28 protein-coding genes are annotated in these 48,755 nt (G+C 37.8%); 13 read left to right on the top strand and 15 right to left on the bottom strand.

All coding sequences use genetic code 11. From position 1 onward, the window contains the following. Positions 1–38: 38 nt before the first annotated feature. Positions 39–4,292 (bottom strand): sacsin N-terminal ATP-binding-like domain-containing protein, encoded by a 4,254-nt coding sequence (locus VB713_RS09425; RefSeq protein ID WP_323311302.1) that lies wholly within the window; start codon positions 4,290–4,292, stop codon positions 39–41. A 265-nt stretch (positions 4,293–4,557) separates the two neighbouring features. Between VB713_RS09425 and VB713_RS09420 the strand changes: the two genes are divergently transcribed. The 8 genes from VB713_RS09420 to VB713_RS09385 all read left to right on the top strand — a co-directional run bounded on the left by VB713_RS09420 (position 4,558) and on the right by VB713_RS09385 (position 16,650). Then, positions 4,558–6,666: a hypothetical protein gene (locus tag VB713_RS09420; protein ID WP_323311301.1), complete on the top strand. Its 2,109-nt coding sequence runs from the start codon at positions 4,558–4,560 to the stop codon at positions 6,664–6,666. Between the two features lie 261 nt (positions 6,667–6,927). Then, positions 6,928–7,551 carry a hypothetical protein gene (locus tag VB713_RS09415; RefSeq protein WP_323311300.1) on the top strand — a complete coding sequence of 208 codons (624 nt, stop codon included), beginning with the start codon at positions 6,928–6,930 and terminating at the stop codon, positions 7,549–7,551. A 216-nt stretch (positions 7,552–7,767) separates the two neighbouring features. Beyond that, positions 7,768–11,013, top strand: a complete 3,246-nt coding sequence (locus VB713_RS09410) for a hypothetical protein (RefSeq protein WP_323311299.1) — start codon at positions 7,768–7,770, stop codon at positions 11,011–11,013. 90 nt (positions 11,014–11,103) lie between these two features. Beyond that, entirely contained in the window at positions 11,104–11,904 is an 801-nt protein-coding gene (locus tag VB713_RS09405) for a hypothetical protein (RefSeq protein ID WP_323311298.1), read from the top strand. 75 nt (positions 11,905–11,979) lie between these two features. Continuing rightward, on the top strand, positions 11,980–13,098 hold the full coding sequence (locus tag VB713_RS09400) for a hypothetical protein (protein WP_323311297.1): 1,119 nt from the start codon (positions 11,980–11,982) through the stop codon (positions 13,096–13,098). Between the two features lie 387 nt (positions 13,099–13,485). Next, entirely contained in the window at positions 13,486–14,211 is a 726-nt protein-coding gene (locus VB713_RS09395; protein WP_323311296.1) for a hypothetical protein, read from the top strand. 34 nt (positions 14,212–14,245) lie between these two features. Next, positions 14,246–15,892 (top strand): hypothetical protein, encoded by a 1,647-nt coding sequence (locus tag VB713_RS09390; RefSeq protein ID WP_323311295.1) that lies wholly within the window; start codon positions 14,246–14,248, stop codon positions 15,890–15,892. Between the two features lie 41 nt (positions 15,893–15,933). Further along, the gene (locus tag VB713_RS09385; RefSeq protein WP_323311294.1) at positions 15,934–16,650 is read left to right on the top strand and encodes a hypothetical protein; all 717 of its coding nucleotides are present in this window, start codon (positions 15,934–15,936) and stop codon (positions 16,648–16,650) included. Between the two features lie 59 nt (positions 16,651–16,709). On the opposite strand, the gene drmC is transcribed toward VB713_RS09385, so the two are convergent. The 4 genes from drmC to VB713_RS09365 all read right to left on the bottom strand — a co-directional run bounded on the left by drmC (position 16,710) and on the right by VB713_RS09365 (position 26,264). After that, the gene (gene drmC, locus VB713_RS09380) at positions 16,710–17,513 is read right to left on the bottom strand and encodes a DISARM system phospholipase D-like protein DrmC (RefSeq protein ID WP_323311293.1); all 804 of its coding nucleotides are present in this window, start codon (positions 17,511–17,513) and stop codon (positions 16,710–16,712) included. Next, the gene (locus VB713_RS09375) at positions 17,510–19,390 is read right to left on the bottom strand and encodes a DUF1998 domain-containing protein (protein WP_323311292.1); all 1,881 of its coding nucleotides are present in this window, start codon (positions 19,388–19,390) and stop codon (positions 17,510–17,512) included. The genes drmC and VB713_RS09375 overlap by 4 nt, the downstream gene beginning before the upstream one ends. Before the next feature lie 383 nt (positions 19,391–19,773). Then, entirely contained in the window at positions 19,774–23,817 is a 4,044-nt protein-coding gene (gene drmA / locus VB713_RS09370; protein WP_323311291.1) for a DISARM system helicase DrmA, read from the bottom strand. A gap of 305 nt (positions 23,818–24,122) precedes the next feature. After that, positions 24,123–26,264, bottom strand: coding sequence for a UvrD-helicase domain-containing protein (locus tag VB713_RS09365; RefSeq protein WP_323311290.1), 2,142 nt, complete (start codon positions 26,262–26,264; stop codon positions 24,123–24,125). Positions 26,265–26,856: 592 nt separating this feature from the next. On the opposite strand from VB713_RS09365, the gene VB713_RS09360 reads away from it, so the two are divergent. After that, positions 26,857–27,711 carry an Rpn family recombination-promoting nuclease/putative transposase gene (locus VB713_RS09360; protein WP_323311289.1) on the top strand — a complete coding sequence of 285 codons (855 nt, stop codon included), beginning with the start codon at positions 26,857–26,859 and terminating at the stop codon, positions 27,709–27,711. Between the two features lie 545 nt (positions 27,712–28,256). On the opposite strand, the gene VB713_RS09355 is transcribed toward VB713_RS09360, so the two are convergent. The 5 genes from VB713_RS09355 to VB713_RS09335 form a co-directional block, all read right to left on the bottom strand. After that, positions 28,257–32,657 carry an Eco57I restriction-modification methylase domain-containing protein gene (locus tag VB713_RS09355; protein WP_323311288.1) on the bottom strand — a complete coding sequence of 1,467 codons (4,401 nt, stop codon included), beginning with the start codon at positions 32,655–32,657 and terminating at the stop codon, positions 28,257–28,259. 675 nt (positions 32,658–33,332) lie between these two features. Beyond that, on the bottom strand, positions 33,333–36,482 hold the full coding sequence (drmD, locus tag VB713_RS09350; protein ID WP_323311287.1) for a DISARM system SNF2-like helicase DrmD: 3,150 nt from the start codon (positions 36,480–36,482) through the stop codon (positions 33,333–33,335). Between the two features lie 366 nt (positions 36,483–36,848). After that, entirely contained in the window at positions 36,849–37,610 is a 762-nt protein-coding gene (locus VB713_RS09345; RefSeq protein WP_323311286.1) for a hypothetical protein, read from the bottom strand. A gap of 461 nt (positions 37,611–38,071) precedes the next feature. Next, complete coding sequence (locus tag VB713_RS09340) at positions 38,072–38,938, bottom strand: tyrosine-type recombinase/integrase (RefSeq protein ID WP_323311285.1); 867 nt, start codon at positions 38,936–38,938, stop codon at positions 38,072–38,074. Positions 38,939–39,556: 618 nt separating this feature from the next. Then, the gene (locus VB713_RS09335) at positions 39,557–40,057 is read right to left on the bottom strand and encodes a hypothetical protein (RefSeq protein WP_323311284.1); all 501 of its coding nucleotides are present in this window, start codon (positions 40,055–40,057) and stop codon (positions 39,557–39,559) included. Positions 40,058–40,155: 98 nt separating this feature from the next. Between VB713_RS09335 and VB713_RS09330 the strand changes: the two genes are divergently transcribed. Continuing rightward, positions 40,156–41,610 (top strand): ATP-dependent DNA helicase, encoded by a 1,455-nt coding sequence (locus VB713_RS09330; protein ID WP_323311283.1) that lies wholly within the window; start codon positions 40,156–40,158, stop codon positions 41,608–41,610. A 246-nt stretch (positions 41,611–41,856) separates the two neighbouring features. Here VB713_RS09330 and VB713_RS09325 read toward each other — a convergent pair whose 3' ends face one another. Beyond that, positions 41,857–42,030 (bottom strand): hypothetical protein, encoded by a 174-nt coding sequence (locus VB713_RS09325; protein WP_323311282.1) that lies wholly within the window; start codon positions 42,028–42,030, stop codon positions 41,857–41,859. 372 nt (positions 42,031–42,402) lie between these two features. Here VB713_RS09325 and VB713_RS09320 point away from each other — a divergent pair, with 372 nt between their 5' ends. Next, complete coding sequence (locus VB713_RS09320; RefSeq protein ID WP_323311281.1) at positions 42,403–42,654, top strand: hypothetical protein; 252 nt, start codon at positions 42,403–42,405, stop codon at positions 42,652–42,654. 39 nt (positions 42,655–42,693) lie between these two features. Here VB713_RS09320 and VB713_RS09315 read toward each other — a convergent pair whose 3' ends face one another. From VB713_RS09315 to VB713_RS09295, 4 genes are all read right to left on the bottom strand, one after another. Continuing rightward, the gene (locus VB713_RS09315) at positions 42,694–44,388 is read right to left on the bottom strand and encodes a hypothetical protein (RefSeq protein ID WP_323311280.1); all 1,695 of its coding nucleotides are present in this window, start codon (positions 44,386–44,388) and stop codon (positions 42,694–42,696) included. 270 nt (positions 44,389–44,658) lie between these two features. Next, positions 44,659–45,087, bottom strand: coding sequence for a DUF6527 family protein (locus tag VB713_RS09305; protein WP_323311278.1), 429 nt, complete (start codon positions 45,085–45,087; stop codon positions 44,659–44,661). 4 nt (positions 45,088–45,091) lie between these two features. Next, on the bottom strand, positions 45,092–46,276 hold the full coding sequence (locus tag VB713_RS09300) for a ThiF family adenylyltransferase (protein WP_323311277.1): 1,185 nt from the start codon (positions 46,274–46,276) through the stop codon (positions 45,092–45,094). Further along, positions 46,251–46,724 (bottom strand): multiubiquitin domain-containing protein, encoded by a 474-nt coding sequence (locus VB713_RS09295; protein WP_323311276.1) that lies wholly within the window; start codon positions 46,722–46,724, stop codon positions 46,251–46,253. Before VB713_RS09295 ends, VB713_RS09300 begins: the two co-directional genes overlap by 26 nt. Before the next feature lie 164 nt (positions 46,725–46,888). On the opposite strand from VB713_RS09295, the gene VB713_RS09290 reads away from it, so the two are divergent. Both VB713_RS09290 and VB713_RS09285 read left to right on the top strand, forming a co-directional pair. Next, positions 46,889–47,248, top strand: a complete 360-nt coding sequence (locus tag VB713_RS09290; RefSeq protein WP_323311275.1) for a helix-turn-helix transcriptional regulator — start codon at positions 46,889–46,891, stop codon at positions 47,246–47,248. Continuing rightward, a complete protein-coding gene (locus VB713_RS09285; RefSeq protein ID WP_323311274.1) occupies positions 47,245–47,841 on the top strand; it encodes an ImmA/IrrE family metallo-endopeptidase in 597 nt (198 codons plus the stop codon). The genes VB713_RS09290 and VB713_RS09285 overlap by 4 nt, the downstream gene beginning before the upstream one ends. Positions 47,842–48,755 lie beyond the last annotated feature (914 nt).

Genomic DNA, 48,755 nt, shown 5'->3' with positions numbered 1-48,755 from the left:
TTATCTTTTCTCAGTAGTTGTAACTTATATCTCTGTTTTTAGTCTAAACTCCAGTCATAACCTAAAGCTAAATAATCACTTTGTTTTTCAGCACAATAACCTAATAATTCATACATTCTTTTTGCTTTTTTCTCACCCCATTCTCCCCAATACTCTTTATTCTCACCTGTACCATCAGGAGAATAAACAAATATAGAGTTACTAGATATATTTTCTGGTTTTAACTGAGTATTATCTGTAAATTCTGGTGTTTCTTGGATATTTTCTGGATCAGGCGTAAATTTTTCTTCTTCAGGAATATCCCCAATATCATAACCATTTTCTAGTAAGTATTCTTTTATGTCTTCAATATCATCATCTAGTAATTGCAACATTAAGGAATTTGTAATTTTCATTCTATCTAACTTTAAAGCATGAAGTAAATATGTACTCAAGTTAATATTTTTAATACTATTCCACTTCCTTACATAGTAAATAGAATTATTATCTTTATCGTAGTAATTAGATAAAGACTCTTTATAATCTATTAAACTGCACGTCATGAAAATTTTAGGAGGATTATAAAATCGAATGTTATCTACTTTCTCTTTAATTTGCTTCTCTATTAAAATATTACGTTTTCCAGTAAGTAATATGCCTATGAATATAGACCGTGCTTTAATTAAACGAGGTAGATAATTATCAATTTCACTTTTATCTAAATTAATATCCATATCGTCAATAGTGATTTTTTTTACTCCTAAAATATCAAGTATTGTTTCAAATTGAAAAGGATTTACACCAGAATCAGGAAATTTTACTAAACTAGAGTTGCGCTTAGGAGGTAATTCCAAAGATGTACTAAAATAGAATAAATCATTAATAAAACGAAATTTCCCATTATAAGTTAGTAATTTTCCACTATTTATCCAACTTTTAATTTTTTCTTTATCTTCTTCATTTATTGCTGGTATAATACATCTTAAAAGATGTTCAAAGACTTGATTTAGTCGTCTATCTTGTTTGTTGGTATGCTCAGTATATTTTTCAGCAATATCATCTAAGATAGTTAAACAACTTTCTACATTAAGCTCTCGCTTCACACCAATAAAATCTTCTACTTCTTCTTTCAAGCTACATATACATACATTATAGCAATCTCCTACGAGTTCTCTGATTCGATTAGAATATATACCCTCAGATGAATTATGGCATTTTTCATCAAAGCAAGGAATTGAATAGCGATATATTACTGAAACTTTAAAAGAGGAAATTACTTCTACTGGAATATTATTTTTCCATACTGTTGATTGCTTTCCTAAATTTAATCTATCCCAATTATCATTTATATACTTCCATATTTTCTGAGAAAATCTAAAATTATTAAAGTATACATGATGGGGGTAATGAATAAAATTTTGAAAAAAGTGTTTTTGCTCATTAGAATCAAGTCCAATAACTCCTAAGTATGCTTTTCCAAATTGCGTTGAAAATTGAATTTCTCGCTTATCATTATATATCCAAAATCTGACTTCTTCTTCTACTCCTATATTTATAAAAAATTCCTTCCATTGCTCTTTATCAGATGATTCATGTTGCAAATACTTAGAACTAACAAATTTATCAAAATCAGTATCTTCATAAAAAGTTTGTAAATTTTGCTTAGGATTGTAGTAATTTGATAAGTAACACCTACCAGCAGCTACTAAATTATTGTTTATAACTAAAACTTTTAATCCATGTAATTTCTGAAAGTCTTCCTGAGTTAAATAGGTACGATATTTGAATATTTGTCGGCATATATCAACAGCATTTTCAGAATTTACAATATCAGAGTTATTAACGATTTGATGAATTTTCTCTCTAATTAAATCAACACCCTTTAAGTCAAATACTCCTAACACACCAGTAAAAAACCTTTTCCACTCAATAATAGAATCTCCTTCTTGATAATATTTATTACTGATTAAATTAGGTAATGATACCTCTAATATTGATGTATCTTCAAACTCTTCATTTGTATAAAACTCAGATAAGTTACATTCACTTGCTACTTCTAATCCATTGTTAGTTAATAAAGGTAATTTATGAAGTGATTCAATATCCTCATTACTCAACGATAACGTCTTCCACACATTAAAAATATATCTAGTAATATTAATGGTATTTGTATCATTAATTGCATTATTGGTAATCATAGGAATTATTGTATTAGATATAATATCTAATCCATTAGGATCTTTAACACCTATAAATAATAAAAAATCTTTCCAATTACTAACTGTAGCTGGAGTTTCATAATAATCGGAAATAACAAACTTAAAATTTTCAATACCAATTAAATTAGCTACTTCCTCTGTTGGATATTTAGGTTTGTAAAAATCAGATAAATAGAAATTATAAGCACAATCAAGATAATATTTATTATCCTCTTGATTATGATAAATTAATTTTAAGTTATTTAATTTTTGGCATTGTTCATAATTAAGTTGGGAATAATATTTAAAAATAAATCTCACATAATTGATATAGTTATTGATAGATGATTTTATATCAGGAATGTATTTGGATTGATTTATTCTTTCTTTTAATATTTCACAACCATCAAAAATCTTAATCCTTAAATTATTCTTTGCCCATTTAAAGAGTTCATTGTCTTGTCTAATTTTTTCGTCTATATCAGGATGTATAAAATAAAAAATAGCAAAATTTAATATTTTCTTCTCTGATTCATAAATTTGGAAATATAATATTTGGGGACTGGCAAAATTACTATTTTCATCCAAAATAAATTCTATAGATAGTAATTCTCTATTAGATAAGTTTTTTGTTTTTAAATGAGCTAATACTTGAAAAATAATCTGTGGGTTGCTTTTAACAATATTTTTGTAATGTGTAGATTTTAAAAAACTACAAAGTGATTTTACATCAAAACTTTTAACACCGAAATTCTTGAGTTTTGTTTTATTAAGTAATAAGTTACTTATAAAGTATCGTTTAGGATCAAAAAATGTTCTTACAGATTCAACTTGTATTATTCTAGTAATTTCTGTTTCATCTAAAATAGAATCATTTACAGTTAATAATTTATTATCTTCTTCTGAAGGAATAAAAGCAATTAATTCTAGAGCTTGATCAAGTTCTTGATTAAATGAGATAAAAGTTTCACTTTTAGCTACGTTTAGAGAAAATTTAGATGGCAAAATATTAATAACTTGGTTTCTATATTCTGTCTTTTTCGCAACTTCAGCTATCCATGTTAACGAGTAATAAGCTATGTTAGTAAAAAGAAATATATTCCAAGGATTATCATGATGAATTTCTTGTCGGTTAGCTGTAGTCAGAAAATCAGCATTAACTAAGAAAGGAAATTTATATTCTTTTACATTGGTTGGTAAATATGTAAATAAAACAGAGTCTTCTTCATTGACAGCAACCAGTTTATTATCTATGAGTTGAGCAGCAAAGGTAATTTTCGAGCGTTCAATTAATTTTAGTTTATCAGGTATTTTTTTATCGCTCTTCATTTTGTCTTTAACTTGTTTAGGCACATTAAAATCAAAATCCTGTACTAACCAATAAGTAATTTGGTTATTTCTACATATTTTGTATTTTTCTCCTTGCTTTTCTTTGGTGATGGAGACATCAACTATGTTGATATTATTTAAGCCTATAACATTTATATTTTGAACATGACGTAAAAATAAAATTAATCTAGGATCTTGAAATAGTTTTTCTAACTTTGTTTTATATTCTTTAATTTTAGCTTGTCCCACATAAATAGCAGTTGCAACAGGAAAGGTAAAAAATTGTTGATACTGCTGAATTTCTACAGGATATTCTTTTTTATCTATCCAAATAGGTTTGATTTGCCAAGGGGTTTTTTCAATGTTTTTATGTCTTTTGTCATTTCTATCAAATTTGAATGAAAAATTACCAGAATTAATATATACACATTCTGAATCCGCAAACACAGATTTAAACCCTATACCTTTATAACCTGTTTGCTCAGAATTATTTACTTTTGTACTTTTGGATATACTGGAAATTGCATCTACATTAGTGCTATCAAAAGGCTTACCATTATGCAAAATCAAAAAATGTTCCCGGAGAATAACGAATACTACGTTTACTAGACCAGTTTCATTAGGTATATCATCAGCATTTTGTAATAGTTCAAATATAAATCTTTCTGTTTCTGTATACAAATCACCTGTAAGTCTCGTTAAAGCATTAGCAAGGTTTTCAGCATCTCTTTCAGACTGACCTGTTTCATTGAATATTTTCTCAATTAATTGTTTAAGATTTTGCATAATGATTTATTCTCAGACGAATTTTGTCATCAATATCACCCAGTAAATTCACTTCCAAGCGATTACTGACTGTATCGGTTACTAATTGATAGTTGATATTACTGAGTAATAATGTGATTGTAACATATTTAGCATATCACTTTTTGATCAACCAGCAACTGACATTAATAGCCAGATGGACAATAAATAAATAGCCAATAGGTCTATGTCAATTCATACAAAGCCTTGTTAGCTTAACTCTAAGGCAATCAGAGTTGAGTACATAATGGCTACCAAAACACTGACCAAACCGAAGCACAAACAAAGCTCTCAAACTCGCTCTTGGGAAAACCTGACAGACCGCCGTAAACTCCGCCATATAGAAAACACACTTGACAAAGCCATTTCTGAGTCAATTCAGAACGATTCTATCCATTCCCATCAAGACTTTAAAGACTGTGTAGAAAATTACAGTCAGGAATCAGGGAAAGCCCCCATAACCGTAGAACTTTGCGTAGGAGGTGACGATGATGACGAAATTAGAGGCTATCGCTTCTACCTTACCAGTGACCCTGGACACAGAACCAGTGGTAAATACCTGATTAAAAACCTCGAAGGAATCACTAACAAAGACGAAAACTACTTTACCCCTTCCAATATTGCCGAAATTTGCGGTTTTGCAGAAACAGAACTAGATGATTTAGATGATGAATTAGAAGACGACCTACTCGATTTAGAAGAGGAAAACGAAGAAATAGATGAAATTGACGACGAACTAGACGACCTGTTAAACGACGATTTCAACAATGAACTAGATGACCCAGACGACTTAGATGAAGAAGACGAATTACCTGTTAGTCGTGTTAGTGTAACCCCAAGTAAACCTCAAGCCAAAACTGTAACTAAACCCCAAAGTAAGTCCCAACCCAAAACACCAACTAAAACTCAAGATAAAACCCCAACCAATAAAACTGCCACCAAAAAATCCAAATCCCAAGAACCACTAGACGAAGCTTCCCGTTTAAGTGCCACAGCAGCCACCAACGGACGAGAAGTAAACGGGGTAAATTTGGGAGGATTAGCAGGACAATTGGCAACTTTAGGAATTGCTGTCGGACAAGGAGTTTTAGAACAACTAGCAGCCGAGGCTAATGAAAAGCGACTAGAACGAATTCTTAAACAACTACAAAAACAGAATGACCGAGTTGATAACCTCACCAGTCGCTTACAGAAAATAAAGCCTGACTCATCAGAATTTCAAGATTCTCAAACTTCTTTAAATTCCCCAATTTCTTCAAATTCTCGAACTTCTTCAAACTCCCCAACTTCTCAAGATTATCGAGTTGGATCTGAAGCATCTACAGCAGATAATCCAGTGGTTGTAGCTACTATGAAAATCGGCTCCAAAGTAGACAAATTAGGTTCTCAATTAGACCCTAATAATCAGTCGCAACCTTTTGAGTTAGATAAAGATGCCAGCATCATTGAACAATTTCAACAAATTGAAGAATACTTGCAAAATCTTTCTAAACGACTTGACCGTTTAGAAGAGGTAGTTGGACGATTAGAAAAACAACTTGTATCACAACAAAATAGTTCTGTAATTGCATCAGAAACCGCTGAAAAAGCTGCTAAATTTAACTCTACGAATCAACCAGAAAATGATGTTTTAGGACATCTGACAAAACGCCAAGCCCAACAACAACAAATTGCTTGTGCTGAGTCTTTAGTTGGATTTGCTAATGTTGCCAGTGAGTTATTTGACCAATCACCTGAAGATGGTATTGCCATTTCCAGTAATAAAACTTTAAGAGTGAAACAACAAGGAGTAAAACAACAGGGTAAACAAACAGCACAAACAGAGATATCTGCGGACGTAGCCATTGCTTTAGAAAATACCCAAGGGAAAACACTTTTTGCGGGTACTTGCACTCAGGGACAGTGGGCGATAGCCCAAGATAATCTCACTGATGAGGAAAAAACGGGCATTTGTAAACTACCACAGTCAAAACAAGAATATGCCCTTAAAGCTACTACCCAAGAATTGATTCAAAAGTTTCAAACACAGCTACCTCACAAATTTAATGGTGATGATGAACCCACCTTTACCTGGGCTGAAAAAGGCAAAGCCAAGTACGACTTTGAAATAGTGAAACTGTCTAATGGCACACAGATACTTCAGGGATTTAACCCCAATCGTCACAATGAACAAGTCCTTGATGCTGCTTTAGTACCAGGAGAACCACCGGAGATTAGGCAATGTAGCATCCCCTTGAGAGAAATGGAAGCGTTGTTAGATAATCAGCAATCAACTCGTTCTCAACAGGTTGATAAAAATACCGCTAAACAACAGAAAAAGCAAACTAAAACCAGCAAATCAGAAATGCAAGTTTAAGTTTACCGTAAGCAATCTAATACCAGCAATAGCAAATATTCAGAAGCCAGATTCACCAAGGATGAATTTTACGAAATTTTTACGTTCTTCATTAGTTATAATTCTTTGTATTTCAGCCCTGAAGGTTGTAAACCCTACGGGTATAGATAGCTGCGATTAATTAGGCATCATAAAACGATTGAATGCTTAGATTTTACAGAGAAGAGAAATTAGAAAAGCAAATTTCAGTTTAATCAGTTGAATTTTACAGAGAAAAGAAAGATGAATCACCTGAAATCTCCCAATTCTCAGTTTAAATCACTACCATCTACGAATTTTTCATCCAAATTCAAAAATCTGAAAATCAACCGCACCGACTTAATTTTTGTTTTCATATCTTTGGCAATTGCAATTTATTTACTGGCGACAAAACCCATATTTGTAACTATTTTGGGATGTGCCAGCATTGTTTTCTTGAGTATGGGGTACGTAATTCGGACAGTACCAATTTTAGAAAAGTATTTAGGCAGAAAAATCCGCTTTTGGCATCTTGTTACCGCCATTATCACTATTACTGCTTTACTTGATACCCTGGCAACTCCAGCCCAAGCCATTTTTTTAAGTGGGTTAGAACAGTTTTTCGTCACTTTAGCCCAACAAAGTTCACAAGCAGGAGGTGGTGCTACCACATTGGATGCCAACGTTGTTGGTTTAACATTTAACTTGATTCGAGGAGCATTTTTATTGCTGGTTGCATCTGCTTCTTTATTTGCTTATAACCAAGCACAACAAGGTAATGATTGGCGACCAATTGTGACTCAAGTTGGTTTAGCTTTTGCCATTGTTATTGCCATAGATGTCATCACTTTTATCTTTATTGGTAATGGCACAACAACAGGTGGTTAATGTCAAATAGTCAATTGAAGAAGATACAAGGCAGCATATTTTACTCTATCAAATCCTACATTAGCACTAATTAAATAGGATTTATCTAGCTGCTTTTTTTGATAACTTAAATCAAATTCAATACCTTCGCCAAACCTCTTGAATCCTATTGATATCATCATGATTTATTTGGTTTAGACCTATGTTTCTGTTAAGTTAAAATCAAGATCATGAGTTATGGAAAACAATCCGCAAAACGAATTTATCAAAGTTAACCGGATTTTAGGTAAACAAGCCAGCATTGGACCAATACCAGCCGAGCAACTTGTTCCTTGGATTGCCATCATCATAGTTTCTTACATCATTACCAATGGTTTACTCAGTTTAGGAATGGGTTGGTTTTTCGCCACATCATTCTGGCTAATTGTCAGTTGGTGGATTTTAACCGGCAACCAACCCCATCAATTCCTAGATAGATGGCGTAAACCACCCGGAAACGAATGGTATAACTGCAACAATATTTACATTTCCCCATTACCAGAAAACCGTCCCGCTTGGGTACGTCGTCGCTACGGTGACTCACAAATAAACATTCAGTTTAAACCCCTGATAGTACCAAATCAATATGGAGGTAAAAGTAGATTTATGCCCTTCCAAAATGAAGTCAATATCTGCTGTATTGCAGAAATTAAAAAGGATGACCGACAAGTTGCCGCCCTATTATTAGAACAAGGACAATCGCAATATCAACTAGTATTTGGTTTTCAGATTGCTGGACTGCACAACATCTTACATGAAAGTGAAGTTAGTGAATTTGCTCATGCTATTGAAGAAGGGATGAAAGATTTACCAATTGGAGAACGCATCACTTTTTGTACAGGCTGCTACAGTGATGATAACCAACGCCAAACCCAACTTAATGCTTTGGCAAATGATTGTCACCTTAAACCCATTTCTGTTCTCATTCGTAATGAACAACTACGAATAGAAGAATTAAAAAATGCAGGTACACGCCAACAGTGGCAGCAAATAGCCTTTTGTACCTGGACAAGTGATCAACAAGGTAGTTCCCAGCAAAAAGATTTTGTCGGTGCTGTGATTGAAAAATGCCGTAATCTTGGCTCTTGGGTAGTAGAATCAATTACAGGCAATAAACGCATATACCAAGAAACATTCTTCAAAAAGCTATTATTGCAAGGCTTTCAACAGGGATTTATTCAGTGGGAAGTATTACTAAATACTAAAATAGGCTTAGAAGTCACACCTTGTAGCGCAGGTGATTTATGGCAATGGTTGTGGAATAGATTTAACGAAGGTGTTGCACCTGCCATTCCCCAAGTTATCACCCTAGAAGAAACAGCCACAGGACTACAACTCACAGAAACTGTAACCACAGACAAACACATCTGCACCTTACTAATTGAAGGTACACAAGGGCGCTCTGCAAGTCCAGAACATCGCGGAGATCATGACCGAGTTTATCTCATAGGCAAGGGTAAAGTCTGCGGTGTGATGACCATGACAGACCCGCCACTGGGTTGGACAAATACCCAAGAACAACTCAAATGGGTGTGGAAAATACTGTCTTCTAGTTATGTCCATGATACAGAAGCATGGGTGGAAATCAGCCGTGGTAACGACTTTTTGATTCAAGACAATTTAGCCCGTCAAGCAAAGCAATCTAAAGTCGCCCGCACTGTAGCAATTACTAAAGGACAGGGACGTGATATTGGTGCAGAAATCAAACAAGAAGAATCTTTTGAGGCACAACGGCGGTTGTACGAAGGTACAAAAGCCTTACATTGTGCGCCAGTCTTTTTAGTATATCGTCATAGTGCCGAGGAATTAACTCATGCTTGCAATCTACTGGCTAACAGTTTTGAAACCGCCAAGGTACTGAGAGAACGCAATATTGCTTGGGAAATATGGTTACAAACTTTACCTATCACCTGCAAACGCTTATTACATGATGGTAATTTGAGTGAGCGCCGATTAACACTTGATACTCAAACAATTGCTGGATTGATGCCTCTGACCATTCCTAAAGATATTGATCAGCAAGGTGTAGAGTTTTTGACTAGTCGTGGTGGTAAACCCATTTACGTAGATTTGTTTCATCAGCAAATTGGACGGGCTTTAATTACAGGTACTTCTGGCTCAGGCAAGAGTGTTTTAGGGTGGCGGTTTGCGGAAGAAGCCTTAGTGAACAATATTCCCGTAGTCGGTATGGATATTTCCGCAGGTGGTAACAGCACTTTTAAAACAGCGATTGAATTACTGGGTGAACAAGGTGCATATTATGACATCTCTAGTGGTAGTAGTAATTTGCTAGAACCGCCGGATTTACGTAGGTTTAACAAGTCAGAACGGGAACGACGGATGGAATCTTGGAAGGACTTTATTCGCAAGGCTTTGGTAGCTATTTCTATGGGTAAAGTCGAAAATCCCCACTTAGCCCAACGAGTTGATGCTTTACTTGTAAAAGCTTTGGATGTGTTTCTCAAAGACGCAGATATGATTGCTCGTTATAACCGCGCTTTTGAGATGGGTTGGTTGTCCGCAGAATGGCAGGAAATCCCCACATTGCCAGATTTTGTCAAGTTCTGCACCAGAGAACGTCTGAATTTGAGGTCTTTTGAGGAAATTGACCGCCAAGCACTGAACCAAATCCAAAATCAGGTGAGTGCATTACTGGCATCGAGGTTAGGGAAAGCGATCGCTCGTCCCAGTACATTTTCCCCTGAACCAGCGATTAAATTCTTTGCTCTGAGCGGATTAACTAACGAACAGGATGCTTACTTGATGGCGATTAATGCCCATACTGCCTGTATTCGCAATGCTTTATCCCATCCCAAAAGTTTGTTTATTGGTGATGAGCTTTCAGTGCTTTTACGTAAAGATGGTTTTGCTGAAGTGATAGGTGAAACTTGTGCTACAGGACGCAAGGAAGGTATTGCTGTATTGCTACTATCTCAAGACCCAGATACTATCTGTGATTGTGCAACCGGTTCTCAAATCATGCAAAACATGACATACCGAATCACTGGACGGATTACTAGCACAGGGGTTACTTCTTTCCAGCATTATCTGGGTTATCCTGCCCAGATTATTAGCCAGAATGCAACTGAGGCATTTTTACCCCGGATTAGTGACCTTTATTCTTGTTGGCTTGTAGAAACAGGGGGTAGATTTTGGCGTAGTCGTTTTTACCCAGGGGAAATGATGCTGGCCAGTGTTGCTAATAACCAAAATGAACGAGAAGCAAGATCACGGGTAATGGCACAGTATCCACCAACAGCAAAAGGTAGACTGTTAGGACTCAAAGCCTTTGCGGATGCGTATATCTTAGCTTTAAAAGAAAACAAAGGTTTTCAACATATTGGACAGGATGTATCTAATGTATCTACTGTGCAACCTACTCCATTACCTTCTCAACTAAATGTTGGTGAACAGACCGAAGATCGACCTTTAATCGCCAGCTAAAAAAGTAGTTTTCTTTCCTGACAAAAGATTCTGAAGTAAAACTTCTATTCACATAATTGACACTGAAATTTATCAACAGGAAGTTTAATTATGAAACTCAAATTCATCTCAATTCAATTCATTAGTTTGCTGTTAGTTCTGAGTATTAACTCAATTAATAAACCAGCCTTAGCTACTACTCAACCTAACAATACAGCAAACAGTAATCAACTTAATGGTAACAATATTTTTGTAGAGAATACTGAGAATCAAATTACTAGTTTTATCGGAGACGTGAAAAACTTTGTTCAAGATGACTTGTTTAGTCCCATAACTAATTTGATTAACTCAACAATTGGTGCATTCCAAATTCCCGATATTTCTAAGTTGTGGAATCAGATTTTGGGAGGTTCAGCCAGTCAAGACCCTGGAGCCATATTATCGGAAATCTTGGAAAATAAAACCAATGGTCAAAGTTCTTATGGTATTCGAGCAGATATTGGTAAGGATACTACTAGAAATGTTGTAACTGAAATTGCTAATCAAACAACTTTGAGCCAAACAGCCCAAACTCAAATGGCGCAAATTCAGCAAGTTACTCAACAAGACACTCAAAAGATTATCAACTTAGGTGAAGAATCCCAAAGTTTGGATGTCACTCAACAAATTTTGCAAAACTTGTCTCAACAAACAGCCCTCAATAGTCAAATTAATCAGCGAATATTTCAAGAAGCACAACAAGCAAGAATTGATAGGACATTAAACAACACTTTGATTGTACAAACAGCTAAAGAACTGGCAGCTATTAACACTGCTGACAGACGTAAAAATATAGCCGCTGGTAATGCCATGACTCAACAAGCTGGATTACTGATGATGCCTGGTGGTGTTACTTTGGGTGATGAAAAGTAAATTTTAATTTCCAGACTGCCATTTATTGTTGCTCAAAGTTTGGGTCAGTTTTAGTGTTCAAAGCTGGTAATTAATATGACGTACTTTATTGCTGAATCATTTCCTGTTACTGGTGGAGAATCTCAAGCTTTAGATATTGTCTCCAGTTCTTTAGAACTATCTCGTGCTACAGTTGAATCGTGGAATTTAGTTTGGCAAGTCAGCCTAGATCCACTTAATTCTGCGTTATGGATTGGCTTGATTAAATTGGGTATTACATTGGGAGCAGCTAGTATTTTGTTTGTGGCACTGACCACTGGAAGAGAAGCTATTGAAAAACAATCTTGGTCAGAATTGGCAGCTATTTTTGTCTGGCCAATCGTGATTATGATATTCCTTGGTGCTAATGGTAATGTATTAGCAAAAACAATCACTTTTATTCGAGGCTTTGCTTACATACAAGTACAAGAAGTTCTGAAATTGCAAGTGGGTGAACTGACATTTCGTGATGCTATTACCAATGTGACAATTAGCAGTATTGCTAGACAACAACTAGAGAATCTTTATAGTGAATGTCAGGGACAAGTTGGTACAGAGTTAGTTGAATGCTGGAACTCAAAGCAAGCTCAAGCCCAAGCAATTGTTACCAAAGCTGAAGAAGAAGCTAAATCTCCACTTCAACCATTACGAGATTTTGGGAGTTTTCTCTGGAGTAGAACCTTACCTGGTCAAATTGGTACTGCTGTGCAATTTGTGAATGACCCCGGTAGTGTATTTCGAGATACTGCTATTCCCATTATTCGCTTAATTCTTTATGCCCTACAATGGGGATTTGTAAACATTTTAGAAGCAGCATTATTGCTAACTGCTTTATTTGCGCCAATTGCAGTGGGTTTATCACTTTTACCATTACAAGGTCGTCCTATTTGGGCTTGGTTAACTGGGTTTATTTCTTTATTTGGTGTTCAACTTGGATACAACATTTTAGTAGGTCTAACAGCCGTTGTCTTGGTTAAATCAGGAGCAGCATTAGCCTCTGATATCGCTTTCATGTTTTTCTTGAGCATCTTTGCTCCAGGTTTAGCAGTGTTGATAGCTGGAGGTGGGGGAATGGCAATTTATAACGGTATTTCTGCCAACGTCAAAGGCTTAATTGATATTCTCAGTAATGCTATTGGTACAGCAACTAGTGTTGCTTTAATACGCAAGGTTTAAGGGATAATGGACTTCCCAATAAAAATACCGCATTGCTTTTACTGTAGGGAGTTTTCTAGTAAGTGGAAAAGTCGTTTTTATTCGTTAAACTTTGATAATTAATCGTCATAATCGTCCAAAATTAATTATGGTTTAGCTCTTTTAACTTGACTATGTTGTCAATAATTAATCTATATAGCTGAGGTAAAACACAACAATTGTCAAGTCTGATTGCCCGATTCAACAATTCCGCAAACAGTAAAAATCAAGAATATCCTGAATCGGGATATATAGCAGTTTTAGATAACATAAAAACACCCAAATACTTAAATTACTGACTATAAAATTATTTCCACATTCTTTTTAATCTCACTCAACTGCACACCCTCCTATTGAACTGAGATGGTTATGGAAATCAAACGACTGCAATCACCACTGCTGCCGGAATCAAAAAATTTATTAGCTATTTGTTTTCTGTGTTTAACGGCATTCAATAGTTTGATATTTGTGTTAATCCTATTCACTGCTTTTAGAGTTAATAAAATTTCTGAACGCAAGACTACCTTTGCTCAATTATTGAATGGTGAAACAATCTATGTTTCCGAACAAGACCGCAATTGGCGCTATCCAGGAGTGATTCAAAAACTAGTCAGTGATTGGACAACTTTAACATTTAATTGGGATGACAAACTTACTGGTACTAATCAACCAGACAAAGGTGTTCAAGTTGGTAAAAAAGGGCGCATTCCTACAACGGCTTGGTTTGCTTCTCTACTACTAGAACCAGAATTCGCCAAAGCTTCTTTACCGAAGATTGCTGAATTAATTCCAACTAGCGTTTTTACAGGACAGCTTCGCAGTACAACTATTATTTCCTATCTATCAGAACCGAGAGCAATAAGACTAGAAGAATGGGAAATAGATATGGTTGCTACTCGCATTTTAGTTGACCGCACCACTGGCAGAGATGAACGTATTCCTTTCAACCGCACATTTACAGTCCAAGCAGTGGAAATTCCCCGTTCTCCGTTAGGAAAAGATGCCCCGCTGGTAGAACAAAAAATTTATGAAATGCGCTCATCTGGACTGCAAATTATCAGAATGGTTGAATTTAATCCTCAGCAGCAACGTTAAAGGTCATGGATTTAAGCAGGAAAAAGGTAGAATCATGGAAAATTCAAATCAAAATCACTCAAATCAAAACCGCGAATTTGACTCCTACGAAAATTCTCCTAATTATTCTCTAGAATCCCATACTAATAACGGCAATCATCATTCTAGCCAAACTGCTGTACAAGACGAAGATATCAGTCCTGAAGACGAGCAAAGACTAGCAGGGTATAATCCTGCTGCAAATCAACTAATTTCTCAAGAATATCGCTTGAAACAAGATCAAGAAGTAGCAGTAGAACGACCGTTAGCAGAAAAACCTGGTGTTCGTCTAGTGTCGGTAATTACTTTGGTAGGAGTGGTTATTGCTTCTGCTTCAACCCTCTGGTTTGGATTTCTGCAACCGAAACCTCCTGCTAAACAAGCAGCAAAAACTACTAATTCTTCTCCTAGCAATGAACCAGTTTTAGATGAATCTGCTGAACTAAAAAGCCGTTTAGCTTTTCAAGACCAACGACAACAACTCAATGTCAAACCAGTCGCTGCTACATCTCCCAGTCCAATGTCACAAGCTAAACAACAACCCACACCATCACCACCAGTTCGGACAGTACGGCAGACTATTTCACCACGCACTAATACTTTCAGAGTTAGTGAATCTGCACCTAGAGTTAGACAATATCCTGCTTCAACTTCTGTAAATTCTCCTGTGAGTCATACAGTCCCACGCACAATTCAACGACCAGTACAACAAGCTGAAAATAATGTTGATCCTTTACAGCAATGGAACAAATTAGCTAGTTTGGGACAGTCACAAATCGGTAACTCAACAATAGCCTCAAATCAGGAAAACCCGACAGTATCAACAGCAAATAATCAAACTGTCAAAACCTTAAAATCAACTACACTCAATCCCCAAGAAGCTGAACTACAAACAGTTTTAATTGGCTCTAAAAGTGTTGATGGTCAAGCTAATTTAACTCCCGGTATGGTGGGTATCCTCAACCGTACCCCTGCAAATTTGGTCAATTCCAATGTCAGCAGCAATAAGGATGTAGCACTGGGTACATCTGTGCCAGCTAAAGTGATCATGCCAATGATATGGGATGAAGGTGGTAAAAATCCCAATGACCGCTTTGCTGTGGAGTTAACCAGACCTCTTAAAGCTACAGATGGCACAGAGGCACTTCCTGCTGGTACTGTTATCGTTGCTAAAACTACAGCCGTAGGTAAAAAGAATAACTTGGTTTCGGCGAGTGCGATCGCTCTGGTTTATCCTGACTCCCAAGGTACAGTTAAACAGGAAACGATACCAGTTAGTACGCTATTAATTCGGGGTAACAACAAGCGACCATTGATTGCTCAAAAGCTCAATGATGTGGGGTCAGAAATTGCTCAACAAGATTTGTTAGTGGGATTACTCAGTAGTTTGGGAAAAGTAGGTAGCATTGTCAATCAACCCCGGACTCAATCTAGCACTGTTGTTTCCAATGGCACGTTTAATCAAAATACTGTTTCTAGCACCGCTGACCCGCAAATTTGGGCGGCTGCGTTGGAGGGATTTTTTAGTCCAGTCAGCGATCGCTTGTCGAGACGGTCTGACCAAGCAGTGCAAGAATTACTACAACGTCCTAATATTCAATTTTTACCTGAAGGTACGGAAGTCTCAGTGGTTGTCAATAATTTTTTGAAAGTTGCCCGGTAAACTAACTGCACCCACAACGGGTGGGTTTCTTGGAGGTTGTTATGAAACAATGTATTACTTTTATCATCACTACTAGCGCATTATTGCTGGGGATAACAGCACCTATTGTCCAGGCACAAACACCTGCTTATCGCTTTATTAACAGAGATATAGCTGCAAAAACGAGAATTCAGGTTCAAGTTACGCCAGGACTGGCTACACCTATCAGCTTTAGTCAAACCAACGAAGCGATCGCCTACATTTTAGTAGCAGATCCTTCACGACTGGTCTACACCACAGATACAGATTTAAAAAGCGGACAAGCTACAACCATCTTTTTAAGAGCAATCAAACCGCTGAAGTTTCCAGGGTCTACCACTACTGCTATCACTAACTTACTTGTTCAAACTGTAGATTCTCAAGGACAAAAGCGACTCTACAATTTCGATATCATTCCTCAGCGCAAAAAACCTGGGTATGTCGGTATTCAAATTGCCAATGCAATTCCTGGACAGCAAAAATTATTAATAGATGAAAATCGCCAAGTTACAGTTGATGATATTGAGACTGGGCTAAAAATTGCCATTAAACGTGGTTATACTAACAGCAGTGACCCTATTGTTTCTAAAGTCCGACAGTTTTTAGCTTTGTTACGCACCAACAAAGTCACTATTCCAGAAGCAGCTAAATCTGTTGATGTGCCACTAGAAGTAATTTTAGAATTAGGGAAAATGGCAATTAATCAACGCTATTGTCAAAAGCTTATTCCTGATTGTTAACTTCAATGACTACGAATACTGCTGAGTGAAAAAAATGGGGAATAAAACAAAGAAAAACGTTACTGCCAAGGTATGAAAATTCCTTGCTGAATTAAACATTCAATATGCTCCACTACTTGATTAGCTAGTTCTTGACTGTGAACTAACAATCCTAATTCCATATTGAGCGTAAGGGCATACTCAGTTAGGTTAGCGCTGGAAATGAATAGGTGTTTAGCATCTGAGATCGCACATTTAACGTGCAAAGAACCATACCGCCCTTCATCATCCGTCAACCGCTTATTTTGTGGCCAAATGAACAATTGTGCTTTTTCTGCAATTTTTTGACCAAAGCTCATACTGGGTTTAAAAGAAATTTTACCCTCGCTTGATTCAGGAGTTTCCGCAATAATTCGTACTCTTACTCCCCGATGGATAGCAGCTACTAATGCTTTAGTAATCTCTGGAATTTTATAAACAGCAAAGCTAACGAGAATTAATTCATGCTTGGATTCACGGATAATTTGTAATAGCACTTGTTCTGTTTTGCGGAGGGGTACTCCTTCGCTTGTAGGTCCAGTCCAAACTAATTCAACAGATAGCTCATCTTGTGCAGCTACCTGACAATAGCTTGCCATTGCTAGAGCAGATGAGATGGTATTACCATTTAAATCACCAGCTTCATGACACCAAGTTTCCAGTAACTCTGCCACTACTCGGCGAAAGTTAGCATTGGGTAGTTGTTTTAGTATTGATGTTTTTAATGTTGCATTGCAGTGTTCATTTGTAGCTAATAGATTAATGATTGTTTCTAATGTTGCAGGTGGAAGTTGCTTGGCACAAGCGTAAATCTGAGCTAAAAGCAATGATGGCAAGAAACTCACACTTTTACCTCTGGAAAAAAAGCCAAATCTGCACCTAGTACAGTGGGAACTAAAACTGCACGGTCTAGATATTTATTTCCCCGTTCACAGGAGGTTTCTGGACTGAATAAACACGCATGACAAGCTGCCCAATGTAGAGAAGTTGTTCCCTTCCAAGGGGTATGTTCTGCACACAAGGGGTCAGAAGTACACAACTGCATCTGTTCTAAAGCTTGGTCAATATGATAACCCAGCTTTTTTGGCTCTCCCAGACTCACTAAGCCTCCCAAAGTTCCCTCGCTGTCAGGTGCTGCGGTGTAAATCAGTACACCTGCCATTGGACCACCTTCTTCTTGAGGACGTTTAGAGTAAATTCGTTCTTTTAAACTGGCAGCATTATAGCCACACTCTATTGCCATTTGTCGCATGAGGGCATGAGCAAAAGAGTGTAGCAGAATATAGCGAACTCCAGAAAATTTTATTTTGTCTGGGTCGAGGGAACGAATATTACACCATTTCTTATGAGCATCAAACGCTTGGCGTTCATATTCTCGCAATAGTTGACTTTTTTCCCATTGACTGAGTATTGCTTCTTGAAACTGGATAAAAATACCCTCGCCTTTTACTTCACTTGCTGGTACCCATTTAGGTTTGTTGCGGCTCAAGTCTACTTTATGTTCTGTGAGAATTTCCCCAGAGTCAAGAAAATCACCAGGAGATTGAATGCGTGTAAAACTAACTAGGGCGCGAACTTCCCGCAATCTTTCTGCTAATACGACTTGTGAAAAGTAATTTTCATAGCCAACAGGCGGTTTTACTGGTCGTAGTTGAAAATCTGGGGTATTAAGATTGGGGTCAGCTTGGGAAAAAATTTCCCATTCTGGAGTTTTTAAGTCCCTAGCGTTTTTATCATCTGAATTACTTTGTTGTTGATTTTGTTTCTCTTCAATTAGGGTCCAAATTTTTTCTAGAGGATGTTTTGATAATTCTTGTAGTAACTCTGGAAATTGACCCGTTGCCTCAAACACTTGAATGATAGTTTCTATACCATTAGCAGTGGTAGCTTTTCCTAAAACAGTCCAGTATTGATCAATAATTTGTAGTAGTTGATTAGAACTTGCAGGAATTGATAAAGCGGAAAGTGTAATGGGAAACCAACTGTTAGATGCTCCTAATAAAATGGTTTTCATTTGTTTGTCGCAGGTATCATCAAAACTGCGTAGGTGTGGATGACGAGCGCGACAGCGAGGCATATTTTTTTTACTGTTTTCGCCAAAGGCATCTGATAAAGGACGTTGATCACCACAGGCGCATTTTACAAAAATATCACTGGGAGAACCAGATACACCATATTCTTCAAATCTCAAATGACCCTTACATTCAGTATTACCTTTGTGAACAAAGTATAGCCAAGGAAAATCATCTAAATGTCCCCGTTCACAAGAAACAAGAAACCGTGATGGAATTACTGTTGGTTCTTTTTGGCTTCTTGGACAACCTACATGGACATATCGAGTTTGATCTGGTCGGTAAGGACTTTCTTTGAGCTTAAAAACACCCAATTGTAAGGGAGCAAGTAAGCGACATTTAGGACAAACCATCCATCCAGGAAAAGGGGCAACAGGAATTCCTATCCTGGCATATTCATCAAAGGGACTAGATGATGTCACATCTTCTGGAGGTATGGGAGGTGAAAGCAGTTTTTTAACCTGTGATCCTAATTCTCGACGGACAGCAGCTAGAAGGCGTGGTTCACCTAATTCGACTGCATTTTGAGTGTTCCAATCTTCCAAACCCATCACCATTACTGATAGGTTGGGTAGGTCAAGGACAGCACCGACACCGAAGGAAAATAAAATTTGGCTGGGGCGTAGTTCGCCAACTTTATATTTATACATTTTGGGAATTGGGAATTGGGGAATTGGGAGTTGGGAATTGGGAATTGGGAATTGGGAATTGGGAGGTAGAAAATTTCTTGGTTTTACTCCTCCCGTTGTGATAAAACGTCCTTTTAGGTATCCATAACTATTGCTGTATATGGGTTTGATTCAAATCAATAGGCGATAGCTGCGCTCGCCGAAGGCATCGCTTCGCTTTCTTCTTTTCGAGACGCTAACGCGCAGCTTACTTTACCGGAGGGGTACCCCGCAGGCATCGCCTAGTCTTGAGATATTAAAACCTCAAATCCAATCATAGTAGTGGTTTAAGCCATATTTTGCCGAAAACATCATCAAGAGAGCAGTAGAGCCAATTTATTTTGCTTTTCCTGCTTCCCTACTTCTTAACTTTTCGCCTCTGCTTTCATGGGTTGTGGTAAGCGATTAAAGTCATCGTCGGGTACTTGGTCTTGAAAGATTAGCCCTACGGTTGGTTCTACATTGCGTAGGGAGTTTAAACAAGTAAAGTCTTGCCAGTTACTGCGACCTGCTGACTCTAATAACTCAATAGTCAAACCATCTCGCTTTTCTCTTTGGTACTTGAGAATACCACCACCGTGTAGGCTTTTTTGGGCTTGGCTTAACCAAATATCTAGTTTAGATTCCAGTGCTTGTTTTACCATTTTCTGTGTTTCAGCATCGCCTACTAAGGCTGCGCGATCGCAAATTGCATCAATAGCAGCTATTACATAAGGATGATTCCGTTCAATTTTACCTGCTTGGTCATTACCATTAAATTCCTTACCTGCTAATCTTACTAAAGCTACAAATAATGCTGCTAAACCTCTATCAATGGCACGAGGGGCAAACGGTGTTAATGATAACGCTTCTACGTGCTGGTAAAAAGTCGCGTGGTAATGTTCAAATGTTTCGTAATGGGATAAATCTCTAGGACGCGCCCAGTTATAAACTGTTAACACTAGACCAGGATAAGTCCGGCCAACACGGCTGGTAGCTTGAATATACTCGGCAGTATTTTTTGGTTGTCCTGTAACTGCCATGATACCCAACCGTTTTACATCCACACCTACGGAAATCATGTTAGTGGCAAGTAGAACATCTAGGGGTTCAAGCTGGTCAACTCTTTCTTTGGCTTTGCGTTTGGCTTTGATTTGCGCTTCTCGTTGGGGGTCAAAGGTTGTTTCTAACCTGTCTAAAATATCGGGAATTTGTGTCGAATCCTTACGGGATGTGAGTTCTTCTAAATTAATTCGTAGTCGTTTTGCTAATCCTCGACGATCCATTTTCGCTAACCGGGCGCGAACATCATCTTCTACTAACCTTCGCATTCCCCCTAATTCTCGCATGGAGTTAAAATAACCTACTAGGGTCATCCAGGGATCAGCAAGATCGCCATGTTGTTCATAGAGAGATTGGGAAGCTGAGAGTATAGCAACATAGACGCGAATTAATACCGCTTTTAACCTGCGTCCCGTTGCACAAATTCCCAAATAACGCCTACCTGGATTAATTTCACTGGGTTGACGTTGACGGGAAAAGAAATTATCTTCTACATCTAAACCTTGGGGTGGAAAAACCTGTAAGTCTCGCAAAAACAAGTTATGTATCTGGCTTTGCGCTTGACGAATAGTAGCAGTAGAAGCCACAACTTTTGGGCGTACTTTTTTACCATCAACTTCCCAAGAGGCTAATTGATCTACAGCCGTTTCATACAGTCCCACCAAAGTACCAAGTGGTCCACTAATTAGGTGTAACTCATCTTGGATAATTAAATCAGGTGGTCGCAACTGATTAAAGGGAATCGTTTTGGCAGCCGGGAAACTAGTAGTTTTACGATGTGAATCTGTATCTTCTATATCAGAAGAACGAAAACCATGACGTTGGCAATAGCCATCTACCTGACCAAATAACATCTGTACTTCGCCTTTCCAGGGCATTTGGGCAAATTTATCAACTGTAGCAATTAGTAAGCTCGGTAAGCGGCGATATATTTCTTCATCAACTACAACAATGGGTAAACCCTCACCCTGAGATTGTTTTTCAGTAAATAAACATCGTCCTAAATCATCACCACAGTATATTAATGTCCTGCCTCTTCCTTTGGAAACAGATTCAACTTTTATATGCTTACCTGGGTTGATTTTAGAACCACACCAAGGACAATTAGTTAATTGATGAGGTGAACCGCTACCGCTTTGTTGATACTGTCCCCGTTCTTGTTTACAAAATTCCTCACTTTGGTCGGTATGATTAGGCGTAGTCCGTTGACCCACCCACAAACCGATGCGAAAAGGTTCTTTACCCCATTGAGGCTCGTTTTCTTGGCGAATAGATTCACAGGCACAAATTAGGGTAGTGGCGCGTTGGAATTGCTGTAAAGTCAATAGGCGTAGGGTGTAGCGCATGAGAACTGCAACGCCATATTCTCCAGAACGTTCCGCAATTACGCCTTGTAATCTGCGTAAACCAATAGTATAAGCTGTTAAACCTAAATATGCTTCAGTTTTACCACCACCAGTAGGAAACCAAAGTAAATCTGCAACTGCATCCTGGGGATGACTTCTATCTGGGTGATGTAAATTGGTAATGCTGGGTAAATTTAGCAAAATGAATGCTAACTGAAATGGAAACCAAGTTGGGTGAGGAATTTGGTTAAAATCTGGTGTTTTACCCTGACGTACTTGTTCTGAATAAATAGAATGGACTCTCTGTAAACACATTGCTTGATTCATAAACCGAAAAGCTTCCGCCGCTTTTTCATCAGTTTGCAGCAATGTCAAACCTTCCTGAATTCTGTTTAAAGTATGATGACATTTTTCAATAGCAGTTTTCGCCTCATCTTGATAATCTGTTAATCCCGTTGTGGGGTCAGATATACGTTGTGCTTGGGTTTGAATCCAATGGTCATACGCTGTAATTAAAGGATTAAGTTTAAAAGCAAAATCTGCGGTGGGAGTTGCAGATAATTCTTTCATATCTAAAACCAATCCTGCTAATTCTGGGATTTCGTCTACTTGAGGAGGAGAGGTTTTAGGAACTTCATACGCTGGAATTACTGAAGTTGATAATTTTACAGCCTTTTCTTTAGTTTCTAAAGCTGTTTCCGCATGAACGCTAACACCATGACCAATAGCAAATTCTACCTGTTTACGATAAAGCATGGCCATTGCTTTGTCTTCAGCATAAATTAACGGATCAAGCTTACCTTCTAATCGGGGTTTATGTCGTTTTAAAAAGATATCTAGATGTTGATAATCTGCTGATTCTACAGTTAATTCTGGTTGAAATAGCCAAGTTTCATCACGTAACTTAGCAGATTCTCTTTGTCCATTTATTAAAAATAAACTAACAATAAAATCATCGTTACTTTGTTGGCGAATTTGTCCTTGAACATAAACTTCTGGATATTCTGGATCTACTATCCAGTTATTAATTGCTCCCTCAACTAAGGGAATAGCAGGAGAATTGGCGCGGATTTGTTGCCGTTTCCACACCATTTTTTGTGTATCATCTTTTTTAGTCAGTGTTTCGCTTCTAGTGCGTTTATACTGACCCCAACCGACAGTAATTTGTAATTTTTTAGCTGTACTACTAACACAAAATGTCATCCCTAAAGACGATGGAAACATAGTTTCTGCCGGTGGTACATTGACCTCAGTGCTACCGTCTTCCGCAGTACCTTTACCAGTGATAGCTAATTCATCAAAATTTTCTGGTGTGTAAGAATCTACTTCTCGTGAATTATTATCTTCATCGTTGGGTATTTCGTCAGCAGGAGTTGATTTTTCTAGCTTTTCTCCACTTATGCGACGATGTTGGGGTGCAAGTAGTCCAACCAAATAGCGATCGCTTACACTATCCTCATCCACCTCTTCATCTTCACCACCAGCAGGACCCCGTAAATCTGCTATTATTGCTGCTTCTAATTCTTCTCGAATTTTGTAAGCTGTGGGTATCGTTGCTTCCAATATAGGTTTTATATTTTCCTCTGCTAGTGCTGGTTTTGCTTCTGCGATAACAACATTACTAGCAGGTAGAAACTGTACATCTAAAAGATTACCTTGTCCTTCTGTTTGTTTACCTTCAGATGGCACAAATTGAGTTTCTAAAAGTTTACTTTGTTCCCATATTTGAGGAGTTGATTTTGTAGCTTTCTGTTTTTTTGTTCGAGATTTTTTAGGTTTATTTTCCTGATTACTTGTATAATTGGCAATGTCATTAGCAATATGATCGCTAATTTCCCCATCTATTCCTAACCAATCAGCATCTTTTCCTAAATCAATTCCATCTAAAAGTATTTCTAATTGTGATTCTGGTGCAGAAATTACACTACTCCAATCTAATATAATTTGATGTTGACGCAGTTTTTTATTTATGTCTACTAAATCAAGTTCACCGGGAAGAATAGGAGGAAGTTTGATCATCATGGTTGGGGATTGGGATTAATTTATTTTTAGCTGGCTAAAAGCTAAAGTCGGTTTTAACTAAATATTTATTTATTTTCTATACCCCATCCATCTTGAAAACTTGAGTTTTCGCCATAGAAAAAACTATAGGTTTCAACGTAGACGGGGTTTATTTATTCTATTTATACTATTTATACTATAAATTCTGATTTTTTGTTAATCATATTCCGTTAAAACTGACTTTAGCTATGAGACGGGGAATTAATTCCCTGGTGTGTTGATGCTAATCAAAAAAATCAACATCAAAATTAATTCCCAATCCCCAATTACCTATTGCCAAGATTCCAAAATTGTGGGTCGAAGTTATCGAGGAGAGGAGAACGATTATTTGCGGGAATTATCATTAATAATGCCCGCATTGCCCTAGTCATACCTACAAATAAAGTACGGCGTTCACGGGCGAGAATTTCCGCTACTGCATCCTCTAGCGTACCTTTGGGTATTGTAGGATAGGAAGAATCCAAAAAGCCAGCGATCGCAACAATCGGAAATTCTAACCCTTTAGCAGATTTAAGAGTAATTATTTTTACACCTTTACGATTTAAATCTAAATCTTTACTCGACATAAAATTTGCCTCTAACCCCAAGTATGACAGTTGATCGGCAATCCTTTTGCCAGATATTTCTGTGGGTGTGAGAATAGCACAGGCATTGATCCCTAATCGAAATTCACGGGCAGCTTCTTTACAAAAAAGCATCAGTAGTTGATTTTCATCAGCAACACTATTAACAGCGCGAACTGCTGGTGGTGGTCCGTTGTGAATGTATTCTCTGGGTGGGAAATTGGGAATGGAGGATTGGAAATTGGTAGTTTCTTCTTTATCTAAAATACTATTTTCTAAGTATGAATGTGCAGCTTCATTGATTTCGCGGGTGGTGCGGTGGTTGGTTCGTAATACTCCTGTTCGACCGACAAATTTTAAATCTTGGTGAATATCACTCCAACGGAAATGGCTACCATATATTGATTGATTGGCATCAGCAGTAATAAACAAACGATTAGGATGACGACATAATTGAGTTAGCAATCGTAAACTATTAGGATCTAAATCTTGGGTTTCATCAATAACTACTGCATCATAAATTGGTGGTTTTTCCATTTCTTGCAGTGTTTCTAAAGCGCGAGTCCGTAATTGATGCCAAGTTTCTAATTTTTGTTCTTTTAATAGTTGATAAAAGTGTTGATGCAAATGCCAAATAGCTTGCCGTTGAGTTTTATTCAGAGAAATTGACCTACCATTTCTCGATGTGGCTTGATATTCTTCTAAAGTTTTAATTATTCTGGCTTCTATAACTGTGCAAATTTCATCTATGAGATAATCAATATTGAGGCGTTGTAAAGTTTGGGTTTGTGCCTGTTTTTGTAATAAGTTACCTTTGAGAGAATTAATAGCATTGGTTAAAGCTTGCTGCATGGTTTTTCGCAGTTGATCATTAGCAGCTAATGTGTATTGAGAATTATCACCATGACTACATAAAGAATAGGCGATCGCATCTGCTGTTTTTACCTCCACATAGCGTACATCTTCCCCCAACAAGCTAGTTAGCAATTGTTGAGAAAAGGTAATTAGGGCGTTTGTATAGGTAGTAAATAAAATCTTGGGTTCATTGACACCATTAGCTTTTAGCGTTTCCAATAAAGACCGCACTCTGTAAAGTGCAACTGTACTTTTACCTGTACCGGGGCCACCTTTTAATAATGTCGGTCCAGAAGCGTTAATTGCCCAATTAACATACTTTTCTTGTTCTGGGTTAAGTTTGAGGAGAAACCCTAATAATGAACCTTCCGTGAATTTTAATAAATCATCAGTGTTATCTGTGCGATAACTCGGTTGACTGATAACTAAATCAAAATTGCGAGAGTAGATACAATCAAATAAGCGATCGCGCAAATTCTCAGGAATATCCACCGTAGTCAAATCATCCAAGGTTTGACAATTGTTTAAATTCTCCCAAAATTCCTTGGCTACTAACAACTTTTGCAGCAAATCCTCTGTTAATTTTACTGGTAGTAAATTTTGCGTTTGTTTAGCAGCAGATGAAGCTTTACCATTAACAGGAGTATGACTAGGTTTGATTGTTAGCAGTGATTCCATATCCGGTAGTGTGTTAACATCAAACTCCGTTATTTCCGCAACTAATTTATCACCTTTATATACATCTTTACGAGCATCTACACCCAATAACGCCACCCAGCCATCATCATAAGTATAAATAATCCGATAATCTCCAGACCGCAACCGATAAATATTACCCTGATAACCATGTAGTTTTTTCTTCAAATTCCCGTGAGGTTTGGGATCATCACCTAAGACTTGGATTTTCTCCAGTATTTGCATGACATACTCTTTAGGAATAACCAAGAGTTGGTTTGTAAATGTGGGTTTATGGATAATCTCAAATTTCATACTTGATGGGAATTGGGAATTGGTGTTATTAGGTATTTTTAAGAGTCCAAAATTATGGAATTAGTATATTTTTTAACATAATCAAATTATACTCCATATTAGTGAAGTATTAGTAATAGTATAACTTATAACAAAAAATCAAGATTGATTACAACATTAATTACAACAAACACCTGTTATTTTTTTATAGTCCGTTTTAACGGACTTTTGCTATAAGACGGGGAATTGATTCCCCGACGGGTTGTTATTGGTAAATTGAGAATTGGGTAATAATGATTTTATTTTGTCTGATTATTGAATATTGGAATAATTGAATAACTATCTTCAGAAGATTAAAACATATTTTTTACATCTTGATAAATTACCCATCTCACAAATTAGAAACACCACACATAAAATATCAAAATCACATCCTGTAAATCCTGATATGGCTAACGCCACGCTACGCTATCAGACAATTAATAAATTACCAAACACCACACAGAAAATATCGAAATCACATCCTGTAAATCCTTAAATCATGGAAATCCTGATTCTGACAAATAACAAATTAAGTTATAATTGAAAATACTATATAAATTCTGTTCAAGCTGTGAGTTTTGACAACGTTTGTAAGCTATTAGCTGAAAAATATCCTCTTGATTTTGCCCGGTGGTTACTACCAGAAGAACCACAAAGCGTCAAAGTTTTAAAAACCGAATTGAGTATTGAACCAATTCGTGCTGATTTTGTCACGTTTCTGAAAAGTGAAAACCAAATTTTACACATCGAATTTCAGACACTATCAACTTCTCGAAAACCCATTCCTTTGCGAGTCATAGATTATTATATCCGGTTAAAAAGACTCTACCCCGAATGTACCATTATCCAATTTGTGATTTTTCTCCAGGAAACAGAAGATAAAAATGCTTTTATCAATGTTTACCAAGATGTAAATACTACCCACTATTATCAAGTAATTAGAATGTGGGAACAAGACCCTGTTTTATTTCTTAATAATCCCGCACTTTTACCATTAGCACCATTAACTCGCACAAATGCACCTCAAGATTTATTATCGCAGGTTGCTGAAAGTGTTGCTAAAATTGAGGAAATAGAAATCAAGCGGGATATTGTAGCCTGTACTGAGATTTTAGCAGGTTTACGGTTTGAGAAAAAGCTGATTAGTCAATTACTTAGGGAGGACATTATGCGAGAATCAGTAATTTATCAAGATATTTTGCAAAAAGGCGAAGAAAAGGGTAGAAAGGAAGGTGAGAAACGGGGTGAACAACAAGGTGAACAACGGACAATTATCCGTCAACTTACTCGCAAGTTTGGAGAATTAGATTCATCATTGGTTGATAAAATTAAAACTCTGAATGTTGAAAAGTTGGATAATTTAGCAGATGCTTTATTAGACTTTTCTAATATCAATGATTTGGTAACTTGGTTAAACCAAAATTAGTTAGGGAATGGGGGATTGGGTAATAATAATTTTATTTTGTCTGTCTGAATCAGGATATCCAGGATTTACAGGATGTAGTTTGATGTTTGCTTGTGTAGTGTTTTTGATTTTTTTGTCTGAATCAGGATGTCCAGGATTTAAGGATTTACAGGATGTAGTTTGATGTTTGGTTGTGTAGTGTTTTTGATTTTTTTGTCTGAATCAGGATATCCAGGATTTAAGGATGTACAGGATGTTATTGGTAATTTGTTTGTGAATATTTGAGATTATAATAAAATTAAGTTACCCTAGTAGTCAATCAATAATAGCAGATAAATTATCAAATCATTTATTCATTATATATCATCCTCAAATCTGTATTTCTCATAGAGAATAAAACACTTACATCTTGAAAATCCTATAATCCTGGAAATCCTGATTCAGACAATTAACAATTACCAAACACCACACAGAAAATTTATCAACAACATCCTGTAAATCCTATAATCCTGGATATCCTGATATGGCTAACGCCACGCTACGCTATCAGACAATTTCCCCATTCCCTAAAACATCTCAATCTGTTTAACATCATTATTCACTTCCTCCTGTACCTTCTTCTTCCCCCCACCTTTCGCTTTTTTCTTCCCTTTATCATGCAAACCTTCGGCGACTTCCTCCGCGTATCTTTGATGATTTAATTCTAATAATTTATCTAATATTTCTCGTCTCGCATTTTCGCAAATGGTGAAACGGATTCCTTGTTTTGTATCATGAAAATCATGATCTAATTCTATATCTTCCCAACCATAAGCAGCAGCTACCGCGTTATCCATTTCTATGTGTAATGTGCGTAATTGTTCTATGTCTGGGTTGGTTTCGTCGGGGTTGTGAAAACGGTTATAGGTTTTGGTTAATCCCTCTTGACGGGTTAACATGATATTTTGGCGGTGAGTGTAATATTTTTCGCCTATTTGTTCTAGGTTTGCGGTTGATGTGGGGAAGGGGAATGTTTCAAAACAGTCTGAGGGAGTATATACAGGGCGTGTTTCCAAACTAGAACCGTATTTTAACACCCATTCTATATGTATAGTTGAAGATAATTTTGCAAAATCTATATAGTTATCATTAGAAAAAACTACAAGTTTATGAGAATAAACCATACTATTGCTAACAAAAGCAAAACTGTGATATTTACTTGTTTGGCTAACAACTAAAACTCTTTTTATTTTTGCGATCGCACTATAAAGTGCTAGACCTCTTCTTCCATAAAGCCACCAATATTTTGCATAACCTTTTGCTGAAGAATCTGATTTTAAGCCTAATTTATCTCTTTCCGGTTTTACTTTTTCCTCTATAATTGCTAAACAATCAGGATAATCACTTGCATAAGGTTTACCTTTAGGATTTTTAGGATCATCATGTTCAGCATCCAAAGGCCAATCTTTAAAATTAATAACCCAACGACTAGGAGACTGATCAGGATTTGTATTCAAATCTTCACCATTCAAATAAGGAAATAATACATCTTTATTTTTAGCATCTTTTTCAATTAATGCTTCCGCTTCCTCTGGAGACATAGTAAAACCTAATCCCAGTACATTTGACCCTTGAAAAGATTTATCTCGATTTGCTGCTAACTGATAAGGATTACCAGATGTTTTACCAGGATTTGTTAAAAATGCTGTAATTCCATTAACAGGTTTTTCATCTAAAATAAAATCACCATTCCAATTACCTTTTCTCAACCAAACATAAGCCACTTCTAAACTTGCAATACCCGGCCAAGTTCTACTAGGTACAGCCCGATAAATGATACAATCTTCTATTAACTGGTCTAAACTTACTTCCCTTGTATCACCTTGAGAAATCGTATTAGTAGCAATTAACCCAAACCCACCATTTTCATTTAATAAATGTTTAGCTTTTAAGAAAAAGTAAGCACAAAAATCAGCATTACCTTTTTTATCTTTTGCAAGCCATTTAACTATAAAATCTCGATATTCTGTACCCAAACTACCAGTAATTTTCTTACCACCCATAAACGGCGGATTTCCCACAATTGCATCAAAACCTTTGAGGGAATGGGGAACACTTCGACTTACTTCGACTTCGCTCAGTACACGTCGTTCAGTACCAGTTGGTAATGAAGAATTGGTAGATTTTGATTTTGACGACTTTGATTTTTGAGAACTCGAAGAATTAGCAACCAACGATAAAGAACTATCAATAAAAACTTCAGGAAATTCTAACTCCCAATGAAACGGACGCAACTTATCAAAATCAGGTAAAGCCTTACCCATACCATCAGGAATATCCGCACCCTCCCGAAACGAATTTAATAAAGTTTTTCTTAAACCTTCCCTTTCCTTCTCATTCCAATTATTCAAATAACTCCCCACCAATAAATTACAACCTTGACGTAAATCAAAACTAATTGCTTCAGCCTTTGTCAATAAAAACGCCTTGCGATTTTGGTCTTCTGGAGTCAACACAGGTAAAGCCGCAATTTCTCGCCGTAATTCCACCACCTTATCAATTTCTCGGCGAATTTCCTCTGCAAATAATTCCGGTGTTCCAGTAATATCTAAATTCCAATAACGCAACTGTTCTAAACTCACACCAATTAACGAATCACCACATTTAAAAGCATGATCTAAAAACGTAAACGGACGGTTTTTTTGCAACGTTATCAACCATAAAGATAACTTCGCCATTTCCACCGCCAACGGATTTTTATCCACCCCATACAAACACCTATCCGCAATAATCCGCCGCGCCACCGTCAAGCGTTCATCAGCCTCCTTGGGAATTACGCACTCCTGCGGTACAGATTTTGACAGCGTACCCTCCGGCGCTACCACCACCTTACCAGGATTGGCCTTTTCCGCATTTTCCCAGGCTTCCACCAACCTTTCCGCCAAATAGCGACAAGTCTGCACCAAAAACGCCCCCGAACCCATAGCCATATCGCATATTTTCAACTGTAATAACTCAGCCGCAGATTTAAGTTGCCATTCCTGCTGCGGTTTCCCCTCCGCTACACCCTCATATACCAAAGGTTCTAAAGTATATTTAACAATTTCCTCAGTTAAATTCCGGGGTGTGTAGTGAGTTCCCGTTTCCCTTCTATCAGTCCCCTGAGTCACATACATACTACCAGCCGGAATCACCACCGGATAACCCAAAGTATCCAACCGCACCAACCCTGCCAAAGGACGCACCTGGTTAAACAAATCCAGATCATTATTACAAGCAGTTAATAAACGTTGTTCCTCATAGCTAGTTAATTCCACCTGGAAAGCCTTTTTTAAAGCCGTCTCTGACCTGCCAGTAGCTTTTTTGAGAAATTTAATCAAATCAGGATTATCTTCTAGTATAGCCTTTGTAATAGGCATCTTCCCATCTTGTGGACTGGGCATACTTCGACTACTCTCAGTACAAGTCTGGACTGTCTCTGTATCATTATTAAACTTACCCGTCTCCCTATCCCCATTTTGACTTAATTCTTCCCCATCCTCAACTTGCACTGAGGGAAGCCATAGTGTTTCCAATTCCCCTAACTCAATTTCCGGTTCTTGATACTTAGTCCCCACCAGTCCCAACACCGGCGCAGTTGCCCTAACTGCCGTATGGTCAAGTAACCCTTCATACACATGACCAATTTGTTCAATATCCAAAGCCCGGAAAGATAACCTGCGTGGTTCTACAGTTCCCGCGACTTTAATTTGTAATATCTGCAACGCTTCCAACAAATGCAAGACAATCCGGTTATTTACGGGAATAGGTGCGGCTGAACTTGTTTCCCAGCTTGTCCCCTCCGTCCTTCCTTCCAAAAACGGAAACCTATCGGGGTCAAATAAACTCCCACCATAAGCCGGTAACTTTAAACTATCATGATCTACACCAGCATAAACCGCCCGAAAAGTTGCCAACAACCGACACCAAGCATCATAACGCCGTTCTAAAATTTCCTCCCCTTCCTTATCTGCTTTTTGCTGTAACTGTTCCCGAATCGTCGAAACGGCATAATACAGATCATAAATCGGGTCGCCCAACAATAGCAAACCCCGTTCCTCTGCGGAAAACAGGAATACCAACCGCATCATAATAGTTAACGCCGCTTGATAAAGTTGAGTTTCGGAAATTCCTGTTAATAAAGTCCGATTTCTATCTTGGTCTATGCGGTCTAAAGCCTGTACCAACACCTCCACAGCCTTACGGACTTGATACCCCAGTTGGTCTGTAACTTCCTGTTGGTCTGTGAGACTATCAGCTAAAAGTTGTTCTAAAATTTGCGAATTATCAACACTAAAAAAGCGGTAAGCACTCAACAAACTTTTAAAAGCCCGCAAAGTGATATGTTCTTCTAACCACAGGCTACTGTACCAAGAAATATAACCAGCAGTTTCTCCCCTGGGTGCATTAACTAACATCCAATGTTCGCCATTTGTCACCAACCCCAACCGCACATTACAAGCGTGCAGTAACTCCATCATGCGAGTTGCAGGACTAGCTTTCCAACGCTTATCAGCTAAGGGTTTTTCTAGACTTTGGTTTGCGGGGACTATCTGCACCAATAACCGGACTTTCCCCTCACCTCCTTTTCCCCCCAGAGGTGCAGGTTCAACTACCACCCAGTCAGGACGTAAAGTTTCACCATGTTGGGCAATATTAGCATAAAGACCTGTGGGGATACTTTGCCCTTTTAATAGCACTTCATCAGGTAATTCTAAAGTCTGTTGTAAAACAAAATTCACCCAAGCGCGATGAATTGCTACCTCTGGTTTCACACCATTTTGATTATCTTGCCATTCTTGATAAGCTAACCGTAACATTTTTAAATGTTCTGGATCATGGGCATCCAAACCAGTAGGAAAAGCCTTTAAAAGTACGGGTAAACTCAGGAAGGGACCAGAAGCTTCAACTAAAGATAACCATTCAGCATGATGACGGGCGGTAGACATAATTGGGGAATTGGGAATTGGGCTTTATGATAAATTAGAAAATAAAAGTTAGGTAACACAAAATGACTATTAATGTTAGTGTACCCCAAGTAACTATACAATTGAAAGAATTACTGGATCAAGTTAGACAAGGTGAAGAGGTAATTAAGTACCTGAGCAAAATTAATTAAACATTTTGAAAATACCTAAACCAATAAATTAGGTAGGGGCAAACCCCCTGTGGTTGCCCCATAAATAGGGGTAGGCACGGGGGCGCTACCCCTACCCCTACATCAAATCTAAATCTTTTATATAATTATCAAAATAGCCAGTAATTGATAATTGTCAGAATCAGGATTTCCAGGATTATAGGATGTACAGGATTGTTGTTGATAATTTTTCTGTGTGGTATTTGATATTATCAAATACAGTTATTCTCATGGTTAACTAATATTAGTTAAATTATCAAATCATTTATTCATTATATGTCATCATCCCATCTGTATGTTTCATAGACAATAAAACACTTACATCCTGTAAATCCTGTTCGCGCAGCGTGGCGTATGACTCCTACGTCAGGGGAAACGCAAGCTAGAGCCATTTCTGACAACCACCCAGATCCCCGACTTCTAACATTAATTAATTAATTATTATTTATTTACAACATTTAAAAAGAAGTCGGGGATCTTATTTTCCCTATTTCACTAACTTTTGCGGAACTAAATAAATAACCGCTAACGGAAATAGTCTAGGTGTAGGATTTGTAAACCGCGCTTTCACTGCTGCAACCTCCCTTTCAACTTCTGCGGGAATTTGTGCCAATCTCACCTTTAAACTATTAACATTACGCTCAAACTGTTCTTTTTCTGCTGTATTAAACAATTCCAATTGCTTAATCTCCGGTTCATTTAATTCTTGTTCAATACTGCGTTGCAATTCCGTTAAAATAGCAGTAATATCCGCCGCTTCTTTTTCCGCCCAATTGCTTAAATCTCGCTGCAAACTCTTAGCCCTGTCTTGCATTCGCACTTGCAAAGATTGCATTAATAAATCTGCATGACTATCCCATAAATTTTCTAAAGTCTTTCTTATCTTTTCCGGTGCTAAATCTGGTAAAACTGCCGATAAAGCTGCTTGAATTTGCATTACACCCATGCGGTTAAATTTACCTTCCTTTAATAAACCTCCCGCCGTAATTACTTCTTCATGTAATCGCTGTTGGTCACTTCCTAATATTACCAATCTCCCATAAGCAATTACCGCAGGTGTCTCTAAAACTGAATTAGGAACTAATCGCGCCGTCACTCGATTTAATGATTTTTTTCCCTCTTTTGACCACACTTCCGCCCTTAACAAACGTAAACACATTTGTACCAACCGATGATTCAAATGCGCCAATACTACATCATCTCGACCGTGGGATAATTCAGGGTCAAAAACAATAGGACGAATTACTTTTGTATGGGGATGTGCTAACCCTTCACTACAAGCTGCCCAACTACTTTTCAAAGGTGGTAAATAAAAAGCTTTCCCGGTTACTTCTGCTAAATTAGCCTCAATTAACGCTGGTTGTTCTGCTAATTCCAACCCAATCTTTACCACTGCTTCAATATTATTTGGTGTTAGTCGTAAATGTTGACGAGTTTCATTTAATTGTTCTCGTAATTTTTCAATTTGTTCCCGGACTTGACGCTCAAATTTTAACATCCGGCGGACAGGTTCTGATTCCTTTTCTGCTACTGTTGTATCTAAAATAGTCCGTTTTCCCATCATTGCTTCTTCTACTTGGGCAGCAATAACTGGGCCAACTTTTCCCAAATCTTCCCGAATATTATTAACCTTTAAAGCCGCCCGCATGAGAAATTCTAAATCCCCTTCTAGTTCTCCCGGTTTAATTCCTTGGGTGCTATTTTGCTGATAATCTTTACCGACAAAGTGATAAATTAATACTTCTGAAGCCTTTTGTCCATGTCTATCTATCCGCCCATTTCTTTGTTCCATGCGGTTAGGATTCCAAGGTATTTCATAATGAATTAACCGCGAACAAAAGTTTTGTAAATCTAAACCTTCACTGGCTGCATCCGTAGCTAATAAAATTCGCACTGGGGAAATATCAGGATGAGCTTGAAATGCCGCTTTTACCTGTTCTCTGTCGTCTGATTTCATCCCCCCATATAGAGTCATTAACCGTTCTTCCTGGACTAATCCTTGTGCCGCTAATAGGTTATATAACCATTTTTGTGTGGCTCGATATTCTGTGAAAATAATTACTCTTTCATTAGACCATTTTCCATCTGGTTTAATATAAGTATGAATCCAGTTGAGGAGTTCTTTGGCTTTAGCATCAGCTAATCTCGCTGCTGTTTCTGCCCATTGCAACATTTGGGTTAATAAACTTTGTTCTTCAGGATTTAATTCTCTAAATAACCGAGTTGTATTAGTAATTGCTTCATCTGTAGATTCTTCATAAACATCATCATCAGCAAAATCTTCTTCAATTTCTTGTAACTGTCGCCGCAAAATTCCTTCACTGGGTCGAGATAAACTAGATGCTGTGCGACGACGGGCAGTAGTTAATGATTGTTGGTGTTGTTCTAAGGTACTAGCAAAAGCTGCTGGTGAAGAAAATAGGCGTTTTTTTAAGAGTTTTAAAACAAATTCAGTGGCATATTTTTCTGTATTATCTGCAACGCCCTTGCAGCGTAATTCTGTATATCTTTTTAAGGCAGCGTGGGCTTGACGTTCTGCGGCTGGATAATCTACAGAAATGGCTGCTAATTGGCGTTTAGGAAATAGTGGTGAACCGTCCCAATTTTGCATTTCCTGTTTTAACCTGCGTACCATCACCACCTGTAATTGTTTCCTGTCTGGTGTTACCCCCCGTGCAAACCGTTGAGAATCAAGCAATTCTAACAAAGCGGTGAAACTTTCGGGGTAGCCGTTATGGGGTGTGGCAGTCAAAAATAACTTATGTTCAAAGTGGGGAACTAATAGCCTAATTGCACCAGTTCGCATAGAATCTACTGCATATTTGCCCCCACCAGAGGGGGCAACGTTATGGGCTTCATCAACGATTAATAAATCAAACCTGCGGGGGTAGAGAGATTCCCCTTCACCTGGTAATATTTCTCTGAGGAGACGTAAAGGGCGATCGCGTTTCAAAAAATCTATGGAAGTAATTAACCGGGGAAAATGTTGCCAAGGGTTCACATGAATACCCCGTTTCCTTCGCAGTTCTTTCATTAATGCACTGTCAACAATCCGAAAATCCAAACCAAATTTATCCCGCATCTGTTCTTGCCATTGCACTTGTAGCGAAGATGGACAAACTATGACAATCCGATGGCAACGATGACGGATAATTAATTCTTGGGCTACTAAACCAGCTTCTATGGTTTTACCTAAACCCACATCATCAGCAATTAATAAGTTAACACGGGGCATTTGAATTGCCCGTACTACCGGATCTAATTGATAATCTTCAATATCTATACCACTGCGAAAAGGTGATTGTACAGTGCGAATATCAGCCGTGGAAGCTGCACCCCATCGTACTGCATCGAGAAAAGCATCTAACCGTTCTGGTGAGTCAAAACCTTTGGGTTGGGGTAACTCCATTTTTTCATAAATATGCGCTCCAACTTCCAATTCCCATATAACCTGTAGTTCTTCTCCCAAACCATCATCTTCTACAGAAGAGAGTTTGACCAAATGCTGGGTTTTTGTCACTCCACCCAACACGGGGTTAGTGGGTAAGCTGGTATGATGAACATCACTGACAACATATTGACGCGATCGCACATTCACCAGTTGACCTTGTTCGGGAATAGCTCTAACTACGGTCATAAGTAATTCAAGATAAAATGAGTCTGGTGTTTAGCCTGTTGGTAATTTAGCATTTAAATACACATCATATGAAGTAAATGAGTGTAAATAATATTGTATGGCATCCATACTTAATTGGTCTATTAACCAATACTGTAGCCAAAAAAAGAGCCTTGACCATTCTTGGCAAAACGGGCAAAAATAAGCATACATAAGCGTTTCTATAAAAAGATGGTTTGGAATCTGAAACCCTTATCCTGCTTTCAATACATTAAAAAAACCTAGCGGGAAACCTTAAAGGAATTATTAGGACTGATTGTTTTTGCCAAGCCTCAGATAAATGGGAGTTAATGATTAAAGCGTCATCATCTCACCCTCGTAAATTGGCTACAGTATTGCCTTGTAAGTAGTCATTGACTTTGCGTTTTCTCCTACAGCAAGGTTTTTGGCTTCCATAATACCACCAGAGACAATTAAACCATAATTTAGTATTTGAGATCGTGCCTGCTGAAAATCTGAAGTATCAATATTTTTGGTTTCTAAAAACGTTTTAATACTATCTATAATTTGCTGTTCAATAATTTTTAAGTACATTTCTTGATCAAGTTGTTGAAAATACTGTCGATACTCAGAAGAACTTACTCTTTCACGAAGGCTGTTGGTTGCACCATAGTTAAAATTTGGATTTCTATTAATATAATGTCTGATTATCTGTCGTTGTCTCCTTTCCTTCCTTAAGCTGTTAAACCTGTGCAATACTGCAAATGGTGACAAAAGCCAATAAAATATACTTTTAAATATAGATTGTATTACTATTAACCCTAGTTCTCGTGACGTTGCTTCTGGTAAAATATTATCAAATTGACGGTAATAATCCCTTAAGGGAGGAAGAAGATAGTAACTAGATTCTATAAATAGATTTTGTCCTATTCTTACAATCCTAAGAAAAATTGATAAAATTAATTCTCCATTCCAGTCAATTACTCTAATACATTTATAATGGCGAACTGTATGCGTAGGCTTTTCTATAAAATCTCTCATAGTTTGGGTGTCTACGAAAGTACATGGACGTTCTGTTGGGTCAGGTAAAAATCTCTTGTCATCTCGAATTTCTCGTCCATTTATATGTAAATTATCTTCTATTGTCAAATTATATAAATTAAGTTTAATTATTGAATTGCTGATATATTCGTGTATGTCATTGATATTAAATGACAAAGGTTTTAGAGACTTTTGTCCTTCTTGTTTACCTTACCTCCTCATCCTTCATCCGTTGTGCCAATAGTTCTAAAAAGTCAATGTATTTTTCTGGTTTTTGAGCCAACATCATTAGGGGTATAACCGCAGGGCTGTTTCATTCCCCAAAAGTTGCATAATGTCAAGATTCGATTTTGGCGATCAATGTGATTTTATGGGGGAAAATTTGTGATTTTTGAATCAATTATGTGAGATTCACATCAATTTTGTTTCAAAAACTATCACTAAAGATATTGACAAATGTACCCTCCTGAACGAATGAAACAGCCCTGGGTATAACCGGGGTTTGTGCAAAATAGGACATGATGTAAAGTTTTGTGAACGAAAACTCTACAACCATTGCTCCTCAAAGCTTACCCCAAATACAAACTACTACAATCACTAGGTTTAGCGTGTAAGTATCTGGAAGTAGTAGCAACGGAAGCGTGTCCTAAGCTTTGACTAACTAGATGAATAGGTGCGCCTCTATCTAATGAGTGTGAAGCGTGTCCGTGACGTAACCAGTGGGGACTAGGTGCGGGTAAACCTATTCTCAGTGAAGCTTCTTTAACTATTTTCCAGATCATAGCCCTGGTTAAATGCCCTGTACCCTGTCTACTACGGAACACCGAATCTCCTTTACCACCATCACCCCGAAGCTGTTCCAATTCCTTATACAAGTTACTGGGAATAATCACCACCCTAGTTTTACTACCCTTACCATATATAGTAGCTTGACCGTTCTCATCACCACGTTCTGATAAATCCCCCCAAGTTAAACCGCTTAACTCAGTAGCACGTAACCCGCAGTAGTACAACATCTTTAAGATCAGTTTATTCCTGATATTATTCTCACTGTGAATCAGTATAGTTATTTCCTGTTCAGTTAGTATCCGTTCTGTTAAAGCGTCTTTAGGTTTAGGAGTTTTTAGAGGTTTGCCAACATTATACTTAATCACCCCTAACTCATATACAAAGCTAATTAGACTCTTAATAATATGGCTATAAGTTTTTTTAGTGTTGTCATTAGAACTTAAAGAATCCACCCACTGCTGTAAATCATCTAAACCAACATTAACCAATGGCTTATCTATCGCTGTTAAAAACTTATTAGCAACGCGCTTGTAACTGTCCTGAGTAGCTTGACTTTTACCATGTAGCCACATATTAAGTAATAAATCAATAGATTTATTTGCATATTGGTTAATTTCAGTTGGTTGTGCAATAGTTAAAGCGTGCATCTAGTTAGTACCTTTGTTCTATTTCTTAGAAATTTGAGTTTGACATTAGTAGCATTATGTCAAACTGGCGGTTTTTAAGAATAATCTTTTTCTAGCGTCTTGTCCAGTATTAACAAATTTGATAAATATCTAATTATGTATATATCATACTAAGCAGAAAACTATATGTAGCTGTACAGTACATTGTTTCAAAAATTACTTAATGACAACAAACTGTTTATTTATCATATAACATTATCGTATAATTCTGCATAAAATAGATTTTATGCTATTAAGTTTGATACAACACATTTTGTTTTAATGATAGTTCAATATAGCGGTTATCGGTCGGATGCAATACAATCTAGGGCGGGGAAACCCCGCCCCTACAGGTTTTGCGATTTATTGACTGTATCTCACCCAAGTGTATACCGCTATAAGCGTATTTTCACCCTTCCACATATGCTCAGAGTAAGCAAAATAATTAATATGTAATTAATTCTGTCCAGGTACTTACTGACTAAAAATACAACCTGATAAACTGATAATATCATAACCGAACGGTATTGGCTTCCCTCCTGCCCCCTAACCTAACTCCTGCCTTGGATAACAAACACGGCAGGAGGTTAATGCCTTCTGTCAGTCGGTTTTCAACTGTGTTGAAGCAACAGAAATATCATATCTTCGCCCTTCCTTTCTGATTTCAAAATTTATGACTAACCGCTGAATGGGATAAAAATGCTGATGTTTTCTAGCGATGAGTTCAGCAATAATTTCTCTAGTCTGTTGTTGAATTCGCGGATCATCTGTGGTTAAACTTTGTTTCAAGAAAGTCTCAACTATTTCTTCTTGTTCTGATTCAGACATCAACGAAGCGTTCCAGGCTACTACGCCCAAAGTGAATAAACTCTGATATTGTGACAAATTTTGTATAGTATCAAAATAAGGAGCAATAAACTGTTTAATAACATCAGACATTTTTTCAACCCCCTTGCGTTCTATCGCAATCTTTAAGTCTAATTCCCCAAATACACCCTCTTCTTGAATTTTTTGGATAAGTGCTTGCATATTTTTCTGCTTATTCTGGGAATTCTGTTTTTCTTGCATCAACTCCTTAAAATCCTTAGACTTTCTCGCCATAGTACATCCCCTGTTTTAAATTGGTAGTTATACAAATTTTACAACAGCCCTGAATAATTCCATTGCACCGCTTCTACAGGTTTTTGATACTAGAAGGAGTGTTGTTTTGTTGTGAACCAAAACCAACAGCTATCGCTGCATTGAATGGATCAATTAATGGAATTAATGTAGCGATTATGCTCCAAACTCTTCCTACTTTCCTGACCACAAATTCTTTTCCATTTCAATTTAATCAACAGCAGCAAAAAGCTTTAGATAAAATGTGGACTTTTGTACAACCAACTGTCACGGCTGCTTTATTTCTATTAGTAGGATATGCCGGCACAGGTAAATCAACAATAGTTTTCCAACTCGTTAAAGTTCTCGTGGCTACAGGTAAACGAGTTGTCTTGACTGCACCTACGAATAAAGCTGTAGGTGTCCTGCAACGAATGGCAGCAGAAAACGGGGTAACTGGCGTAGAGTTCTTTACTATTCACCAATTACTAGGACTAGGAATGGTGACTAGAGGTAAAGAGAAAATACTTGACCAAATAGGACCCTGTTACATCAACTTATTTGATGTTGTTTTTATTGATGAATGTTCCATGATTGGTAAACAACTGTGGCGCTGGATTGAAAATGTGGCTAATGAATCATCTACCTGGACAAAAATCAAAATTATTCTCATGGGCGACCCTGCCCAATTAAATCCAGTCAATGAAGGAAAATCCCCTAGTTTTCAAGTAGCAAATAAAGCAGTATTAACTCAAGTTGTCCGCCAAGGAATTGATAGTCCCTTGCTGGAGTTTGTCACAGCTTCTCGCTATGCAGTGACTAAAAGTAAATTGCCATTTGCACCATTTTCTAAATATCTACCTGATAAAAGTAACGGGGCGCTGATGGTTAAACGGCAAACTTTACTGCGCTATGCCTACAAAAAGATATCTCAACAATTTGCTCATAATCCAGATTGTTTCCGCATTTTATCTTGGACGAATGCTCAAGTAGACTTTTATAATCAGCAGATTCGTAGATATTTATATGGTGAGAATGCCAATAGATTTATCTCTGGAGAACGATTAATTACTAAAGACCCAATCATGGCTCCTGATGGGAAAACTGCCATTCTTTCCACATCTACAGAATTTACTGTTTTAGCTGTGCTGGAAGACCGTTATAACAACTATGATACTTGGAGGTTAAAGGTAGAAACAGATGAGGGAATTGTACGTCAAGTCTACGTTTTACATGAAGATGAAGAGAAACGATTTAAACAAGAAACTCAACGGTTGCTCAAAAGCGCCAAGCGCAATCCCTTTCTTTGGAAGCAATACTATAAACATTTAGAGCAGTTTGCTAATATCAGAAACTGTTTTGCATTGACTGTTCACAATAGTCAAGGTAGCACTTTCTTGGAAGCGGGTATTGATGGTCAAGATTTGAGAAAGCGGCTGAATCAAGAACGCAGAGATGATAGTAAATCAATTCTAGCTAAAATTAAGGAGTTTAATCGGTTGTATTATGTTTCTAGTTCACGGGCTAGACAAAGAATTTTGGTAATTCGGGGATGACCATAATTTGGGGAATTTGAGAGAATTAATTTTCTGTGTATTCGGGTTATTGGTCTAAATATTGATTGGACATTTTCATCCATTCTTCGGGAGAAATTGCTTCAATCTCTTGCTTACAAAAAAAGGCAGGAGGTTAGGAGTATTAATTGAAACTTTAGTTCTGGGTCTAAAGCCCAGTTCATAAAAAGAATTATACCGAGACGCGCAGCGCGAGGTATAAAGCGTCCTTACTTCAATCCCACGTTTTTAAACGTGGGTTCCTCCTGCCTCCTGAAGTTGCTGGACTTCGCAATTATCATGGTCAGTGCGTTCACCGCTTCCAGGCATTTTCAGTTTTTCGTAAAAACCAAATTGTCCAAGAGATCGAATTTTGGCGATCGCTCTGTAGTATGTAGCTTTGCTCACTTGGCACTCTGTCATAACTGCTAAGGTGTCAATATCCTGATAGACATCTCCCCAAGGTTCAATTTCAATCAGGTAGCTCCTAGTGTGTTAATTCTGTGTATTTTTGGAGGGATTGTCCGGAAAATTATTGGTGTTACCGTAGGTAACACCGAAAACATCTGTTTCAGGCACTTTCTCATAAAAATATGCGACACATTTTGTGCATGAAGTCTTATGGGATAAGGGATTCAGAATTAACACGCTAGGTAGCTCCAGATTCTCCATTCAGCAGCAGTCAGTTTTGCCTGACGGAGGACTTTGGCAATTTCAGGAGTAACAGGAGTAAATCTGCCATTGCCGTTGCTCTAGTTGTGACTTGAAACATAAAATGAGCTTTTTGCTCAACTTATGGTTCAAGTCACACTAGTTGTCGTCCATGAAGGTCGGCGCAAAATCCTCGACTGGCATAGCCAACGCGGATTAAGTTTTTTACAATTAGGATTACGCAAAATTCAACGCTTGTGTTATCAACGTCTGCTAATTCCCCGATTAGTTACCTTACCTCGAAAGAGTCCTCTACCTGCTACTGCTTCACTCAAAAAACGAACGCACATAGAACAACAAATTGAGTTCTCCCGTGTCACAATCTTCTCTTCTTGATACTCCCAAAAGTTTTCTGCACCACTAAGCTAGAAAGATTTAACTATCTAAAATACTTGAAATTGAGGTTAAAGATTTTGTTACAGCATCAACATACAAATTCCAGCCCTCTCTTGGTGTCTTGGGCATTCCAGTTATTCCAATTAATTGAAAAGCAGCCTCGAATTTAGGGCTACCAATGTGAGCAGACCCTACACGAAGATCGTTCAACCCAGCTAAAGGTGCAGTAATATTGCGAGCTTTAGTTTTATCTGATTCCTTAATCGTCAAAATTTCTTCTAAAAGTTTTATCTGTCTCCATTTGTCATCAACTGCTCCACCTAATGTTTTTAAAGTAGTTCTGAGAGCCTTGGTTTGCATTGTTTCAATAACCCATCCGTAAAGGATTTGGGCAAGAGCAGAAACCTCAGTAAATTGATTGTTAATTGGTCCGACACTCAACATAGATAATTCTTGACTACTCGGTTCTATCTCGTTCGATAATTCAACAGAAAAATGCTTTTTAAAAACACTGCTAAGTTGAGCGCATACCTCCCGAATTAAATCAACTACTCCAGGTGAATTAGGTGGATCACTTTGCATTCTGGTCTGGAACATCTCTTCACAGATTTCACCACTTGGTATAGATGAAAACGATGCCCAATAAGCTTGTTCTGATGGGTTTAAATCAGCAATATCAGGAGCAAAAGCATTGACCAGTCCTTGAGAATTCATGCCTACATCAATCGTACCTCTGTCACCTGGTAAAGAAGCTACTCCCCAATTTCGCATATGAAAAAATACATTATATCCAGGGGTATGGAGATACTTTTGCAAAACTGCTGTACGAAAATATAAATACCCATACTTCCCAATACCTTTATCAATGTAATTTCCAAGAAAAGTATTTTGGGGTAGAGGTTTTTCCTCACCTTCGTCGTTGATTTTAAATTTCGGGAGTTGGTCTTCATCAATAGATTTTTCCCCAAAATAATACCACGGAGTACGTTCATACTTAGGTTTGTCATAGGGCTTAATTATAAAATTACGCCTAAAAATAGAACGTCCACGGAAAAAACTATGATGAGTATGTTCAGGCGGATGAATAATTGTTGAGAGCCATGTAAATTCATCAATTTGTTTATCCTCAATTTGCTCAAGCTCAAGTTCTTCTTCTGTACCTGCATTCGCAAAGCGATCCGCAATGACAGCAATAAGTAGTCCCATCTCCTGCTCTGCTAAAAAGTCACGTAAATAATCACGATGAATAGCTACTCTGGCAGTTGGATCATAAATAGCATGAGAATCAAGCTTGGTTTCAGCTACAAGAATTTGGTCAACTGGATGATAATATTGTGTTTGATGTCTTTTTTCTAATGCGTGATAAATAGTAAATTCACGACTCAATTCAATTTGATAATCCTGATTTATTGGATGCTTTATTAAATTGTATAAAGGAAATAACTCAATTTCTCCATATTGAGTAAAGTTACCAAAATTAAACTTATCATCATAATCCCATCCAATATGGAACTTTAAATCATCAGGTGATTTAATTTTTATAGCAGCCTCATTTAACTGTTCAATTGGGACAAGTGCGGATTTAGTCAACCATTCTTCACGTTGCCAATCTACTGCATCAAATTTACCTTCTTCTTTTACCCAAAAACTCTCAAGGGTAATTGTGCTGCCATTAGTAGGGTTATAGGGTGATTCTTCACGGTCTGAATACTGGAACCAGTTAAGTAATGCCATATCAAATACTATAAATGATGTGCTTTATATTATTTGTCATCAATCCTGTTATAACAGTACAGATAAAGATAACCCATTTCATTTTTAGAAGTCCTTAGTGTGCAGCAGGCTGCTGCACAAATTCCTTTGCGACATAACTGTGTCTTGCTGGATCACGTAAAAGTGCTAGAGCAGCGGGGTTCGTACATCCAGCAGACCACCCAAAATGGTTGGAGCCGCGCCATCCTAGAGATGCAGATTGAGGGCTACATCATCCTTGTATCATTAAAGTCACTTCCAACACTGCAACCACCATTGTTTTAGTTGCATCCAAAAACTTTGCTTTTGCTTATAGTTCTGTTGTTTCTCTGTGGGTTCGCTGCTAGAAGCATCTCCAAAGTATTTCTCTTTTGCAGAACGATCATATATTCTGGCAGCGTCAATCTCTTCTTGCGACCATTGGGCAGCCCATATAACATTATTATGTCTGATCCAATAATGAGACTTACACTTAAAACTCCAGTTACCAATCGAAGGCTCAAGCGAAATTGATTTACCGTTAAAGGTTAACTTCCAATCGGTTGGGCTTAGTGGAGTAAAAACCTCATTTCCACATCCGCAGCAACATTTATGAGCTACGGTTCCAAACTTTATAGACACATAGATAGTGTTGTCATTGAGGTTATCAGGAATATATTCAACAAATTCGTGTCTAAGCACTGTTTCAGCCTTCTAACTGGTCTTCGTTAATTAGTGTATTGCCATCTATGGTATATGTAGTATTATGTTCCCCGTTGAAGTCTCGATAGAATCCAAATATTTTTTTCCACTTTATTACAGCTAAGGCTGCATTAAGAGCATTCAGATCAGCAATCTGAATATTTTGAGCATAGTCGTTGTTACCGTTATTGTCTGAAAAAGAAACTCTTTTATTTATATGCTCACGCTGTTCTATAGTGCTAGTCGTGACTCTTAGTATCCCCCCTAACGATTCATCAACTAAATTCACACCAATTCCAACATCAATGAAAGGAATGCCAAATTCTTCTAATTTTTCAATAATTAGTTTTTTTGCTGTACCTCTATCAAGGCAAAGGAATACAAACTTCATCTCCTTTAAATAATTAACGCTTATTTCATCCTCAATATAGAAAGCATGAGGAACAATACCTTGATGCATTTTGGAGTACAGTTCCTTGAAGTAAATTACCTTATAAGGAATTTCCCTCAGTTCATCAATTGATGGCGCACCTGGAGACCTAAATGCGTTATGTTGAAATAATTTATCTCCATCAAATAGATGAACTCTTTTGACAGGAGTTTTGGCTACTAGATCCAACACGTATGTTCCCGTTCCACCTAAGCCAATAATAGCAACATCTTCCAGTGCTAATTTCTGAGAAATTAGATTGATACCCGCCCTACTTGATGCGGTATCACGATAACAGAATGGCGATTCTCCTTCCTCCGATTGGATAACTGAGAAATTCTTTGCTGTGACAGCCGGATCAATTGCTTGTGCAGGACTAGAAATAATAGCGATATACGTAGTCAGCTTTTCATAATAGTTTGAATAGCCTTGAGGAGGTTTGCTTGAAAACGTATGTTGAACTTCAACTCCCTGAGTGAGTTGCTTTCTTGTACTCGCATGTTTGATCTGAGTTATTTCTGTCCCGTTTTTATGGCAAGGATGATCACCGCCAAACTCAATAACGTGTGTACTAGGTTTAGTGGTTACATCGCCAGCAAGAGTCAATTCTGAAACAAGCATCCCGTATTTGATTTCTCGGTTGGAGTTTAAATACGGAATATTTTTGACCAGTAGATAGCCTGAGTTGATCTCCAGATCAAAGCCTTCATCTTGTAGACGCTTTAAGTCAATGCTACGACTTATCAGTTGCTGTGACATTGAAGATCATCCCATTTTTAATGTGTACTGATTGTCCTTCGACTAGAGTTCCTTCAGGCTTGCTGCCTTTGCCTTTTTCGTATGTAACTGTGAAAAGGATGTTTTGGCCTGTTGGCGGATTACTAAATGCCAAAGAGACGATCTCGGTAAACGATAATTCTTTTGAAGTAACCTCTTTGGGACGACCGTTCACGATGATCTTGAATTCTTTAGTGCTATAGAAATGCTCGTCTTCTTTGAGATGAATCTCATTTCCATCATTCGGGATGACTTTATCTTCCTGCTTTCCCTCTACCTCCTGAAACAGCTCGAATCCATGAGGAATGTACCCAAGTACATAAAGTGCCGAACCTGTTGTTGGATTCGGCGACTCGTACTGCTTACGATCTATATGGACGCGGACTTTGCTATGCCCCATATCATGGTTATGCTCTTTTTCGTTCATCATTAAATCCTCACACCTAAATAGGTAATGCAATACAAACCCCTGATGCTAATCGTGATAGAGTGAAACTATTCCATCTCTGCAACAACGTTGCTTCAGTGATTCAAATCTATTGTATCAAAAATGCAACACTGTTGCAATAGTGAAACAAAACAAAAGGACTTTTTATGGCACGGCTTACACTTGAGCAACTTGGACCCCTTATTAAGAAACAAAGGGGTAGCAGAGGAATGAGACAAGTTGCAGCAGAAATGAATATCAGTGCCGCAACGCTATCACGGGTAGAGGCAGGGAAACAGCCTGATCTAGACTCATTTACAAAAATTTGTGCCTGGCTCGGAGTCGATCCTGGAGAAATTCTTGGTTACAAGGAGCATGGAGAAACAGAAACTGCATCCAAACCTAACCAAACGGTAATGCTCGCTCACTTTAAGGCAGGCAAGACAATGAGTCCAAAGACCGCGCAACATTTGGGTGCATTAATTCTTGCTATTCATCAAGCTGCCGTGGCAGAGGATGACGAATGATCGGCCCAACATCAAAAGGGGATGAAGCACTGTTCGTGAGGGGTTTTAAATCACGATGTGAGAACACTGCGATTCAGGTCAGGTCACATTTAGGTCTGAAAGATACAGACCCATTGCCTGCACGCGAACTCGCAAAGTATTTAAATGTATTTATTTGGGAACTCGCCAATGTGCCAGGCTTACCTCGTGAAACGCTTCGTTACCTTCAATCATCAGAGGGCGATGAATGGTCTGCTGTTGCTGTCCGGTCAGGAACAAAAGATATTATCGTACTCAATCCGTCTCATTCAGTTGCCCGCCAAGCCAATGATCTGATGCACGAGATGGCTCACATCTTTCTTAAGCATGAATCGTGCCAGATTATCGTATCTGATAGCACGGGCATAGGCTTTCGTACATTTGATAAGCGCCAGGAAGCTGAAGCCGATTGGTTAGGTGCTTGTCTCTTACTTCCTAGACCTGCTATCGCTGCCACTCATCGTCAGAAGATGGATATTGAAGCTGCGGCTGATTACTTCGGTGTAAGTAAGGAATTGTACAAGTACCGATTACGCATAACGGGTGTAGAGAAGCAGCTATCTCGTCAAGCATAGCTATGGCTATTCCTGTCCTGAATATTCTTAACAATTTCCAGCATATCTAATAGTGAGCGCGTCATGCAGCTCAGTTCCGTAACAAGCAGACTATCTCCGGGGTATAGCAACTATTGATGAAAAATTCCGCCTTTTGGTGTGAAATACTTGGCTTGGAAGCTTTTCACTCACAACAGATGTAGCGAACTGCGGTGAGCCAAAAGTGACCACTGCCAAAGGTCTGTTTCTTTGAGAGAGTTATTCATTGCCTAAAACGGAAGCTAATACCTCATCATACAAACGCCCCAAACCCTGATGATTGCAAAGATTAGTTGTTAAACATTGCCTAAATTGACTCAAACTAGGCAATGTTTGAAAGACATAAATACATGACTACTTTATAAAACTTTACGTCGTGATAAATTTTGCGCGTATCTTGTCTGTGCGATTCGTTCCAAGGCGAATACATAACCTTGGGTGAACACGCGGAGGTAATACCTCCAAAATGTTTACAACTAACCCGGAGATGTGGGTGAAAACCCCACCACTGAAGGGGAGCAACGCGATTTTGTGAGGTGCGAAAAATTGGTAATATATTTTACGTAATTTTTCAGCGATAGCGTTCGCGAAGCGTGTGCCTTGCACTCAGTGATCCTTAGGGATCGCTACCTAGAAAAGCCAAAAACATGGAACTTCGACCTCTGTTTATTGGCAATAAGCCCTGGTAATTGAGACAGAAAATCCGATCTCACATTTTCGCGTTGCTCCCACTTTACCCCTACTAGTGGTTTGTCAAGCTAAAAATTGTGGGTTTGAGGGAAAATAGAGAGGCTATTACAGCGCTTCCCGGTGTTATGAAGTACAAGAACTCCACCCCCAACCTAGGCTGTTGACTTTGTGCCTTTTTAAGCTATTTTGGTTCATACAACTTCTGT

It is taken from the genome of Anabaena cylindrica UHCC 0172 (assembly GCF_034931625.1).
Lineage (GTDB): Bacteria > Cyanobacteriota > Cyanobacteriia > Cyanobacteriales > Nostocaceae > Anabaena > Anabaena cylindrica_A.
The sequence above is the reverse complement of the archived record's forward strand: the minus strand, read 5'-3'. Positions and strand labels throughout refer to the sequence as shown.

Excerpts from the sequence above, each read along its gene's own strand:
- VB713_RS09425 (WP_323311302.1), bottom strand. The coding sequence starts at position 4,292 with ATGCAAAATCTTAAACAATTAATTGAGAAAATATTCAATGAAACAGGT.
- VB713_RS09420 (WP_323311301.1), top strand. The coding sequence starts at position 4,558 with ATGGCTACCAAAACACTGACCAAACCGAAGCACAAACAAAGCTCTCAA.
- VB713_RS09415 (WP_323311300.1), top strand. The coding sequence starts at position 6,928 with ATGAATCACCTGAAATCTCCCAATTCTCAGTTTAAATCACTACCATCT.
- VB713_RS09410 (WP_323311299.1), top strand. The coding sequence starts at position 7,768 with ATGGAAAACAATCCGCAAAACGAATTTATCAAAGTTAACCGGATTTTA.
- VB713_RS09405 (WP_323311298.1), top strand. The coding sequence starts at position 11,104 with ATGAAACTCAAATTCATCTCAATTCAATTCATTAGTTTGCTGTTAGTT.
- VB713_RS09400 (WP_323311297.1), top strand. The coding sequence starts at position 11,980 with ATGACGTACTTTATTGCTGAATCATTTCCTGTTACTGGTGGAGAATCT.
- VB713_RS09395 (WP_323311296.1), top strand. The coding sequence starts at position 13,486 with ATGGAAATCAAACGACTGCAATCACCACTGCTGCCGGAATCAAAAAAT.
- VB713_RS09390 (WP_323311295.1), top strand. The coding sequence starts at position 14,246 with ATGGAAAATTCAAATCAAAATCACTCAAATCAAAACCGCGAATTTGAC.
- VB713_RS09385 (WP_323311294.1), top strand. The coding sequence starts at position 15,934 with ATGAAACAATGTATTACTTTTATCATCACTACTAGCGCATTATTGCTG.
- VB713_RS09375 (WP_323311292.1), bottom strand. The coding sequence starts at position 19,390 with ATGTATAAATATAAAGTTGGCGAACTACGCCCCAGCCAAATTTTATTT.
- drmA (WP_323311291.1), bottom strand. The coding sequence starts at position 23,817 with ATGATGATCAAACTTCCTCCTATTCTTCCCGGTGAACTTGATTTAGTA.
- VB713_RS09365 (WP_323311290.1), bottom strand. The coding sequence starts at position 26,264 with ATGAAATTTGAGATTATCCATAAACCCACATTTACAAACCAACTCTTG.
- VB713_RS09355 (WP_323311288.1), bottom strand. The coding sequence starts at position 32,657 with ATGTCTACCGCCCGTCATCATGCTGAATGGTTATCTTTAGTTGAAGCT.
- drmD (WP_323311287.1), bottom strand. The coding sequence starts at position 36,482 with ATGACCGTAGTTAGAGCTATTCCCGAACAAGGTCAACTGGTGAATGTG.
- VB713_RS09340 (WP_323311285.1), bottom strand. The coding sequence starts at position 38,938 with ATGCACGCTTTAACTATTGCACAACCAACTGAAATTAACCAATATGCA.
- VB713_RS09335 (WP_323311284.1), bottom strand. The coding sequence starts at position 40,057 with ATGGCGAGAAAGTCTAAGGATTTTAAGGAGTTGATGCAAGAAAAACAG.
- VB713_RS09325 (WP_323311282.1), bottom strand. The coding sequence starts at position 42,030 with ATGACAGAGTGCCAAGTGAGCAAAGCTACATACTACAGAGCGATCGCC.
- VB713_RS09320 (WP_323311281.1), top strand. The coding sequence starts at position 42,403 with ATGGTTCAAGTCACACTAGTTGTCGTCCATGAAGGTCGGCGCAAAATC.
- VB713_RS09315 (WP_323311280.1), bottom strand. The coding sequence starts at position 44,388 with ATGGCATTACTTAACTGGTTCCAGTATTCAGACCGTGAAGAATCACCC.
- VB713_RS09300 (WP_323311277.1), bottom strand. The coding sequence starts at position 46,276 with ATGTCACAGCAACTGATAAGTCGTAGCATTGACTTAAAGCGTCTACAA.
- VB713_RS09295 (WP_323311276.1), bottom strand. The coding sequence starts at position 46,724 with ATGATGAACGAAAAAGAGCATAACCATGATATGGGGCATAGCAAAGTC.
- VB713_RS09290 (WP_323311275.1), top strand. The coding sequence starts at position 46,889 with ATGGCACGGCTTACACTTGAGCAACTTGGACCCCTTATTAAGAAACAA.
- VB713_RS09285 (WP_323311274.1), top strand. The coding sequence starts at position 47,245 with ATGATCGGCCCAACATCAAAAGGGGATGAAGCACTGTTCGTGAGGGGT.